Raw genomic sequence first — 57,365 nt, 5'->3', positions numbered from 1 at the left:
AAAAGCGTGTTTTAGTTTTGGCATCAAGTAAACTGTCTCTATAGAGTCATCAAGCGAGTTGTTTAAATATCCAAGTTGCAATTCATACTCAAAGTCGCTAAGTGCACGAAGTCCACGAATAAGGATAGTCGCTCCATGTGTTTTGGCAAGCTCAACTGTTAGGTTATCAAATCCAACTACACTTATATTGTTTAGTTTTTTTGTTGATTTTTCTACCATCTCTATACGGTCTTGTAGACTAAACATAGGTTTTTTCTCATGTGACTCGGCAACAGCAATAATGACTTCATCAAAGAGTTTTAAAGCTCTCTCAATTATGTCAAAATGTCCATTTGTAATGGGATCAAATGTTCCAGGATATAGTGCGATTTTTTTCAATATTACTCCCATCTCTTATAAAGATTATGCTCAATATCAAGCAAGTCAAACCACTTGCCTACGATAAAATTTTCCATCTCTTCTAGTGTTTGTTGTTGTGAGTAGTAGGCTATAACTGGAGGAGCTATTATGACTCCAAGACGAGATAGTTTAAGCATATTTTCTAGTGCAATGGCAGAAAAGGGCATCTCTCTTGGAGCTAAGATAAGTTTTTTTTGCTCTTTTATCACAACACTCGCACACCTTGTTACTAAGTTGTCTGAGATGCCACAAGCGATTTTAGCAAGCGTGTTCATGCTACAAGGTGCTATTATCATAGCATCTACTCCAAATGAGCCAGAAGCAACACTTGCTGCTATGTCTTCATTGTCATAAATGGTTAAGTTATTCTCTTTTTGTAAAACTATATTAGAGTTTTTTGTCATAATAAAGTGTTTATCAATGTTTCTAGGAAGTAGTTTCATGGTCTTTATGCCTAGGTTTACTCCACTGGCCCCGCTTGTTGCTACTACTATTTTACGCTTCATTTTTGCCCAACATTTACTTTATCACCCCTCTATTTTTTCCAACTACTACTACTTTCAATCTTGTACCATTAGCTTTTTCAACCGTTATTGTATCACCCATTTTTGCATCTTGAAGAGCTCTTGCACTAAAAGTTATAGACATGTTTTTACTATCCATTGAAACACTTATACTTTCATTTCGTTTAACTATACGTAAAATTTCTACATCTCTTATGGTTATAGTGCTATCTTTTTGTAGATGGTGTCTACTTTGCAATGGTTTTTTATCTAGCTCTTCTATGGGTTTTGCCATGAACCTATCTAAAATTATACTCTTTTTTAATGTGTTAAGAGCTGATAGTGGAGTGGCTCTTGCTAGTCTCTTTTTTGTTGCGTAGACAATAACCTTTGCATCTACCATAAAGTTAAAGTAGATTTTTTTGTTTTTTGGTGTTTTAATACTTAATATTCCATCTTTTGCAAGATAAGCATCATCTCTCATCTTGACTACATAACTCTTTGGAAGTGATTCTATAAAGCCTCTTGTTTGAATATTTATACTATTTATCTCTATATTTTTATAGTGTCTTTGGTAGTAAAGCCTAACATGATTAACTATTTTTGAAGTGTCTATCGGGCTTGATTTTACAAACTTTACATAAGAGGTTTGAGCAACAATACCTCTATATCCATTTTCTTTTAGTACTTTTAGTAGTTCTTGTGATTTTACTCTTTTTGTATACCTGCCATCACGTATCTTATATATTTTTTTGTTCCTTGGAGCATCTTTTATAATATGAGAGATATAGATATCATCTGAGTCAACATAGTAAGTACTTTGAAGTTTTACATGCGCAAAGTTACTTGCATATATAAAACCTGTTAAAATAATGAAAAGAGTGAATATTTTAGACATTTTGTAGCTTTTTTATTTATTGTAACATATTAATTTGAACTGTAGATGCACTGATTGATAAAGTTTATTATTAAAATAAAAATAATCTGCATATTATGCTTAAGGTATTTTTTGTATACTTTTATATTAAAATTTATTTTAGAGAATGCAATGAATCCAAATCTATATATAGCAAGACAACCTATATTAAGCAATGATGAGAGCATATTCGCATTTGAGATGCTCTATAGAGACTCAAACAAGAGTTCTAATATCCAAGATGACAGAGAGGCTACGGTTGCAGTTTTGAGCAATATTTTGAATAAGTTTGGAGTTAAGAATCTCTTAGGAGATAAAAAAGCGTTCATAAAAGCCGATAAAAACTTTTTGATGCATGATGTCGTTTTTTATATACCTAAAGAGTATTTTATATTTTCACTTCAAGCTAGTATGAACCTTACAGATGAATTAAAAACAAGAATAACAGAACTAAGTGAACTTGGTTACACACTAGCCATCAACGATGTTTTACTCACAAAAGAAGTGCTTGAATCATTTAGCTCTCTACTAAAGTACGTTAGTTATATCAAAGTAGATATAAACACAACAGAACAAAATCTTGAGTTACTAAAAGATATTGAGGCACAAATTATATTTACAAAAGTTGAGACACATGAACTCTATGATAAGGCAAAAAAGTATGATGCTAAACTTATTCAAGGTTACTTTTTTGCTAAACCGAAAATTTTAGAACAAGAGAAGTTTGATCCACAAAGTCTTAGAGCAGTAGAACTTTGTAACTTTATGATGAGCGATGCTTCTATTGATGAAATAGTAGAGAAATTTGAGCAAAATCATGCTATATCTCTTCAACTCTTAAAGTATGTAAATTCAGGTTTTTTTCATTTTAGACATACAATATCTTCAATCCGTCAAGTCTTGACTCTTATGGGTAGAACACCACTTACCCAGTGGCTTATGCTTATGATGTACTCTACAAAGTCAAGTCAAAGTGAGCAGGATGGCGAAACTGCTCTTATGCAACTACTAAAATCAAGAACAGACCTCATGGTAGAGGTGTCAAAGCAACTAAAAGATACAGGCATTGAAAATCTAACATCAAAAGTCTATTTTTTAGGAGTTTTATCACTCTTAGATGCACTCTTTAATGCAAGTATTAGACGGGTTTTAGATGAATTAAATATAGACATAGAAATAAAGGACGCCATAGTAGATGGCAAAGGAGTTTTAGGCGAAATTCTTATATTTGCAAAGAGTCTTGAGGACTTCAATATAAAAGAAGTTGAGACTTTTTGCGAAAAATATAAAATAGACACTCAGTCACTTGAAGACTTGAGTTTAGAAGTTATCCGTAGTGCAAATGAGTTCGAGCTTAGTAGAACAAAAATCTCCTAAGCAGTTTGCAAGAGCTTTACAAAGTTTTTATAGCTATCTACTACTTCTTGATTTCTTCTGTTTTGGATGTAAAACTCTATAGCTTTTTTACCGAGTCTTGGGATTTCATTTTTAACAGCCCAACTACTTACGGTTCCTTCTGGAATTTCTAAAATTTCTGCAAGATTTTTTTGAGTAATGCTTAGCTCTTTACATATATCTTTTACTATGTTTCTTTTTATCTTTTTAAAAGCCTTTGGAGACGGCTGAGATACTCTCATTGCTTGTGCTTTTGCTCTTAAGATCTCTTCTCCATCAGGAGTGTTTTTTATCCAGTTTATAATGTCAGTTGAATTTAGTATCCAGTCTCTACCAGATAGACCTTTTATGATGTCATTGCAAAACTCTAAAGCATAGTTTTGTGCAAACTCAGTATCACTTAGCTGATGGAGTATTGAAAAAGCTAGTTGCATGGATGACGCACTACTATTTCCCCAGTCAAAGCCATCTTTTGATTTTTTAAAAAGCTCGTATTTCAGAGGTAGTTCTACTTCTGCATACGTTACATACCTGTTTCCAAGAAGTGTCTTATGTCCTTTAAAAACATGATTGATTCTAGTTGTCATAATTATCTCTTATAGTTTAAAAATATAGTTTTGGCTACTACTTTTAGAATCTATCTTTTTTATGCAAAAGAGAGTCCTATAAATAGTATAACTCACTATCATAAGCAAAAAAAATACCAATAACCAAACTAACATGATAATATTCCTTGATTTATTATATATTTATATCGACAAAATCTATTGAATTGTTAACATATTTGGCATTATTTTAGTACTATTATACAATTCATTTAAGGAAAAAAGATGTCACATATACAAAAGTTAGAAGAACTGCTTACAAAGAGTGTTATCCCAGATATAGATGAGAGACTTGACGAAATCTTCGAGGAGATAGCTGGTAGTAAGTCTGCAAGCGAAGATGCAAAAGAGGAGATAGAAGAGTTACGTGAGTTTAAAGAAGACTTGCAAGAGGTACTAGTTGACATACAGAGTGGCGATATGGACGAAGAAGAAGCTAAAGAACTTATAGATGACATCTTAGAGGCTCAAGAGGGCAACGAAGATGATTTTGGTTTTCTACAAGAGTAGAAAAAGAGATGGAAAAAGTAATAACTAAGGTTTTAGAGCTAAAAGTTGGAAATGTTGAGATTTCAAATCTTCAAGATAACAAAAGAGAAGTTTTAAGCTCTGGCATTAAGAAAAAACCAACACAAAAAGCCTATCTTACAAAGGTGGGTTTTAGTGAGGATGAGCAGGGTGACACGCTCCATCATGGTGGAAAAAATAAAGCTCTTTTTATATTTAGTGCGCTTACATATGAGAAAATAAATTCATATTTCAATAGTAGTTTTGATATGCACGGCGTGGCATCTTTTGGAGAAAATCTAGTTTTATCTGAAATATCTGAAAGTGATGTTTGTGTGGGCGATGTTTTTAAGATAGGCCAGGGTATAGTACAAATTACTCAACCTAGACAACCTTGTTGGAAACTAAGTGCCCATACAGAGATTAAAGATATGACAAAAGTAGTATTTCTTAATGGTTTTACTGGTTGGTATGCAAAAGTTTTAAAAGAGGGTTATATCTCAAAAGAAGATGAAGTCATTTTACAAAAAAGAGCTCATAAAAATCTTACTATTGCTAAACTAAATGAGCTTATCGTAGATCCAATGAGCGATGAAGAAGCAACTAAAGAAGCACTTTTGTGCGATGATTTAGGAAGGGCATTCTTTGCATCTCTAGCTAAGAGATATGAGCTTAGAGATAGGGATGATCAATTCTCATACTATCACACTTGAGACTTTATAAAAGATTCCATTTCACTTACTATCGCCTCTATCTCTCTTTCACCATCAACAACTCTTAAGAGATTTTTTGAGGCGTAAAAAGCTTGAATCTCAGCTAGTGGTTCGGTGTAAATTTTTAAACGATTATCAAATACTTCTGTGTTATCATCAACACCGCGAGCACGACCTAAAACTCTATCTTTTGCAGTCTGCTTGCTTACTTTTACCTCTATAACACTCACAAGTTGAAGTAAATCATCACTCTTTAAGTACTCATCAAGAGCTTCAAGCTGCTCCATACTTCTAGGATAACCATCTATAATAATAATCTCTGTAGGAGCATTTTTTATAGCGTTTGTGATAGTTTTTATGGCAATACCTATGGGAACTATAAGACCTTTTGAGATGTAACTATCTATCTCTAAACCAAGCTCACTGCCACTCGCTACTTCATCTCTAAGCAGATCGCCTGTAGAGTAGTGAGTAATGTTACTGTTAGCCTCTGCAATAAGCTGAGCATCTGTAGTCTTTCCAGAACCTGGTGCGCCGATAATCAAAAATAGTTTTTTCAAAAATAAATCCTTGAAGTTTTGATCTAACTTTTACAAAAGTTAGCTTCAGTAGCCTTAGCGGCTTTAGCGGAGTAAAGGAAATTACTTTCCTTTACGGGACTATTTTAAAGGCTTATCTCTTAATCTGATGTGAAGATCTCTAAGTTGGTTGTTGTCAACTGCACTTGGTGCTTTTGTAAGCACACAAGAAGCTCTCTGAGTCTTTGGAAATGCTATAACATCGCGGATGCTTGATTTTTTACTAATTAGCATCATAATTCTGTCAAATCCTAGTGCAAAACCGCCATGTGGAGGCGCACCAAACTTTAGAGCGTCAAGTAAGAAACCAAATTTCTCAGCCGCCTCTTCTTCATCTATGCCTAGAAGTTTAAATACCTCTTCTTGAACATCTTGCTTATGTATACGAATAGATCCACCACCTAGTTCGGTACCATTTAAGACTATATCGTAAGCTATAGACTCTATATCTTCGATATCATCTTTGTCTGTATCTTTAGGTTGAGTAAAAGGATGATGCAGAGCTTTTACTCTTCCATCTTCTATCTCAAACATTGGGAAGTCAACTACCCAAACAAACTCATAAGCATCTGGGTCCGCTAAGTTCATTTTTTCATGCTCAGCTATATAGTTTCTAAGTCTTCCCATATAGTCCCAAACGGTCTTTTTATCTCCAGCACCAAAGAAGATTACATCGCCTACTTGAAGCTCGGTTCTTGCTATGATAAGGTTTATATCATCTTCGCCAAAGAATTTTGTAAGTGGACCTTTTAGTCCATCTTCTTTCATCTGAAAGTAACCTAAACCCCCAGCACCAAACTCTCTTACAAAGTCTTCAAAACCTTTCATCTCTCTTTTTGAAAATACTAAGTCAGCACCTGGAACTTTAAGAGCTTTTATGCGGTTTGTATGTGGTTTTTTAGCTATCTTTGTAAAGATTTCATTGTCACATCTCTCGAATATATCGATAACATCTACCATTTTAAGGTCATATCTCATATCTGGCTTATCTGAACCATAAAGTTCCATAGCATCGTTGTAAGTTATGCGGTTAAACGGAGTGTTTACTTCGATATTACAAGCTTTAAACATTGCCTGTAGTAAGTCCTCCGCAACTTTTATAACATCTTCTTGGTCACAAAAACTCATCTCAACATCTATTTGAGTAAACTCAGGTTGACGGTCTGCTCTTAAGTCCTCATCACGGAAACACTTTGCTATTTGGAAGTAGCGGTCAAATCCGCCAACCATCAAGAGTTGTTTAAAGAGTTGTGGTGATTGTGGAAGTGCGTAAAACTCTCCGCTATGAACACGAGATGGAACAAGATAGTCTCTTGCACCCTCTGGAGTTGATTTTGTAAGGATTGGAGTTTCAACTTCTAAAAAGCCATTTGCATCAAGAGTATTTCTTGCCGCAATTGCTGCTTTTGAACGAAGACGAAAGGTTTCATACATTGATGGGTCACGAAGCTCTAAATAGCGATACTTTAGACGTGTCTCTTCTCCAACACTGCTATCACCAATCACAAAAGGAGTAGCCGCACTTTTGTTTTCAATCTTTAGCTCTTTTACTATAATCTCAATAGCACCAGTTTTAAGTTTAGGATTTGTCAATCCCTCTCCGCGAAGTCTAACAACACCTTTTGCTATTAAAACATATTCATCTCTAACTCCATCAGCAACTCTATGTGCATCTAAGCTATCTTCTGGGTCGCAAGTTAGTTGAATAAGTCCTGTTTTATCACGAAGGTCAATAAATATAATCCCGCCATGATCGCGATAACTATTTGCCCAACCAGTTAGAACAACCTCTTGTCCTACATTTTCTTCATTTAAATCTGTACAGTAGTGAGTTCTCAAAATATAGAGTCCTATATAAAATTTTCGCGATTATAACCAAAATAGCCTTATCGGGCAATTATTTTGTTTTTAATAGATGTTTTTGTTTAGGACATAAGTTTCTTTGCTATTTGTGCAACATGTTTTCCCTGAAAATATGCTCCTGCAAGCTCGTTTTTACTTGGATAAAAACTTCCATCAGAACCTGCAATAGTAGATGCACCGTATGGGGAGCAACCACTGATTTCATCCATAGTGCTCTGTCCTTTAAAAGTATATGGAAGACCAACAATCACCATACCATGATGCAAAAGGGTAGTGTGAAAACTAAGAATAGTAGATTCTTGACCACCATGTTGCGTGTTTGAACTTGTAAAGACGCTTCCAACTTTTCCTACAAGAGCACCTTTTGCCCACAACCCACCAGTAGCATCAAGAAACTGCCGCATCTGAGCACACATATTGCCAAAACGAGTTGGCGTTCCAAAGATGATCGCATCAGCATTACCTAGCTCTTCTACACTACATATAGGTATATGAGCTTGCTGTTTTTGTGCTTCAACTGCACCCATTTTTTCTAGTACTTCTTGAGGAAGAGTCTCAGGAACCCTGCAAAGCACAACTTCAACATTTTCAACTGACTCAATTCCCTCTATAACTGCTTGTGCTAATTTATAAACATGCCCGTACATTGAATAATAAACGACTAATATCTTCATAAAAAAACCCCTTCGCTTGCGCTATTTTAGGTATTATATATCAATCAATCTTAAATTGGCAGAAATAATAATATAATTAAGCCCTTTAATTTTAATATCAAAAGTGTATAATCAAACAAATATTTTCAATAAAGAGTTAAATTTGCAAACAAGTAGCATAAAAAAGATTGGCGTACTACTGCGGCCATCAACACCTGAACTAAAGAGCAGTTACTACAAGTTAGAGAAGATTTTTAAAAAACACAATATCAATGTATATGTAGATAGCATTAGTGCTGGTATGATTGATGTTATGGGAATGGAGTTTGAAGCAATGTGTCAACATGTGGATGCCATCGTAACTCTAGGTGGAGATGGTACTCTCATCTCGGCAGTCAGACGCTCTTTTAAATTTGGGATACCTGTTTTAGGAGTCTATGCTGGAAGTCTAGGTTTTTTAGCAGATGTAAACTTAGATGAACTCGATGAGTTTGTGCATAAAATGACACAGGATAAGGTAAGAGTTGATGAGAGATCAGTTTTAGAGGTAAAAATAGTTGGTAAAAACAAGGAACTAGAGACTAATGCTTTTAATGATATGGTTCTAACTCGCTCAACTATCTCAAATATGATTCATATTGAAACTCTTGTAGATGCAAAACCATTTAACACCTACTATGGAGATGGAGTAGTAGTCTCAACTCCAACAGGCTCAACTGCCTATAACCTCTCTTGTGGAGGTCCTGTAATCTTCCCTCTAACAGAAGTTTTTGCACTTACACCAATCTCTGCACACTCACTTAGTCAAAGACCAGTAGTACTGCCTGGAAAGTTTTCTATAGAGATGAAAACACCACAAAACAAGGCCTTAGTCATTATAGATGGTCAAGATATGCATGAGATAGAGCAGGGTGATAGCGTACATATAAGACTAGCATCTGCAAAGGCAAAACTCATTCATAGAGAGGAGTTTAACTACTTTGAGGTTTTAAAACAAAAATTGGGTTGGGGAGATCATAGATGATAGAGAGATTTTATCTAAAAGATTATCTTAGTTTTAAAAAAGTTGAGCTAAATACAGCTGGAGGACTTATAGTCTTTAGCGGTCCTAGTGGAAGTGGAAAATCAATCCTTATGAAGGCAATCCTCTCATCTTTTGGGGTTGAGAGTTGCGAGGCATCTCTATGTGAGTCAAGTGTGAACTGGCATCTTGAGATGGATGACTTTGGCATAGAAAATGAAGAGATAAATATCTTTAAACAGATAAAAAGAGAAAAAGCAAGATACTTTATAAACAATCAAAGCCTCTCTAAAAAAGCGATATCTAACTTAAGTTTTAGCTATTTAAGACACTTAAGTCTAAAAGATTATAGTGATTTTGAAGATGCAAATTTGCTATCTATCTTAGACTCAAGGATAAAGAAGAACTCAAAAGAGATAGAGAACCTAAAAAAAAGCTACAAAGACTCTTTTTTGATGCACTCACAAGTAAGAGCTGAGCTGGACAATATAGAAGAAGAAGAGAAAAGAATAGTAGAATTAAAAGAGTTTGCAACTTTTGAGATAAACAAAATTCAAGAAATAAACCCAAAACCAGCAGAAGATGAAGAACTGCTTAGGATAAAAAAAGATCTCTCAAAAAAAGAGAAGCTTCAAGAGAGCATAGCAAAAGCGAGTGCCATTTTTGAGAGTGAAAACTTTGTTAGCTCAACTCTAAACCTGCTTGATAATAATAGCTCATCTTTTGATGATGCTATGAATGAGTTAAGAGCTATTTTTGATAGTGCAGAGGCAAGGTTTAACGAGCTTGATGATGTTGATATTGAAGAGGTTTTAAACCGTATAGAAGAGATTAGTTGGCTAAAAAAAAGGTATGGAAGTATAGAAGAAGCCTTAGAATATAAAGAGCAAAAAGTTTTAGAGTTGCAAAGGTATGAAAATATTGAGATAAACAAAGAAGAGCTGACAAAACAAGAGATAAGTTTAAAAAAAAAGATAGAGAGTTTGGCCGAGGCTATATCTGGGCTAAGAGAGGCTCAAATAGACAAGTTTGAGAAAGATTTAAATAGGTATTTAAAAGAGCTTTATCTAAGAGATGCACAAGTTACTCTTAGTAGATGCACTCTTAATCTTAATGGTCAAGACAAAATTGAGATAAAATTAAATAGCACAGAGCTTCAAAAGGTAAGTACAGGAGAGTTTAACAGATTAAGACTCGCCATTTTAGCTTTAAAGTCTGAGTTTATGCATAAAAATGGTGGAGTCTTAATGCTCGACGAGATAGACGCAAATCTTAGCGGAGAAGAGTCAATGAGCGTTGCAAAAGTTTTAAGACAACTCTCAAAGCATTTTCAAATCTTTGTAATCTCGCATCAACCACAACTAACTTCCATGGGAGAACAGCACTTTTTCATATATAAAGAGGATGATGAATCTAAGGTAAAAGAGCTTAGTTTCAATGAGAGAGTAGATGAGATAGCAAGGATTATAAGTGGTGAGAGTATATCAGTTGAGGCTAAAAACTTTGCAAAAGAGCTTTTAGAAGTAAGCAGATGTGCTGAACAAGAGAGAAAAAGGTAAAAAATGATAATAGATACACATATACACTTAGATCACGATAGATACAAAGATGACTTAGATGAAGTTTTAAATAGAGCAAGAGTTGCTAAAGTAAAGAGATTTATCATCCCAGGAGCGGATCCGTCTACACTAAAGAGAACATTAGAAATAGTAGAAAAAAATAGTGATGTTTACTTTGCTGTAGGTGTACATCCTTACGATATGGCATCATTTCATGAGCTTGATTTTGAAAAATATATTGGACATGAAAAGTGTGTGGCCATTGGAGAGTGTGGGCTTGATTATTTTAGACTTGAGGGAAGTGATGAAGAAAAACTTAAAGAAAAAGAGGAGCAAAAAAGAGTCTTTAAGGCTCAAATAGAACTTGCAAAAAAATATAAAAAACCTCTGATAATTCATATAAGAAATGCCTCTAGAGACTCAAAAGAGATTCTTTTAGAACTTAATGCAAGAGAAGTTGGTGGGGTACTTCATTGTTACAATGCTGATGAAGAGTTGCTCTCTTTAGCAAAAGAGGGTTTTTACTTTGGTATCGGTGGAGTTTTGACTTTTAAAAATGCAAAAAAACTAGTAAATGTCTTAGCTAAAATCCCAAAAGAAAAGCTTCTTATAGAGACAGATGGACCATACTTAACTCCCTCGCCACACCGTGGAGAGAGAAATGAACCACTATATACAACGTTGATAGCACAAAAGATCTCTGAACTCTTAGATACACCACTTCAAGACATAAAAGAGCTAACTACGCAAAATGCCCTAAAACTCTTTACTTTACGCTAATTTAATCTTTTTTTAGATAAAATCGAGGCTTTAAATTTAAAATCAGAGTAATCAATGATGAAATTTTTTCTATTACTGCTTTTACCAATCCTTCTAAGTGCGAACTTAACATATGTTTTTAACCATAATAAAGAGGTAGCCCTCTTAGAGTCTTTTGATATAGAGGCTTCATTTCTTTATGATCCTATCATGAATAAGATGAAAGCTCAAAAGCTAAACATTGATAAAAACAAGCACTTTTTTAAAGCAATGGATGAGGCATATACTTTTATCCCCTCGATCAAAAGTATCTTAACTAAACATGGAGTTCCAGCAGAATTTTTATATCTTGCTATGGCTGAATCAAATTTCTCCACTCGTGCATACTCTCCAAAAAGAGCTTCTGGACTTTGGCAGTTTATGCCACAAACTGGAAAACTTTATGGTTTAAGAATTGATGAATATGTTGATGAGAGACGTGACCTTATAAAGTCAACTGAGGCTGCTGCAAAATACCTCTCTCACTTGCATAAGAGATTTGGCAAGTGGTATTTAGCAGCTATTGCTTATAACTGTGGAGGTGGAAGATTAAGCAAAGCGATAAAAAGAGCTGGGAGTGATGAACTAGCTGTTTTACTTGATCCTAAAAAGAGATATATTCCAAGAGAAAGTAGGTTTTATATAAGAAAGATAGTAGCCCTTGCTATGATAGGTTATGATGAGCAGTTTTTAATGAACAGTGAGTATGAGCATCTACTAAATCGTGCAAATGCTTACTCTATCTCGACTGTGCAACTCTCAAGTGGCGACTCTATAAAAAGACTCTCAAAGATAGTGGGTATCCCATTAGCAGAGCTTAAAAAACTAAATCGTCAACTAAAATATGACTTTGTTCCACCTTATGCTTCAAGTTATGATATCTATATTCCATATATAAAATTAAATGAGTTTAAACAAAAATACAAACCTGAACCTATGAAAAACATCTACAAAGTTCATGTAGTAAAAAGGGGAGATAACCTCTCTGCAATAGGTGCAAAATATGGAGTTTCATACAAAGTTATAAAAGATTTTAACAATCTAAAATCATATAGATTGAGTCTAAAACAAAAACTCATAATCCCAATAGAGTCAAATAATAAAAATAAAAAAACATCTTCGCAACACTACTATATGGTAAAGGCAGGAGATACGCTAGAGTCTATCTCTAAAGCTTATAAAGTTAGTGTACAAAGCCTAAAACTTCAAAATCATCTAAACAGTAGCTTTATAAAAATAGGTGATAGGTTAAAGATAAATGAATAGATTCTTATCTATTGTACTTGTTTTTTTGGTCTTATTTTTTACTGCATGTAGCACTAGAGGTCAAAGAGTCTATAGCCCACAAACTCCTACAAAACACTACTCTTCAGACAGAGCCCGCCACAGCTCTGTGATGGATAAAAAAACATATTCGCATCCAACTATGAGGCCTTACGTCATTAGAGGTATAAGGTACTATCCAACTGTTGTGAGTGTTGGAGATAGATTTGATGGTAGAGCTAGCTGGTATGGACCAAAATTTCACGGTAAACATACTTCAAACGGTGAAATATACAACATGTACGATATGACAGCTGCTCATAAAACATTGCCGATGAACACTATAGTAAAAGTTACAAACAAAACAAATGGTAAGTCCATAGTTGTGAGGATTAATGATAGAGGCCCTTTTGTAGATAATAGAATCATTGACCTATCAAAAACAGGTGCTTCAAAGATAGATATGATAGCAGCTGGAACAGCACCTGTAAAGCTAGAGATATTAGGTTTTGAAGCTAAAGGCAAAAAGAAAATTCCAAGTAAAAAAGAGCTTAAAAAACTTCCTCAAAAAGAGATCATTAGTGAGTTTGCCCTTCAAATTGCATCATTTTCAAGAATTGAAGGTGCTCTTAAGATGCAAGAGATGCACGATAATACAGATGGTTATAGAACTATCATAAAAGATGTAGAGAGTGATAGAGGAAGACTCTTTAAAGTTTGGCTAAAAGGCTTTAAAAGTGAGCAAGAAGCAAGAGACTACAAAGCACAAGGGCATTTCAAAAATGCCTTTATCGTAAGAGAGGATTAGAGATGATAAGTAAAAGTAGAAAAACAAAAGAGACAGATATCACTATCTCACTAGAGTTATATGGCAATGGCAAGAGCAACATAGATACAGGAGTTGGTTTTTTAGATCATATGTTAGAGAGTTTTTCAAAGCACTCACTTATTGACCTTGATATCAGATGTAAGGGCGATAATCATATTGATGACCATCACAGCGTTGAGGATATTGGTATAGTTTTGGGCTCTTTAGTAGCAGATGTCTTGTATCCAGTTGAAAATGTTGAGAGATTTGGTAGTGCAAATATAGTGATGGATGAAGCTTGTGTATCTTGTGACTTAGATTTGAGCAACAGACCATTTTTAGTTTATGAATCAAGTGTTGCTGGTAAGGTTGGTAGCTTTGATAGTGAGCTAGTAGAAGAGTTTTTTAGGGCATTTGTTCTCAACTCAAGAATTAGTGCTCATATCATAACTCTTAGAGGAAAAAACAGACACCATATTATAGAAGCTTCTTTTAAAGCTCTAGCTGTTGCCATAAGAAGAGCAATAGCTAAAAATGATAGAGTTGGAATACCAAGCACTAAAGATGTTTTATGATAAAACTTATTGTCTTAGATGTTGATGGTTGTTTAAGCGATGGTAAGCTTATCTATTCAAATGATGGCGTTGAGAGTAAGAGTTTTAATGTAAAAGATGGACTCGCTATTAGCTCTTGGATAAAGATGGGAAACCATGTAGCTATCATCACTGGAAGAAAATCCAATATAGTAACTAGAAGAGCCAAAGAACTAGGTATAAAGCACCTTTATCAAGGTGTAAAGGATAAACAAAGAGTCTTAAGAGAGCTTATAGAATCTTTAGGGCTTAGCTTTTGTGAGGTAGCAGCTATTGGCGATGACTTAAATGACTACCATATGCTAAAATTAGTAAAAAAAAGTTTTGCTCCAAGTGATGGTGTAAAAGAGATAAAAGGGATAGTAAAGATAGTCTTAGAGAAAAAAGGTGGCGATGGTGTGGTAAGAGAGATGATTGATATTTTGGTTGATGATAATAACCAAAGAGAAGATTTTATGAGAGTTTGGATATAGGAGATATTTTGAATATAAATGCCTTTTTTGTCTTCATCGCTATTGGTCTGCTTATGATATATATTGGCTTTAAACCTCAATATGTTGCAGAACAAAATTTTGTTGATGTCCCTCTTTTTGAGCTTGACTCTTTTGTTTTGCATGAGTTAAATCAAGACAAACTCATCACAATTATGAAAGGCTCTAAAACTACAAGGTATTCAAATAGATATAATGTCACAAACATAAGCTATACAGATAATTCAAAAGAACTTCTTGCAAATATACGAGCTGACAATGGGCTTTACAGAGACAAAGAAGAGATTATTGATTTAGTTGGAAATGTTATCTATAATAGAGAAGATGGTTTAGTTTTTGAGTCACAAGAGGCCATATATAATAAAAAAATTGCTATAGCAAAGACTCAAAAAGATTATATAATGTATAGAGACAAAAACAGAGTTATAGGAACTTCTTTAGTTTATGATAATGCAAATAGAAAAATTAAATCTAAAAATGTAGTAGCTAAATATCAGATAAAAGAGAGATAATTATGAAAATTTTAATGGTTTTGAGTGTTTTTTTAGCGTCTTCTTTAATCTCACAAGAGATAAAGATAAAAGCTGATCAGTTTGATGGAGATGAGAAGAGTGGAATCTCTGTATTTGAAGGGAATGTTAATATAGTAAGAAGAAATGATGAACTTAATGCTACAAAAGTAACAGTCTATACTGATTCAGCTCATAAACCTAAAAAGTATATAGCAGTAGGAAACGTTTCTTTTCATATAGAGACAAAAGAGGGTTCTTTGTACGAGGGCGTTGCACAAAAAGTTATATATATGCCAAATCTAAAAGAGTATCACTTTTTTACAGATGTGCATCTAAAGCAACTTGATGAAAAAAAAGAGATTATTGGTGATGAAGTTGTACTTAAAACTATTGAGGGTAAAGCTTATGCTAAAGGTGCAAAAAAAGAGCCTGTTATTATGATATTTAAGATTGAAAAAGAAGAAGACAACACGACTAAAAAAACAGAAAAAAAGCAAGAGAAATAATATGATAGAGATCATTGATGCAAAGTTTATAACATCTGCTCCAAATATAGAAGCAGCACCAGATACACGAGAGCAAAATGAGGTTGTCTTTATGGCTCGCTCAAATGTTGGTAAAAGTTCACTTTTAAATGCACTGACAAATCATAAAGGACTTGCAAAAGTCTCATCAACTCCGGGAAAAACAAGACTTATAAACTACTTTGATGTTACTTTTATAGATAGAGATACTATGCAAAAAAAAGTAGCTAAGTTTGTGGACTTGCCCGGATTTGGTTATGCTAAAGTCTCAAAATCTATGAAGCATGAGTGGGAGAAAAATCTAACTGATTATATCTCTAAAAGAGAGCAAATTAAGCTTTTTGTGCATTTAGTTGATTGTAGGCATCCTGATTTAGATATTGATACCTCTGTAAGTCAATTTTTACTTGCAAATATTAAAGAAAATCAAGTAATCCTTCAAATCTTTACAAAAGTGGATAAGTTAAATCAAAAAGAGCAGAATGCACTAAAACAAAAGTTTCCTAATGCAATGATGGTATCTAGCTCAAAGAAAAAGGGGATACACAAGGTTATAGCAACTATATATGATATTTTATTTGAAGAAGATAAAGTATGATAACTTATAAAAAAGCAAGACTGAGTGATATCGCAGCTATGCAAGAATTAGTGCTCCCAGAGATAGAATCAGGGATAATTTTAAACAGAAGTAGTGATGAAGTTGCTACAAATATTCGCTCATATACACTATGCTTTAAGGATGATGAGCTTTTGGGTTTTTGTGCCTTACATATCCATACTGAATATTTAGCAGAGATAAGATCTCTCATTGTAAAAGAGGGTTTTAGAGGTCAAAAAATAGGAGAAAATCTAGTTAATACTTGCGTAGATGAAGCAAGAAATTTAGGACTTCAAAAAGTGTTATGTCTAACATATAGACAAGCTTTTTTTGAGAGATTAGGTTTTGTAGAGATCCCAAAAGAGTCCCTTCCCGAACATAAAATTTGGGCCGATTGTATAAAGTGTAAACATTTTCCAGTATGCAACGAAGTATCTCTAATCAAAACTCTTTAGTACCATTTGTTTATGTAGCACTCTTTATAGTCTATGAGAGTCTAAGTAGCATCTATCTTTTTTTGCCTCCACTCTTTGGGGTACTTTTTCTACTTTTTGCTGATGCCTTAAAGAAGAAAGATTCACTATATATCTTTTTATGTGCTTTTTGTTTAATTATCTTTGAATCTCAGATGGGCTATCCTCTATTTAGCTCCATCATCTACTTAGGACTAATTTATAAGTTTGTACTTCCAAGACTAAAAAAAATTTTTAGTTGCAATTCTTGCATAAAAGCCTCTTTTGTACTGCTTTCATACCTTGGTTTTTATCTCTTTTTAACACTCCTCTCAAACATATTTCTACTACCAATGCCTGGGCTTAACTACTATATCATATACTACATAGTCATTGAATTTTTTATAGTGAGCATCTTATGAAAATCAAGTTTATTATCGCTTTTTTTGCCATCACTTGGTTAACCCTAGTTGTTCGCGTCTTTTTTTTAGCTGTAGAGTCAAACACTTATTATGAGAGACTATCTTATTCAAACACCATTAAAAATGAACAAATAGCACCTGTAAGAGGTGAGATAGTAGATAGAAATAATAGACCTATAGCTATAAATAAGCTAGGATTTAAGATTCAGCTTCGTCCACATTTAAGGCTAAAGAGTAATATTGAAAATTTTAATGAAGAAATAGATAACTTAGTAAGACTTATCCCAGTTCTTAAAAAAGACAATCTTATAAAAAACTATATAAAAAAAGACTCTTACTACAATCATGACTTTATAGATATAGTTCATTTTATCTCTTATGAAGACATTATGCCAGTATATTCAATTTTGAGTCTAAGAGAAAATATAAATATAGTTCCAGCTCCAAAGAGATACTATCCTTACGGAGAAATAGGTGCGCATGCTATAGGCTATGTCTCTCGTGCAAATAAAAAAGATATTCAAAATGATGAGTTACTTGAGCTCATCGGGTATACTGGAAAATCAGGACTAGAAAAGTACTATAACACTTACCTTCAAGGAAAACCAGGGCAAAGATATGTAAAAGTAAATGCTAACAATCAAGAGATAGAAGAGCTATCATATGAGAGTGCAGATGAGGATAGAAAACTAACCCTAAACATAGATATAGAGCTTCAAAAATATATATCTTCACTCTTTGATAAAAAGGCTGGAGCAGTTATAGTTATGGGTGTAGATGGTGCAATACTCTCAGCTAGTAGTTATCCAGAATATAGCTTAAACACTTTTGTATCTGGCATCTCTTATGAGATGTGGGATAAACTATCAAATAGCCTGGACAAACCATTTACTAACAAGCTTGTAAATGGACTTTATCCACCAGGTTCAACCATAAAAATGGGACTTGCACTCATATATATAACAACTGAGTTAGATAAATCTTGGACTGTAGACTGTAGAGCTTCGATGCCTCTTGGAAAGCGTGTATTTAGATGCTGGAAAAAAAGAGGGCATAGACAAACTGGACTTATAAAAGCCATCAGAGAGAGTTGCGATGATTATTTTTACAAAGGAAGCTTGCAAGTTGGTATAAAAAAAATGAGTGATGGACTTATGAGATATGGACTTGGTAAAAAAACAGGTGTGGATTTGCCAAATGAGTTTATAGGAATAGTTCCATCTCGTGAGTGGAAGAGAAATAAATATAATAAGCCTTGGTTTATAGGTGAGACTGTAAATACTTCAATAGGTCAGGGTGATTTTTTAACAACTCCTATGCAAATAGCTCAATTTACTGCACTTATGGCTACTTCAAAACTTCCTACTCCACACTTTGCAAAGTACATAGGAGATGAAGAGTACAAACCTGAAACTACAGATGTTTTAACAGCGGATGAACTTGATAAACTACCTCTTATACAGAAGTCTATGTATGAGGTATGTAATCATCCAAGAGGAACAGCTACGCACTATCTAAGCTCAAAAGTAACCATAGCTGGAAAGACTGGAACTGCTCAGGTTATTGGAATTATGCAAGATATTGAAGATAGAGTTTTAGAACATGAAATGGAGTACTATACTCGCTCTCACGCTTGGTTTACAAGCTATGGACCATACAAAGATCCAAAGTATGTAGTTTTAGCAATGGTTGAGCACGGCGGACATGGCGGTTCAGCTGCGGGAGAGATAGTCTCAAAAATATACAATAAGCTATTAGAACTTAAGTATATAAAAGAGTAGAAATTTTGTTGTTACACAAGAGCATTCTGAATAAAAAGTGCTAGTATAATCAACAAAAATATTGCTCCTGCTTTGTTGTAGAGTCTGTTTGCTAAGATAAAAAGAAGCGCAACTGATGCTGCTATCATTATCAACATATCATATTTTGTAGCCACAAGGTCTACCGTTAGTGGATTTACAAGAGATGCTGCACCTAAAACCATAGAGAAGTTTGCAACATTTGAGCCTATAATATTTCCAATGCTCATCTCTGCATTTCCTTTTTTGATAGCTACTAAGGAGACTACTAACTCGGGCAAAGAGGTTCCCAAAGAGATTAAAAAGATTCCTATAATCCACTCGCTTACACCAAAAGTTCTAGCTATTTCTGTGCCACTCTCAACAACAAAGTTAGCCCCACCAATAGTTAAGATAAACCCGACAATAAGTAGTAAAATAGGTTTAGTCCAGCTAAATTTTTCTTTTGTAGGCTCTACGCCTAAATCTGCTTTTGGGTCATTGAACAAAAATACCAAGTAAGATACCATCAAAAGAAGGTATAAAACCCCATCAACTCTTCCAATTACTCCATCTTGAACCATCAAGAAAAAGAGTACTAAAGGTACAATTATCCAAGCACTATCAAGTAAAAAAAGATCTCTTTTTGGGTACATTTTTTTACTAATGAAAAAGACTACACCTAATACCAGCGTAATATTAAAAATAACACTTCCAACAACATTTGCAACCGCCATATCGCTCTTATCTTGCGATGCTGCCACCATAGAAGCTGCCATCTCAGGCAGTGATGTTCCAAAAGCTACAAGTGTGGCACCTATGACAAAATGGGATATGTTAAAATGAAGTGCGATTCTCTCTGACTCTTTTATAACAAAGTCAGCTCCATATATAAGAGCCGACATTGCAACTATGAAAATTATAAAATCCATTGTTATCCTTGTGTTCTAACTATTAAACTATTTGGGAGCTCAAATTTATTTATTAGTCTAATCTCTTCTTCTCTCATCTCGCCACTATCTTCCTCATGGTTATATCCTAGAAGGTGCAAGATTCCATGTATAAAAAGCAGAGCTAACTCATCATCACTAGTGTGACCTAGTTCTTTTGATAGTTCCAATACATGCGAAGCGGAGATAACTATACTCCCCAAAGGACTCATAGGCATCTCTTCATAAGGGAAACTCAAAACATCGGTTGGAGCGTCAACTCCTCTATGTTCTTTGTTTATCTTTTGTATCTCTTTTTCATCTGTGATAATTAACTCTATTTCTTTGTCTGTAAGAGTTGTAGCAATGGTGTTTAAAAACTCTTCATTTACATTTAGAGTGGTTTTATTATTAAGTTCAATCATAAGTGGGATTATATCTAACGTGGCTTATATTTTGTCAAAAACAGGCAAAATAAAGCACCTGTTTTTAAAGTTAACCGGTAATATTTAAGTTTTTACCCATACCAGTTTTTTGAGCATTCATCTCCTTAGATAGCTCATTTGCACTATCAAGAACTTTTAGAACTTGTTGTTCTTGAACTTCTAGTGCTTTTTTCATAGGATCTTTTCCGCTCTCTGTAGGAGCAGTTGTAGTAGGTGACATATTAGACGATACTTCCATAGTTTCTCCTTTTTGCTTAATATGTCATTATATACACAAAGTCTTTGATTTAATATTAAAATATTTTTTACTTATGTTAAAATCTTTTTATGAAAACAAAAGAAAAAAAAGCACTCTGTATTATGAGTGGCGGAATGGACTCAACTCTTAGTGCATACATGATGAGAGATGAGGGTTATGAGATAATTGCCTTACATTTTAACTACTCTCAACTGACACAAAACAAAGAGTTAGAGTGTTTTGATGCGATATGCAAAGATTTAGGGGTTAAAGAGAGATACAATCTAGATTTAGATTTTTTCTCTAAAATCGGAGCATCTGCTCTTATAGACAAAGGGATAGAAGTTCAAACAAGCGGGATTGAAGATGGTATTCCCTCAACCTATGTTCCTTTTAGAAACGGCATCTTTTTAAGCATAGCAACAGCTATTGCAGAAAAAGAGGGTGCTAGTACCATCAGCATCGGAGTTGTAGAAGAAGATGGTAGTGGCTATCCTGATTGTACGGACACATTTATAAAAAGTATGCAAAACTCTATAAACCTTGGAACAAAAGATGAAACAGCTCTAGAGATAAAAATGCCACTTGTACATCTATCAAAATCACAAATAGTTCAAGCATCATTAGAGTTAAAAGTGCCTCTTGAACTTACTTGGAGTTGTTACAAAAATGAGACAAAAGCTTGTGGAGTTTGTGATAGCTGCAGGCTAAGACTTCGTGGTTTTAAGTTAGCAGGAATAAGTGATCCAATTGCATACGAGTGAGATAAGCTTTAAAGATTTGAGCATCACTCATGTTCATAAAAAAACTCTTAAAAACAGCTATATAAGCGTTACAAGCGAGGCTAAAGTTATCTTGAAAACTTCTAGTAAATCAAAAATCTATATAAATGATTTGCTTAGAAAAAAAGAGAGTTGGATAAGAAAACAGCTTTTAAAGCAAAAGCAAAATAGACCAATAGAGATAAATCTAGAAGATGAAGTCCTACTCTTTGGAGAGGTTTATAGTGTTGACACTAAAGATGCTGAGATACTTCGTAACTCTCTTTGCAATTTGAGAAAACCAACAAGAGAAAATATACTTAGATGTTATGATAACTTTTATAAAGAGCATGCAAAGAGCTACTTAACTAAAAGAGTAGAGCACTACTCAAGCATTATGAATCTAAAATATCAAGAATTAAAGTTTAAAAAAATGAAAAGTAGATGGGGAAGTTGCAACTCTTTAGGCGTTATAACGCTAAATACAAATCTTTTAAAACTACGCAAAGAGCAGATTGACTATGTGGTGGTTCATGAACTTTCTCACTTAGTTCACATGAACCACTCAAAAGCCTTTCATGCTCTAGTTGAGACCTATTTTACAGACTCTTTAAGAGTCAGAAAAGATATAAGAGAGAGAAGACTTTACTCTATGGACGCTTTAAAGTAACACTTGTGATATCTGCTAGATGGTGACCAAAACATCCAACCACTTGTATTTGTATCATCTGATGCTCTTATCTGCTCAGTAACCTCAAACTTATTGTAAGATCTTTTTTTGTGAGCATAATCTTTAAAGTATTGTAACCACGGTCTAATTCGATTTGGATCTATGGTGTCATGTATGTTTATTATACTTCGTCTAATTACCTCATAAGGGTGTTCTGATGGATGTTCAAAGTAAAAACTTCCACTAGCAAAGCCTGATGGATAGAGCATTGGCGAGATATAGTCACTATGCTTTGCAAGTGAGGCAACACTTTGACCAATGCCATTATCACCACTCTCCCAACAGATATTTCCATAAGTATCAACAGAGATAAAAACTCCATATTTTCTAAGTCTATCTTGGGCTGAACTTAAAAATGTCTCTATCGCTTTTAAGCGATTTTCTTCAGTGCTCTCTTTTTTTAGTTTAAGATTGGCTTTTGCAGGAAAGCGGATGTAGTCAAAGTTTATCTCATCAAAGCCAACTTTAGCAGCTTCTTCGGCTATAGAGATAGTGTAATCGTGACTTCTCTTATCAAATGGATCAACCCATGCCATTTTATCATGGTTTCTCCAAATAGAACCATCTTCATCTTTTATGGCGTACTCTTCATTATTTGACGCTTGAAGCTCATCTTTAAAGACCACAACTCTAGCTATAAGATAGATATTTCTTGACTTCATAAGTTTTATAAAGTCTTCTATATTACCTATAGTTCTATCTTTGCTAGCTCCATAATCATTTGCCTTTGCAAATGTGGTTCTAAAGCTAGTTGAACCATACTCATTTTTTACATCTACAACAAGAGTATTTACTTCTGTTTTATCAATGATTTTCAAGGCTCTTGCAACTGTTTTTGAGTGTATATTTGCACCCCAAAAGGTAAGATATAGTGCTTTTATCTTTATAGATTCTAGCTCTATAATACTTTGGTTTTGCTCTTGACTAAAACTAAGAGGCCTGTATCCATAAGCTTTAGCATGGTACTTTTTTTCATCACTTAAAATCGAGAAAAAACCATTTTCATCTGAGTAAATACTCTTTTTAGAGTCACTTATAATAGCTTTTGATATAGGTTTCAATGTATCTTTATCTATTATAGTTCCATCAAATGAAGCAAAAAGTAGAGTGTTTAAAATAGTTGTTAAAAAAAGTAGTTTTTTCAAAGTTGGTAGTCCATATATTAATCTTAAAAACAAGAAGCAAATAGTGTGCCCCTTATATTAGAAGTGCGATTATACTTTATCTTTCATTTAGAAAATAACGAAGACTTGCATCACTCCACTCACGAGAGAGTTTTAGATGAGCTTCTATAGATGCATATACTCTTTTAAAGTCCTCACTTTTGGCACTTTGCTCAGAGATGACTTCTTTTAAAGCTATCTTTGCAGCCTTTATAACATCTTGTGGATACCTATAAATATCTATATTTAACTCTTTTAATTTTGCAAGAGCATTGATATTTTCTGAATGGAATTCATAAATCATATTTGAGTTTAACTCACTTGCAGCTACTTCTATCATCATCCGATGCTCATGTGAGAACTTGCTCCAGAAGTGCTTATTGAAAGTTAGCTCTAAAATAGAGCCTGGCTCATGCCAACCAGAGTAGTAGTATGGTGCAACTTTATAAAATCCCATCTTGATGTCAAGTGCAGGTCCTACCCATTCAGTAGCATCTATCACACCTCTCTCTAACGCTGTGTATATCTCCCCAGCAGGAAGTAGTATTGGGTTTACTCCCATCTTAGAATAGACTTCACCAGCTAGTCCTGGCATCCTCATCTTTATTCCTTGCATGTCTGCTAAAGAGTTGATAGGCTTTGTAAACCATCCACCCATCTGAATATTAGTATTTCCACCTAAAAAAGGGTAGAGATTATACTTTGCATACTCCTCTCTCCAAAGCTCTAATCCACCCCCATAAAGCATCCATGAGTTAATCTCCTCAGCATTAAAACCAAAAGGGACACCACTAAAGAGAGAAAACGAAGAGTTTTTACCTTTCCAGTAGTAGGGACCTGAGTGAAAAGCATCTATCTGACCGCTCGAGCAAGCATCAAAGACTGCAAGAGCTGGAACAAGAGTATTTTTTGGATAGAGCTTAACCTCTAAAGAGTTAGAGCTTATCTCTTTTATCCTCTTTGCAAAACTCTCAACTCCTGTACCTATGATAGAGAAGTGTGCCGGCCATGAAGTAGCTAGTTTTATACTTGTTTTTTTGTTTTTAACAATATTAAAATTTTTAATCTCATCACTTGACTTTTGGGGATGCTTACTATGATCTATAGCTTGGCGATTATTTTCATTACACCCGCTAAGAGCTAATGAAGCTGATACCAGAGTTGCGCCAGTTATAAAGTCTCTTCTATTCATAATGCTTTAAACTATCTTCTCTGGTGTAACTATAATACCATCGCTATCTGCATAAACATAGTCTCCATCTTCAAAACCAATCCCTCCAAAGGAGAGATGCTCACCTCTCTCTGACTCTGTAACGGGGATATATTTTCTAGGGCAAACTCCAAGTGCATAGAGTGCTACAGGGATATCTTTAATCTGAAATGTATCACGAACATATCCATTTACTATGATGCCAGCGTAGTTGTTTTTATATGCCAACTTCATAAGGTTCTCGCCCACAACTGCAAAATACTCTTCTCTGACATCAACAACTACAACCTTACCACTTCCATCTTCATCACGAAGCAACTCTATAAGCCCAGCATTGTTTTTATCAAGCTTTATAGTTACAACCTCACCTTGGCATCTTGAAGCCCCACCATAGTTTTTAAAATCAGGGTCTAAAACCAAAACCTTATCAATATGCTCATCACAAATATCTGCTGTAAAAAAGTCCATTTTTCTTCCTAAATTTTTTTATTGTTTGTATTATAACCTCATATATTATCAATAAGGCTTATTTTTACTTAAGAGTATGTCAAACTTTTTGCTAGACTGCTTGAGTAAGACTTGAGGTAGTTTATAAAATATGTCTCTTTTGTTTTTAACTTATTTTTTTAAAGTTAGCAGTTTCTTCTTTTAATCTCTCAGCAATCCAAACTTTAATAATCGATTGTCTTGTTACTCCAATCTTTTTAGCTTCTTCATCAAGTGAATTTATTACCCACTCAGGAAAATCAACATTGGCTTTTTTAGTGTTTGAGTTTTTATTCAGGGGCTATTTTATCGTAATTAACTGGAAAGTCATAAATTAAATCAACACCTTAAATATCTTTTTATTTCACTTATCTAGTTAAATTATTTGTAAATTGTCGTACGTTTAAGATTTGTAGTCTTTTTTGTTGAAATCATTAATGGGACAAAATCCTCCTTAACTCCAACTCTATTTTACAAACTCACCTTACCAAACTTTTAAAAGATTTTTGCTATCCTTGCAGCATAATAATAAATAGGCATGAAATAGCATGAAAGTAGTAACAGGCGTAGTTGGGAACGATATACACGTTGTGGCAAATAGACTCATCGAACTCTCTTTAAATGCAAGAGGTTTTGAGGTTTTTAATCTTGGGGTAAACACTTACCTTGAAGAGTTTTTTGATGCGGTGGTTGAGACTGGGGCGGAGGTGCTTCTTATCTCTTCGCTAAATGGCGAGGCTGAGGGTTGGAGTAGGGAGATAAAACTTCTAAAATCAAGCTACAAAGGCTTAGACAATCTTGTTATGATGATAGGTGGAAACTTAGTTGTGGGTAGTGCAGATGCAGAAGAGATAGTGCCAAAGTATAAAAACTACGGTTTTGATTTGGTTTTTCATCAAGTAGACTTAAATACAGGGCTCGATACCTTAGAAGAGTACTTAAAACAAAGAGGTATGAGATGAGCTTGCTTCAAGAAGAAAGAGAGATCATACTAAGTAACGAGTATGTAGATAACTTTGACTTTGCAGAGGTTGAAGAGTTTGTAAGAGGTGCTAGTAAAGAACTCTTTATCTCACACCACTTTAAGACAAAAAAGAAGATGCTAGTTCAGCCTCGTGGTGGTTTCCCAACATACAAGAAACAATACGCTCTAAATGAGTTTTTTGTAAATGCAAATGTCGATGTTTTACCACTTACTATCGACTCAAACACAAGACTAAACGATTATGCAACTGCAAAGAAGATGCTACGCCTAAGTGAAGAAAATGATGTAGATATGTTAAATGGCTATCCACTTGTAAATCACGGCTATAGAACTACAAGAAAGATGATAACTCACTTTAACAAGCCTGTAAGCCTAAGGCACGGTACACCAGATGCAAGACTTCTTATAGAGACCGCTATCGCATCTGGCATCTTTGAGATAGAGGGCGGACCTATTACCTACTTGTTGCCATACTCTAAAAACTTTCCACTAGATAAAGCTTTTTTGTATTGGAAATATGTTGAGAGAGTTTGTGCAAACTATTCACGCTTAAATGAACCCATAAACAGAGAATCTTTTGGTCCGCTAACTGCAACTCTTGTGCCTCCAGCTATTACTATTGTGATACAGCTCTTAGAGATGCTACTCTCACTAGAAGAGGGTGTGAAATCATTTTCAGTCTCTTTTTCTCAAACTGGCTCCATGAACCAAGACATAGTTATGGGTGCGGTTATTAGAAAGCTCTCAGCTTTTTATGCAAAAGAGATAGGTTGCGAAGATGCAAATATCCATCTAGTCTATCATCAATGGATGGGAGCGTTTCCAACCAACAAAAGCTTTGCAGAACAGCTTATAAATATGTCAACAGTCATAGCATCTATGGTTGGGGCGGATAAGATAATTACAAAAACAAGAGAAGAAGCATCAGGAATCCCTACAAAAGAGGCAAACGCCGCGACAGTTGCAAACACTCAATACACTCTTGGCATCTTAAATGGTCTTCCGCGTATTGTAGATGAAGAAGAGGAGGAGATTTTAATTCTTGAAGTTCATGCTATTATGGAGGCGGTTTTTAATGACCCAGCCGATACTCTTTGGAGAAAGGTCTTTAACTCCATAAAAAATGGCATCATAGATGTACCATTTTCACCTCACATCATAAACCACAACGAGATGATAACCATAAGAGATGCAAAGAAAAACATCCGCATCATAAAAAGAGGAAATGTACCTATACCCAAAAGGTGTTACGAATATGAAAAGGCGCAGTGTAACCTTAACAAAGACACTACAAGTATAGTTAATGATATCATTCACGACATAGGAATTATGCAATGAACAGACTACTAATAGACGTAGGAAGTACCTACTTTAAAGTTAGTACACCAGAGTGTATAGAACAGCATTTTAGAGACTTTAACAAAGATATATTAGATGATTTAAAATACAAATGCCAAAAAACCATAGAGTGCTATAAAAAAAATGATGTATATATCTGCTCTTCGGCAAATGGAGGTCTTAGCACTCTAATCATCGGACTTACAAACTCCTTTTCTCTAAAGTATGCTAAAAACATTGCTTTTAACTCTGGCATCAACATTATAGAGAGTGTGATGTATCAAAACCTCTTGGACTACTCCATCCCTAGTGATTTGATTGATGTAGTCATCATAGTTGGTGGAATCAACTCAAATAGGGATATTTTTAAAGATGATTTGTATGAGTATTTAGAAAAGTTAAACTACTCAAATATAGTCTTTGTAGGGTGTGAAAATGAAGCACAAAAGCTAGAGAAAAATATCCAAAATCTCGTCATACTACCTAATATCATAGATGAAAAGCTTCATATTATAGAAGAAAATCTAAAAGTCTATCTTACAAATCTATATCAGCAGGATATTGAGGGAAAAGAAGATATCAAAAACCTCTATGAAATCACCGCAAATCAAATCTACTCAACCCCATATATAGTAAACAAAACACTTCCATTTATCCATACAAAATTTGGTGTAGTTGATCCTTTTATACTTATAGATATAGGTGGAGCTACAACAGATATTCACTACTCAAAAGACTTAGTTGATGACAATATCGTAACCGAAAATGAGTATGACAGACTTGTCTTTAAAAAGCTTGGAGTTTATAAATCAAAAGAGTCTCTTATCTTCGCAGCCCAAAGTAACGAGTTTGTTTATGAGCTTTTAGCACATCTTAAAGTGACTGAGAACATTTTTAGCGATGAGAGTCAAAAAGGTACTAAGGTTTTGATGCAACTTGCGATATTTTTAGTACTAACAAAGATGTCATACTATAAACAATCATACATAAACCTAAAACTTCTCTCTATAAACTCCATAGTCTTTACAGGTGGCATTACTAAGGTTTTATCTGCAAATGAAATAGAAGATATCATCTCATTTTTTTACAAAAAGATACTAAATTCACAACACAACCCAATGACAGTACTAGATGGCAACTATGATATTTGGACCATTGGAGCAGGAGGAGAAGAAAATGTCAATTAACTCTATTAGAACACTTATCGAAGATGGAGCTTTAACGCATCCAGAAAAAAAAGTGATTGTTTTTAGCGAAGATAGCATTAGCTACAAAGAGCTTTTAAAGAGAGTTGATCAGGTCGCTTACTACTTAAATGAGCTAGATCTTCCAAAAGAGTCACGAATCGGAGTCTATTCAAACAAAGGGATAGATCAAGTTATAGCAATCCTTGCCATTCTCTCAACTCCTTACATCTTAGTACCTCTTACAAAGCTTTTAAAGCCAAAACAAGTTGAGTACATTATTGATGACTGTGATATAAAGTGCATTATAACTGATAAAGTAAAGCTAGAGAGCATAGAAGAGATTAGTTTCAATGGTCATATTATTTCATATGAAACAGCTTCTAGTGATATAGCTTCATTTGAAGAGATTTTTAAATATTATAACAAAACATACAATTGTGATGTAAATGGCCACAACAATGCCATTATTACTTACTCTTTTGGACTCTCAGGGACTCCAAAAGGCATAGTTATCTCGCACAGAAATCTAATAGACTCAGCTCGTGTAGCATCACAATATCTAAGTCTAGAAGAGAGTGATATTATCTCTGGCATTCTTATCTTTAACCTAGATTATGGACTAAATCAAATCTTTAGCACACTCTATAAAAGAGCTACTCTTGCACTTCATAGGTTTATATTGCCAGAGGACTTTTTTAACCATCTCATAAATGACAAAGTAACAGTTTTACCTTTGATGCCTTTTAATATTACACAGATTTTTGATATTAATAGAGTCCCAAATCCTGAACTTTTTGATGGGGTTAGAATAATTACATCATCAGGTGGAAACGTAACTCCAAAGATGATAAAAGAGTGCAAAAAAACATTTAGAGAGGCACTTTTCTTTTCTATGCACGGTTTAACAGAAGCATTTCGTTCAACATATCTTGACCCATCACAGATTGAGATACGACCTGAATCTATAGGTAAAGCCATCCCTGATGTTGAGCTTTTCGTCTTAAACGAAGATGGTAAAGAGTGCAAAGTCCGTGAAGTAGGGGAGCTAATACACAGAGGCGGCTATATATATAGAGGTTTCTGGAAGGCACCTGAACAAAATGCAAAAAGATTTAAGTCAATTGAGATTTTAAAAGATATTATAAACCTAGAGGGTCAACTAAGAGATGAAGTAGTAGTTGCATCTGGTGATTATGTTTACAAAGATGAAGAGGGTTATCTCTACTTTGTATCAAGAGACGATGATATGATAAAAACTAGAGGTTTTAGAGTCTCACCTTTTGAGATAGAGTCTGTTGTAAATAGGTGTCTGCCCCAGATAAAGGAGTGTGCAGTCTTTTCTATAGAAAATGAAGAGATAGAAGAGGAGATTGTTATGGTTTACTCAGCTCTTAGTGAATTAGCTCCAAAAGAGATAATATTTGAGCTTAAAAAACATCTTGCTTCTTATATGATCCCAAGTAAAATCATATATAAAAGGTCTCTCCCTCTAGTGCAAAGTGATAGAAATAAGATAAATAAAGATGCACTAAAGAGAGAGTTTATTTAAGTATGGCATAATGGAGCTCTAGAAAAATTCTAAAATACAGACCAAAGGAGTAAAATTATGGCAAAAAGAGGAATCTCAATACTAAAAGGTATAGAAGCAACAGAAGTTGTAGAGTTGCTAAATAAGGCTTACTGTGATGAGTGGTTAGCTTATTACCAATACTTTGTAGAAGCAAAAGTAGTTAAGGGTATTATGAAAGATGCTGCAATTACTGAACTTCTTGAGCATGCAGCAGATGAGCTACGTCATGCAGATATGGTAGCTGAGCGTATCTTACAACTAGGTGGTACACCTACTTTACATCCGAATGATTGGACGAAAAATTCCAATTGTGATTATGAAGCACCAGAAGACGCTAGTGTATTATCAGTTTTAGAACAAGCTATAAAAGGTGAGCAGTGTGCAATTAGCGTTTATTCAAGTCTAGCAGATATCACTAAAGGAAAAGATATAGTTACTTATGATATTGTCTCTCAGATCTTAGCTGATGAAGTAGAGCATGAAGAGGATTTACAAGCCCTTCATGATGATATAGGCGAATTTTTTGCAGAGATAAAGAAAAATCTAAGTTAAAAAAGAGTCGGCTGAGTATGGTAGGGTGTCTTTTTTTCTAAGATGCTTCTATCTACTCCAACAATAAGAGCAAAATGAAAATGATTTTGCCCTAAAATACCAAGTATCTCTTTTTGGTGTTTATACTTAAAAGTGCTCTCATCTTGTGAGATAGCAAGAGAATCTGGAATGACAATAATTATCTTTGCCCAAGGTGCACTTGAGTTTAAAAACCTTATCTCGCTCTCTATGATACTTGTGTTTTGCTCAAAGATAAGCACTTTATCACTAGTTCCAAACTCTTTTATCTCAAAATTTTTGTTAGTAAAGAGAGCTTGAAAATGTTCTATTTGTGTAAATTTTCTAAGTCTAAAATCAATTTTTAAACTTTTATATAGATGCAGAAGTTCTTCTAAGTAAGGGATGAAAAATGGTGATATAAGTTGTCTCTCATAAAAAATATTATCATAGATAAATGAAGTCTCAAAAAGAGTTTGTTCCATTATTTGGATTGACTCTCTTGTGTTTTTTGTTAGAGTTCTTATGTTTGTAAAGATATCCCTGGAGTTAAGAGCAGGGCAGAAGAGTATAGTGGCTCTCTCCTCTACTTGCCAAAGAGACTTAAAAACACTTCTCATATCTCCGTGAGCAACTAAAAAACTATTTTGTGTTATGACTTGAAGAGCTAGTTTTAGAACTATTTCATTGCACTCATAAGCCACAACCTCTTTTTCAATAAGTCTAAAACGAAGAAGTCTCTTTATAGCCTCGTCTAAGTCATCAACTTTTATCCAAGCTATTTCGCTATCACTTATCTCAATCTGCTTATCAAAAACAACCCCATAAGCGCCACTCTTTACAGCAACTTCTATATCCTCTTGATTATAAGCAAAAAAGAGATCTCCCCTTTTTACTCTATGTGCTTGGAAAATTGTATTTTCAAAACTACTTACACATGGCTCATTTATAAGTACTCCATGTGTAAGTGCCAGGAAGTTTTCAAGTCTCATCCAATCGGTGTTCCTGCTTTTTTAGGTTTTTCAGGTCTTACTAAACATAGACCATCTTCATCCTTAGCAGCAAGAAGCATTCCCTCTGAGATCATGCCCATAAGTTTTGCAGGTTTTAAGTTTGCAACTACACAGACTTGTGTTCCAACTAGACTCTCGGCTGAGTAAAACTCTTTGATGCCAGCTATAACTTGACGAGTTCTACTTTCACCCAAATCCACTTGAAGTTTTAGAAGTTTTTTACTCTTTGGTACTTCCTCAGCTTGAACGATATGTCCAACTTTTAGCGAAGTTTCAAAAAACTGACCTATTTCTATAAGATTATCTTGTTCTAATTCCTCTTTAGTCTCTTCTTCTGGCTTGTTTGGTTGGGCCTCAGGAGCTTCTGGCATTAAAGGCTCTTCTACGCGAGGGAAGAGAGGAGGGACTTTTTTGATATTAAATAATTTCAATAATTTTCTATCGATAATTAGCTCATTGTAGCTTGCGTTGTCTATAGTAAAATTTAGTGCATCTGCAATAGTAACAGTTGTCTTTGGCATCACAGGGCTTAGCATTATAGAGGCTTTAGCTAAAATATTTGCAACTAACGCTACAGTAGCTAGTGCTTCATCTTTTTTGTCCTCTTTCATTTTAGTCCATGGAGCGTGTTCCTCTATAGCTTTGTTTCCTATAGTAAATAGCTTCCATAATTCTTCTAAGTATCTATGAGTCTGCATATTTTGCATAAAATCATCAAGATTTGCAAGAGCTTTGTTCATTGCATCTAGTTCATTTCTATGGTACTTCTCTACGTCTTTGCTATCTATTTCATATTCAGAGTATTTACCACTCATACCAATAATACGATTTAAAAGATTTCCAAGATCATTACTAAGTTCAGAATTTATTCTCTCTATTAGTGCTCTTTGCGAGAAGTCTCCATCTTGGCCAAAAGGGACTTCTCTAAGCATAAAATATCTAAGGTTTTCAACTCCATAAGCATTTGCGACCTCTCTTGGAGAGATAACATTGCCTTTTGATTTACTCATCTTCTCTCCATCTCTAGTCCACCAACCATGTGCACCAATATGTTTTGGAAGAGGTAGATCTAGACTCATAAGAAAAGCAGGCCAGTAAATAGCGTGAAAACGCAAGATATCTTTACCCACAAGTTGCATAGATGCAGGCCAAAATTCCATGTTTACATCATCTTTACCATAGCCTAGTGCAGTTACATAGTTCATAAGCGCATCTAGCCAAACATACATAACATGTTCTTTATCATTTATAGATTCTGGTATAGGGACTCCCCAAGTAAAAGAAGTACGGGTAACAGAGAGGTCTCTCAAACCACTCTTTACAAAATTTTTAACCTCATTTGCACGAGAGCGGGGGAGTATAAAGTCAGGGTTTTGTTCATAGTGTTCTAGTAGTGCATCTTCATATTTAGAGAGCCTAAAGAAGTAACTCTCTTCTTTAACAACATTTGTAGGCTTGCCACAATCAGGGCAAAACTCTCCATCTACAAGTTGAGTCTCAGGAAAAAAAGTCTCACAACTCACACAGTAGTGACCTTCATAAAAGTCTTTATAGATATCGCCCTTAGCATGCATGACCTCAAAAGCTTTCTGGACGCCTAGCATATGATCTTTATCTGTTGTTCTAATAAACTTATCATAGCTTATCTCAAACTCATCCCAAAGATTTTTAAAAGATGCACTTATCTCATCTGCAAACTCTTGAGTAGGTTTACCACTTTTTTTTGCTGATTCTTCTATCTTTTGACCATGTTCATCAGTCCCTGTTAGAAAGTAGGTTTTATGACCTTTTAGTTTTTCATATCTTGCCATTGCATCAGCTATAAAAGTTGTATATGCGTGACCAATATGCGCTTCGCCATTTACATAATAGATAGGTGTTGTTATATACTTATTCAAAAAATCTCCCTTAATTTTACTTTGTCACGCCAAAGGAACAAGTCCCTTTGGCTACGTTAACACTTGGTTTTGCTCAGCGCAAAGCTATCAGCACTTGTGCCTCTTTGGCTTGTCACGCCAATACTTGGTTTTTGTTTAGCTTGTTAATTTTTTAGAACTCAAATCCGCCAGTCTCGCCTTTGGACATACTGTTGTACACAGCATTTATATACTCATGCCTAAGTTCACAAGTCAAATATTTCTCACATAAACTACAAGACTCTAAAGTTCTCTCTTTTTGACAAGTTTGAACTTTTTGTATCATCTCATCAAGATAAAGCTCAAACTTATCATCTTGTTTATTATCTGTTGTTTGCATAGACTTCTCTTACTTTTTTTATCTCATATTTTGAGCCAAAAAAACATTGAGATGTTTCGTGTATACCAAAACACTCTAGCTCCATCAAGTCAAATTCTCCATCGGTAGCTTCTCCACCAGCTTTTTTAAAGGCAAAGGCAAAAGGAAAAACTTCAAAAAGTTTACGCAGTTTTCCCTTAGGTCTGTCACTTGTGTTTGGATATGAGAAAAGCCCGCCACCTTTTAGAAGTATCTGATGCAAATCTGGAACCATACCACCTGAGTATCTAAGTCTATAACCCTCAGCAAAAAAATTATCAACCATCTCTTTGTGATATGGTTCCCAATTTTGCTGAGTTCCCCCAGGAGCGTTTATATTGCCTTTGTTATTTAGACGTATCTCTTTTACAAAAACGAAGTCTTCGCCCTGAAGTAGATGCAGTTTTGTTTTGTTGTGGGCAAAAACCATCTCAACTCTAGGACCAAAAACAACGTAACAAGAAGCCACCATCTTTTTAGCCTCAAATGCACCCTCATATATGCCAAAGATAGAACCTACACTTAAATTTACATCAACCAAAGATGAGCCATCAAGAGGATCATAAGCTATGAAGTACTTTCCAGTCTCACAAAGTAGTACCTCCTTTTCTTTTTCCTCACTCGCTATTGTGTGAATCGATGGAACTTGCGAAAACTCTTCTTCAATAATCATATCACACTGAATGTCAAGCTGAAGCTGAGTCTCTCCAGAGCTGTTAGCTTGTTGTGAATAGCCTATATCTTTTACATCTATGGCTTTTTTGATTCTCTTTGCAGTTCGCTGAATTGCATCAAATATATCTGTCATCTACACTTCCTTTGCATTTTTAAATATCCAAGATATGACATCTTCGCACTCGTTTATATCTAAAATATCAACACCTTTTGGTATCTCATACTCATCTATATTGATACTATCATCAATAGCTAGAGCATCCATATAAGGAAAATATTCACTCTCTAGTGAGCCCCTAAATATGCTAATGCGTGGAAGAGGTAGATTTTTTAAACCCTCCACAAGTAAGATATCAAAATCATCAAAGAGTCTAATCATCTCATCTAAATCTTTGTTTTGTTTTGAGAAATATGTAGTCCTAGTAGGAGAAGTCACAATAACTTCTGATCCAGTATCTGAAAACTTATAGCTATCTTTTCCCTCAACATCAAAACGAGCCTTATCACTTGGATCGTGTTTAATAATAGCTACTTTTTTGCCTAACTCATGTATGAGTTTTCTAGCTACTTTTAAAATAAGTGTAGTTTTTCCACTATTTGATGGACCTGTAAATGCAACTGCTAATCTTTTTTTCAAGTTATGTCTTTTTTTATTTAAAATTTAAAGTGATTATACAAAATAGTCTTTAAAAGCTTGTTTAATAAGCTATAATTCTTTAAAAAAGAAGAGAGATAGATATGAAAAAAACAGTAACTTTTTTAGGTATTTTTATTATTTTGACACTTTTTGTAGCTTGCGCTGATAAAAATGCCTTTGATAAATTTAATATGCAAGAAGATCAAGAGTTAGCTGCTGCAAATCTACAAAGCTCAAAGATAAAGACTTCACAAAACATAGATGGGATAGTCTCTGTCATTTACCTAAACAAAGTCTATCCTAAAATATACACAAATGATGAGTATTTCTATGTATATCTCTACTTAAAAGACAAAAAAGAGATGTTTGATCCTAAAAAACTAGATGATATAAAACTTACAATGAGACTTAACTCTAAACTGCCTATAAAGATAAAAAAACTAGATGCAAAAAATAAATTTTCTCATCTTACATCGGTTGAAAATGAGTGGAATCTATACTATCTTGTAGCATTTAAACAAGAGAGTGAAGATAAAATTAGCCTTGTTCTCGAAACCGATCAGTCTCGCTCGGATGTTTTAGTCTATCAAAAAGATGAATAATAGAGACTTCCTCTCCTAAGATTTTTTTATACATTACATAATTTGCCAAGACCTTTTTTCCATACTCTCTGCTCTGATTATTTGCCATAAGTTCCATGCTAAGATATGGTTCATACTCTGAGTTACTAAATGTTCCACTCTCTAGATGTCTTTTTAAAAAACCCATTCCGCCATTATAAGCATAAGCAACAAAAAGAGGATGGTATAGAGATTTTTTCATCCATGCTAAGTGTTTTAAGGCGTAATTTATATTATTTTTAGGGATAAACATATCTTCATAGCTCTCCACTGGTTCTTTAACCCTTTTTGATAGATCATCAGTTAAAAAGGGCATAATCTGCATCAAACCTAAAGCGTAAGAAGTAGATAAAGCTGATGGTATAAAGTTACTCTCTTGACGCATTATCGCATAAACAAGAGCCTTTTCATCATTTTTTATATCTCTTAAGTAGTTGCTATATGGCATAATAAATCCATGCATCTTATAACTATAAGCTCTCTCAAGTATCATAGTTTGAACTGGTATCATCTCCTGATTCATATACTCTTGTGATAACTCATAAAGTTTGTCTTGTGGAGCTTCTCTTATCTCTTTTAAGATACTTTTCCATTCAAAAGGATTTTTTAAATCTCTTGAAGCCTTCATATCATTTGTCTCAACTGCACTAAAGTAGTTATCTACTTCCTTATTTTGCATCTCATGTGCATAAAGAGTATAGATATTAATATCGCTACTCTTTAAAAGTTCATCTAAATACTTTTTATCTTTACTAACTTTATAAATCCAAAAGTAGTTTTTATCTACATCTATTCTGTGTTTAGCCTTTTGCATAGAAAGTTTAAAAAAAGATATCGCTCCATCCTTGTTGTTATGCAGTAGATGATTAAGGGCAAGATGGAAGTTCGTTTTAGAGTTTAGATTGTCGCCTCTTAAATTAAAGAGTGATTGTTTGAGCTTATCTAGATGCTCATCATGTAAAACTATCTCTACAAACTGAGATATTTTCCATGAACTAGAAAGAGAGTTTATAAAAGTTTCATCCAAGAAAATGTTTAAGTTTTCTCTTCTATGTTTTTTTGTTGTACTAATAAAATTAGTAAGAATTGTATTGGCATCGTATTTTTCATAAGCTTCTTGTGTATATGGTTCGCACTGTATCTTTAAAAGCTCTTTTTTAGACTTCTCTTTTACTTTTAAAGCTAACAACTCTCTTTGTTTATTGGTCATTGGAAGTGTTTTGTAAAGAGAGAAGGCAAGCTTTAAGCACTCTTCATCTTTGATTGAGAGAAGATTTTTCTTTCCTCGACATGAAATTCTTTTTTTTATCTCTTTATTGTCGGTTTTTTTAATATACTCTTTATATATTTTATAGTTTTTTCCCTTAACTAAAGAGTACGCTTCATCAGCTTCTTTTGGAGTTATATCTTGCTTTAAAAACTGCCAAATCATAAAATTTTTCATCCGACTAGCAGGCTTTGATTTTATATCTTGAAGCGTTATATCAGCACTCAGAGTTGCTGATATAAAAAGTAGTAAAAAGAGCTTAAACATTGACTAAAAAGAACGAAGTAGGGCAGATAGTAAAACTATTAGAACTTGCAAAGCTACAACTATGACAAGTGGAGCTAAGTCAATGCCATTAAAAACAGTTCTCATAAATCTTCTTACAAACCTATATGCTGGCTGCGTTACTCTATTTAAAAACTGTACTATTGGGTTGTAAGGATCTGGATTTACAAAACTCATAAGCGCAGTTATGATAATAACCCAAATATATATGGTGATAAGACTTACAACAATAGAACCTAGACCTTGGATAATTTCTATTAATACACTCATTTAACAATCTCCCCTAAATAATTTTTCAAATATTTGTAAACCAAAGCAATATCTGGACCATTTTGTGCACCTGTCAACAAAATCCTAAGTGGTTTAAAAAAGTCTTTACCTTTTAGTCCTGAGGTTTTCATAACATAGCTCTTAAATTCATCATATTCCTCAAAGTAGGGCGCATCTTTAATAGTTTTAGTTATGATTTTTGCGGACTCTTTGAACTCTTCTGGCATCTCTTTTGGAGCAAATATAGGAGTTATTTTAGATTTCAACTCTTTTGTTGTGGAGGCTTCTTCTAAGTAAATCTTTGCAAGCTCGCCAATGTTTGCATCAGCAAAACCAACATATCTTGAGAGTTCAGTCGCATCCATCTTTTTTAGATGTTCTTTGTTGATGTGTCTTAAGAGATCCATACTAAAGCGAGCAGGAGACTTTGAGATACTTTCTAAGTTGAACCATTTTATGGCATCTTTTATGTCGAATATCTCACAAGGAGGCTTATTTCCTATTAATATTAAATAATTTGAAATAGCGCTAGGTATAAAACCCTCTTCTAAAAGCCATTTTACACTAGAAGCATCATCTCTTTTACTCATTTTTTTGCCCATATCATTTAGTATGATAGGCAAATGTGCATACTGGACATTTTTCTCATAACCCAAAGATTTTCTAATGTGGTCTTGTTTTGGGGTATTACTCATATGATCTTCACCGCGGATAACCAAAGAGATATCACTAAGCATATCATCTACTGCACAAGCAAAGTTATATGTTGGAGTCTTGTCTTGACGCATAATAATAAAACTATCAACTGCATCTGGCTCAAAACTCACACTTCCTTTTATCAAGTCATCTATAATGATAGTATCAGTCGGTCTTGCTAGCCTGATGGTAAAAGGGTTTAGATTGTCTATAACTAATTCAGCTAGCAAATCTCTGCAAGCATCATCGTATCTGTAAGCTTCTTTGTTTTCTTTTGCTTCTTCTCTTTTTTTCTCAAGCCACTCAGGAGAGCAAAAACAACTAAATGCTTTTTTTTCATGTAGTAGTTGCAAGGCCATAGCAGAGTGAAAGCGAAAATTTTCACTCTGATATATAACTTGAGAGTAGGTAATGCCAAAAAGGGCTAAGATATCTAAAATCTCTTGATCTTTTCCTTCAATATTTCTCTCTTTGTCTGTATCTTCGATACGAATTATCAAATCTTCTTTTTTTTGTTGCGAGACAATAAAGTTAAATAGGGCGACTCTTAAGTTCCCTATATGCATATCACCAGTTGGACTAGGTGCAAATCTTAACATGAAATTTCCTAAAAATAATTTTTATAATATTAGCAAATCTTAGGTTAAAGGCTGATTTGTTTATCTATCTTCTTCTACCTGATGCATCTTTTGATTTAGCTCTGCTCTGTGCAGCTTTATTGCTCGGCCTACTTCTAGAGTTTCCTGTGCGACCTCTTCCTCCGCCACCTTGCTTAATAGGCTCTGCTTTTATTGATGGATCAGGCTTAAAGCCTTTTAACCATACTTTAGGGATATCTTTTTTTATAAGTTTTTCGATGTTTTTTAAGTACTCATCTTCATCTATACAAACAAGAGAGATTGCTTCGCCTTTGTTTCCTGCACGACCTGTTCTACCGATGCGATGTACATAATCTTCACTTACATTTGGAAGTTCATAATTGACTACGTGAGGAAGATGGTCTATATCTATCCCACGAGCTGCGATATCAGTAGCCACGAGAACTCGTACTTCACCTTTTTTAAAGTCAGCTAAAGCTTTTGTTCTAGCATTTTGGCTTTTGTTTCCATGAATGGCCACCGCTGCTATGCCGTCTGATTCCAATTGACCAGCTAAACGGTTTGCACCATGTTTAGTTCTACTAAAGACTAAAACCTGCTTCCAGTCACCTTTTTTAATAAGATGCGTAAGAAGTTCGCGCTTGCGTCCTTTATCTACTGGATAAACAGCTTGCTTTACTATCTCAGATGCAGTGTTTCTTCGTGCTACTTCTATAAGTGTAGGAGAGTTTAAAAGTCTATCTGAGAGTTTTTTTATCTCATCTGAATAAGTAGCTGAGAAAAGCAAGTTTTGTCTTTGCTTAGGCAAAATCTCTAAAATCTTTCTAATATCATTTATGAAACCCATATCCAACATTCTGTCTGCTTCATCTAAGACAAGAAAGTCTACTTTTGAGAGATCAATGGTCTTTTGGCTCACATGATCTAAAAGTCGTCCTGGAGTTGCTATGACAATATCCATGCCTTTACGAAGTTGTGCGATTTGAGGGTTTATTTTTACACCTCCAAAAATCACACATGACTTAAATGGCAAAAATTTTCCATAAAGTGCTACACTCTCTCCAACTTGTGCGGCTAACTCTCTTGTAGGAGTAAGTATCAATGCTTTTATATGATGGGGTTTACTTTTAGAATCTCTTGCACGGCTTAAAAGCTCAAGTATCGGAAGAGTAAATCCAGCCGTTTTGCCTGTTCCAGTCTGTGCACCTGCAAGTATATCTTTTCTATCCAAAATTACAGGGATAGACTGTTTTTGAATCGGGGTTGGTTCACTATAACCTTGCTCTTTAATAGCCTTTAATAGTGGAGCTGACAGCCCAAGTGTGTTAAATAACATAAATTTCCTAGTTTTAATATTGATACATAATAGCACAATTTACGATAATATGAGATTCGTATTTCGACAAATCACGTTTACCAATAACTGAGTCTTAATAGTAATATCTTAAAAAATCAATTTATAGAAGTGGTTAAAATAGGGGAGTTTAAAAAAAAGATGGTGACCCCAAGGAGAATTGAACTCCTGTAACATGGATGAAAACCATGGATCCTAACCGCTAGACGATGGGGCCACATAAAGGTGGTTTAAAAACCGAGCCGAAATTATATAAAGTGATTTGTTAAAAAAACCTTAAATTTCGTTGGCTCAGCAAAATTTATCTTTTAGTCGTAAAAACCTCTTAAGGCTCTAATAATAACAGCATTTTTAGAGATACTTTCTGCTTTTGCATTATCATTTACTAAGTCATATAGATCTAATGGAAGAGAGATAGAAAATGTTTTAGTTTCTACCTTTCTTTTTTTAGAGACCATAGCAACAACACTAGTTAAAAGCTCAATAATTTTTTTAGTATCTATTGGTTTTTGAATGAAGCTGTTTACTCCAACTTCTATAGATTCAGAAATTTTCTCTATATCATTACTTGCTGAGATTACTATAATGATTTGGGTAGGATTAATTTGACGGATTTTTCTTGATAGTTCTATACCATCCATCCCAGCCATTACTATATCTACAAAAACTACATCTGGTTTAATTCTGTTGTATGTTCTTAGTGCCTCATCTCCATCAAAACAAGAATATACATCAGAAAAGAAATTCTTAAAAGTAGAACTTAGTAACTCATTAGTTACTTTTTCATCCTCAACTATCATCGCTGTCAATTTTTTTGTCTGTCCAGTTAACTGAACTAAGTCAATATTTGCCATATTTTATCCCTTATTATTTTAAAACTTAATAACATTATACATACTTTTTAGTAACAAATGAAGCACAATTGACATCCTAAAAAACAAAAAGTGTTTTAAATGCCTAGAAGTAGGGGAATATAGAGGTCCAAAATTGTTTTTAAATATTTAATTGATTTGTGTTAAATACCTATAGAAACTAATTATCATATTTTTTAAACTTCTCAAGCCATTTTTTATCAGCTTGAATTAGGTTCTCTTTTTGATTTAAAAGAGAGTCAATTATGCTAATAAGAGTATTTTCATCCATGAATTCTAATAGGTTTGGGTTAATAGATGTAGTTTTATTAGCATCATAAGAGTTCAAAAGATTTTGTATATCAATAATAAGTTGTTTTTTTCTTTCATTCATATTCTTCTCCATCTAGTTATAGTAATATACACTGCATAATATAACACACTATATCTCAAACAAATTTGATACTTTTTAATATAAAGATTGATAAAATTGGTAATCCTACATATTGGTTAACATAATGTAAATTCTCTTGAATATTAATATTAGTTAGTATGCTTTTTTATTTGGTACAGCGTAAGCCGAGTTTTGTTTTTAAAGAAACATTTTTGCAAAGCAAAAAGCGGTTCCCTTATTTTGATAGCATTAATCTACTTTGCTACTCGCGTAGCACTTCTAGCGAAACAGTAGCATTATAAGACGCTGACCATCTGTTTCTTGCTGCCATGTTGGGTTTACAAGCTCTCTATATTACTATAGAGACTGGTGGTCTCTTACACCACCCTTTCACCGTAACTACTTTTGCTCACACATCTTCTACACACTTTAAGTGAAAATGCCGAAAGCATTTTCTAAAGAAACATTTTGCTATGCAAAAGCGGTTCCCTTGTTTTGTACTTTAGTGTCATAGCGACTAGCGAAAGTATATCTGGACTCTGTTCAGATATACGACAAATATGTAGCTGTCTACTCTCTGTTGCACTTTCCCTCATATTACTACGGCCATTAGTTAAATGGAACACTGTCTTATAGCAGCTCGGACTTTCCTCTTGCATACCTAGTATACAAGTCACTATCTGCTGTACCTATGAAATAGTACAAAAAACTTCCTTTAAATCAGTTTTTAAATTAAAAGAACAAGTGTTCATAATACTCTTTTAATATATGAACAGTTGTTCTTTTATCTATAAGCTAACATTAACAAGTGTTCATATATAATTTCAATTATATTAACACTTGTTCATGGAACAATAGGAGGTCTACATATGCCCAACAATACGACATTACACAAGAAAAACTCAACTAAAGAAAAAATATTAAAAGTATCCACTGCGCTCTTCTCAGTATCAGGATATAGAGCTACAAGTATGAGAAAAATAGCCAAAGAGGTTGGTATTAGAGAGAGTGCTATCTACAACCACTACAAAAATAAAGAGGAGATTTTTTTAGAAGTGGCTAAAGGAATTTTTAGCTCCCCTTTTACAAAAGAAGAGTTAGATATAAAAGAATCAGCTTTAAAAGGTAAGGTTTTTTTACAAAACTTTGTGATGCAATACAAGCTTCTAACCTTTGACAAAAACAACGAAAACATGTTTAGGTTACTCATGATAGAGTTGTTTCAAAACAAAGAGCTAAGGGAGCAGTTTATGAGTGAATTTCATGAAAAAAATATTAAAATACTCTCAGAAGTTTTCTTTATTATGATGCAAAATTCACTTATTCGCTCACAAGATCCAATGATGATATCTTATGAGTTTCTATCCACCCTATTTTACATAAGACTTCAAGTGACACTGATGAGGTTTGATAATAACTCTGCAAATCTATTATCAACCCAATTTGAAAAGCATGTTGAGTTTTTTTGGGAAAGTATAAGAGTTTAATATTTTTTAGTATTAAAGAGAATAGATGAAAAAGTTATCTTTTCATACTAATTAATATTTTAGTTTAGCTTAAAAAAAAAGACAACCCTATTTCTAAGGTTGTCTTTTTTAAACATGACTTAGAGATACTTCAATCAAGTTGAAACATCTCTATCTATGAACTATTTACCCATAGCTTCTTTAGCATATTTTTCACCAAGTTCATATGCTTTTTTATTTACATCGTGAACTTTTGCTGGAACTTTTGAGAGCATTGTCTCTATAAGCACATCTTTATCTATAGCATTCATCATAGTGTTTGCAATAGCAAGCGCTACAACAGATTGAGTAATAACATTACCAACCTCTTCTTTAGCTATAGTAATAATTGGAATTTCATATATCTTCCATTTTTTTCTATCCTCGTCAGTTGGATAAACAAGATTTGGGTCTATTACTATTGTTCCGCCTAGCTGAACACCATCTTTAAAAAGAATATAACTCTTTTGTGCAACTGAGAGCATAAAACCTATCTCTCCATCATTTGCATATGGGTAGTAAATCTCTTTATCGTCAAGTTGGATATCAACAACGGTAGGTCCACCGCGAACTTGCGATGTGTATGTTGCAGTTTTTAATCCATGCCCGCCAGTTTTGATTTTTGCTGCTGCAAAAATTTCACCAGCAAGAAGAACACCTTGTCCACCAACACCTGTAAATCTCATTAATGTTTTACTCATAGTGTCTCCTTATATTTTTTTAGCAAAATCATCTTGAGTGATTACTTTTCTTTCACCCTGATGTACTTTTTGGATCTCTGCATACATATCGCAGTACTCATCAGCTTCTTTATCTTCATGTAAAACACCAGTTGGTAGAAGATTTAATCTCTCTTCTGGAGTCATTGCATCATATTTTTTCTTACTGACTGTTATGCTATCTATCCACTCAAGATTTTCCATAGCTGAGACCATTTTGTTTTTTCTACCAAGGTTAATATGACAGTTTGAAAGTACTTCCATCATTGAGAAGCCTTTATGTTGTATAGCTTTAATCATTGCTTTTTCAAGCTTTTTAGGATCCAGCATGCTTTCACGAGCAACAAATGAAGCTCCAGCTGCGACTGCAAGTTTACAAGTATCAAAAGTTGGATCAATATTACCAGCTTTTTGAGAAACTGTCCACATACCTTTTGGTGTAGTTGGAGAAGTTTGTGAATTTGTTAAACCATAAATAAAGTTGTTAATAATTATCATAGTTAAATCAATATTTCTTCTACAACCATGAATAGTATGGTTACCACCAATAGCAAGTGCATCGCCATCACCAGCTACACATATAACATGTTTTGAAGGATTAGCTAATTTAATACCAGTTGCATAAGCTATCGTTCTACCGTGAGTGGTATGTACAGTATTAAAGTCAACATATGATGAGAATCTTCCTGAACAACCTATTCCAGAGACTACGCATACATCATCTTGATTGAGACCAAGCTTTTCAACGGCTCTAACAAAGGCTTTAAGAATAACACCATCCCCACAACCCCAACACCATAGTGTTGGCATCTTTTCAAGTCTTAAATATTTATCATAATTAAACGCCATCTTATAACTCCTTTACTTTGCTAACAATTTCTTGTGGAGATATTGGTCTTCCATTAACTTTAAATAGTCCATCAATATCAAGTCTTGCAGCAGCTCTTTGAATTTCACTATGATATTGTGCAATATTTAGCTCAACTACAAGAACTTTTTCTATTTTATCAGTATGCTCTTTGATTTTTTTAGCTGGAGATGGCCAGATTGTAATTGGTCTAAAAAGTCCAGCTTTGATACCTTCTGCTCTTAAGTGACGAATAGCCTCTTTTGCAGCAAGTGAAACTGAACCGTAAGCTACTATCATAACATCTGCATCTTCCATCATAAACTCTTCGAAAGATTCAACTTCATCTTCATGTAGTGCTACTTTATCTTCTAATCTTTGGATTAGTTTTCTACAAGTCTCTATCTCCTCGGTAGGGTAACCATTTTTATCGTGGTGAAGACCAGTAAAGTGATATCTATAACCCTCATACATTGGGTTAAGAACTGCAGGTTCATCATGTCCAACACCATATGGAAAATACTCTTCTGCTGGACCATCAAATCTTTTTCTTGGAACTATCCCAGCTTCAACATCTTCAGCAGTTGGAATATTAGCTTTTCCATGCATATGACCAATAGTCTCATCTAGCAAAACGATAACTGGTTGCATAAATCTATCTGCTAAATTAAAAGCTCTTACAACCTCGGTATAACACTCAGCTAATGAGCCTGCACACAATGTGATTGATTTGTAATCACCATGTGATGGGTTTTTAGCTTGAAGTATATCGCCTTGAGATACACGAGTCGGAAGACCAGTTGATGGACCACCGCGCATTACATTTACACAAACCAAAGGTACTTCTGCCATTTGAGCAAGACCTAGTTGCTCAGCTTTTAAACTCATTCCTGGACCTGATGTTGCGGTTAAGGCACGCTTACCAACCATAGCTGCGCCAATAACAGCACAGATACCTCCGATTTCATCTTCCATTTGGATTGATACTCCACCTTTTTTTGGTAAAAGGTCAGAAATAACATGCATTACTTCACTTGATGGCGTTAGTGGATAACCACCAAAAAACATACAGCCTGCATCAATAGCCGCAGTAGCAGCTAATTCATTTCCTGTAGATATTACTTCTCTAGTTGCCATTACTTAACTCCTTGTTCACTAAGTGACATATAATTGTTTGCGACAATAGCAGCTTGACGCTCTTTAGCTTCATCGGTTAACTTAGCAAAACTAAACCCAGCTTCTTTATACTCTTTTCTGTCTGCTACATAGATAGCAAAATCAGGACAGCTAAGTTCACACTCGTTACATCCAATGCAAGCTTCTGGGTGATCAATTGAAATCATAGCACCTAGTGTCGAAGTAGATTCATATTTCATTCCAAGTACACCTGATGGACAAACAGATACACAAATATCACATGCTTTACAGTTGCTTGTATTTACCCACACAGGTTGGTTACCTGGGTTTTCTGTCTTAAAAGTTCCCATTTATTCTCCTATTTTTTAGTGTAATTTTAAGCTACACTTTGCTCTTTACAGATTATCTAAGTTTTCATAATTTTAAACTAAATCACGCTAATAGCCTTTTGATAAAGTAACCTTTTGTTACACATCAAGGCTAACACATAATTAAAGTTACTTAGATAAAACCTCCGCAACAGCCTTGCCAATTTCAGCGGGTGAAACAACCACTCTAACACCAGCAGCCTCTAGTGCTTCCATCTTCTCTTTTGCAGTACCAGCACCACCACTTACAATAGCACCAGCATGACCCATTCTTTTCCCAGCAGGTGCGGTTTGCCCTGCTATAAAAGCAACTACAGGCTTAGTTATATGCTCTTTTATATAAGCAGCAGCCTGTATCTCTAAGTCTCCACCAATCTCGCCAATCATAACTATAGCTTCAGTTTGTGGATCCGCTTCAAACATAGGAAGAAGTTGCTTATATGAAAGTCCGATGATAGGGTCTCCGCCTATACCAACAGCAGTTGAAATACCAAAACCTTCATTACAAACTTGGTTAGCTCCCTCGTATGTTAGAGTTCCAGACTTTGAGATTAGCCCAACATTACCTTTTTTGAAAATCATACCAGGCATAATCCCAATTTTACACTCCTCAGCCGTAATAATACCAGGGCAGTTTGGCCCAATTGTCATCATACCATGCTTGACAGCATGCGCTTTTGCTTTTTGCATATCACGGACAGGCGCACCCTCTGTTATAATAACAGCAAGTTCAATCCCAGCCTCAGCAGCTTCCATAACAGCATCAGCAACAAAAACAGGTGGAACAAATATCATAGACACTGTAGCACCGGTAGCTTCCACCGCTTGAGTAACTGTGTTAAAAACAGGCTTACCTAAATGCTCTTGTCCACCTTTGTTTGGTGTTACCCCTCCAACAATCTTTGAACCATAAGCCAAGCATTGCTCAGCGTGAAAAGTTCCCTCTTTACCAGTAAAACCTTGAACTATTATCTTTGTATCTTTGTTTACTAAAATTGACATATATCACCCTCCTCTACTATGCTTGTTTTGCAGCAGCTACTGCTTTTGCAGCACCATCACCTAAATCATCAGCGACGATAATATTAGGAATATTTGCAGCTTTTAGAATCTCTGCAGCTTCACCAGCATTTGTACCATCGAGGCGAACAATTACTGGAACATTTACATCAGTCAGTTTTGTTGCTTCTAAAATACCATTTGCAATGCGATCACAACGAACAATACCGCCAAAAATATTTACAAATATAGCTTTAACTCTTGGATTTTTTAGAATAATTTCAAACCCTTTAGCAACAGTCTGAGCATTTGCACTACCACCAACATCTAAAAAGTTAGCAGGAGTTCCACCCATATAGTTGATAGTATCCATAGTCCCCATAGCAAGACCAGCGCCATTTACCATACAGCCTATTTCACCATCAAGTGAAACATATGAGAGACCATATTGAGATGCTTCTCTCTCATCAGCATCCTCTTCGCTAATATCTCTCATATCTTCTATGTCTTGATGACGTCCAAGAGCTGAATCATCAAAACTCATCTTTCCATCAAGCGCTAAAAAATCCCCAGATGCAGTCTTGATGAGAGGGTTTATCTCTATCATTTCAGCATCATTTTCTAAGTAAAGAGTATAGAGTGCAGATGCAAGTTTTATAAATTTTGATTGTTCTTTTTTATCAGTAATACCTAAACCAAAAACTAACTCTCGTCCATGAAAACCTTGAAAACCAATAGCAGGATCAACTGCTATTTTGATAATCTTATCAGGTGACTCCTCAGCCACTTTTTCAATCTCCATACCACCCTCTGTTGAAGCCATAATTACGGGCATCTCTTTAGCACGGTCAAGAACAATACCTAAATAGAGCTCATCAACAATATCAGCACCCTCTTCAATATATACTTTTTGAACAAGTTTGCCCTCAGGTCCTGTTTGATGAGTCACAAGATTCATCCCCAAAATCTCATTTGCTAGTTGTTTTACTTCGTCTTTACTTCTTGCAAGTTTAACTCCCCCACCTAAACCACGACCACCAGCGTGAATCTGAGCTTTTACAACCCAAACATCTCCACCAAGTTCTTCTGCATTGCGAGCAGCTTGTTCTGGTGTATTTGCGATAATACCACGAGGCGTAGCAACACCATATTTAGCAAAAATCTGTTTTGCCTGATATTCATGTATATTCATTTATTCTCCTTATTTTAAAATTGAAACTACTTAGCTTTGTGTCTACTTGACTTCATATTGTGAGCGACCTATTTTATATAGATCTTTACCGTAAGTATCATTGATTACAGTCACAGGAAAGTCAACTACCTCTAGTTTTCTAATCGCCTCAGGCCCTAACTCTTCATAAGCAATAACCTCTGCACTCTCTATCTTCTTACCTAAAAGTGCTCCAGCTCCGCCAGTAGCACCAAAGTAGATAGCCTTATGTTTTTGACAAGCATCAGTCACAGCTTCATTTCTTTTACCCTTACCTATCATACCCTTTAAACCCTCAGCTATAAGTCTTGGAGAGTATGAGTCCATCCTGTAAGATGTAGTAGGACCAGCACTTCCTATAGGATCCCCAGGTTTTGGAGGAGTTGGACCAACAAAATAAATAATTGCACCTTTTATATCAAAAGGGAGCTCTTTACCCTCATCTAGCAGATCAACAAGTCTTTTGTGTGCAGCATCTCTTGCTGTATAAATTGTGCCACTTATATATACAATATCACCACTGTGAAGTTTTGATGTTATTTCATCATCTAGTGGAGTTGTTAAATGATATGTTTTACTCATTTTTATAACCTTTATATAGTGATATGCGTATGGCGTGAACTATGGCACTGAACATTTACAGATACAGGAAGTGATGCTATATGACAAGGGTTTGCTTCAATATGAACAGCTAAAACCGTCTCAGTTCCGCCCATTCCCATAGTTCCGATACCAAGTTTGTTTAGCTCTGTTTTAATCTCATGCTCAAGCTCTGCCATCTCTGGATCTTCGTTTTTTGAACCTATGTCACGGAACAAAGCATGTTTTGAGCTTATTGCTGCTTTTTCAAATGTTCCACCAATGCCCACTCCAACAGTTAGAGGAGGACAAGGATTTGGTCCTGCATCAGAGATGCACTCTTTGACATAGTCTATAACACCTTGTTTGCCAGCAGCTGGAGGAAAAACTCTTGCACGAGATACATTTTCGCTCCCGCCACCTTTTGCAGCGTACTCTATCTCTATCTTGTCGCCCTCGACAATATCAAGATGAATAATGGCTGGTAGGTTGTAACCGACAGTGTCTTTGTTATTTGCGCGAGAAAAAGGATGACAAGTAGAAGCTCTTAGATAACCTTCAATATAACCCTTTTCTGTTCCTTCATTGATGGCATCTTTTAAAAGACCGCCAACTACTTTTACATCAGCACCAAGTTTTATAAAAAAAACTGCAAGTCCAGTATCTTGACATAGTGGACGAGCTTCACTGCTTGCAATATCTGCATTATCTAAGAGTTGTTTTAAGACTTCTTTACTTACTGGGCTTTTCTCATTTTCATAAGCTTCTTTCATCGCTTTAAGAGCATCTTGGGGTAGGTTTGAAGCAGAGTATATTATGATATCTCTGACATTTTTTACTATTTCTTCATATGCTATTTCACGCATTTTTGATTACCCTTTTTTCGTTTTTTGGACTAAAATATATATGAAGCATAGTTTAGCACTCTTTTTACAATAGAGCCTATTATCAATATAATTTTTAAAACATATGGAAAAATGTGTAAAATTTACACATTTAAGACTCTACAATAGAGTCAAAAGGTGTAGTTTCTACACAAAAAAATTGTTTTTTTCTAAGATCTCTATGCCATCTTTTATGGAGTCAACGGAGATTTTAAATTTTGCTTTTGTCTCACCATCTAGCTCTAACTCAATGATTTTCTCTACTCCATTGCCACCTAAGACCACAGGAACACCAACACAAACATCACTATATCCATACTCCCCATCAAGAAGTACAGAAGATGGCATCACTATTTGAGAATCATCAAGCATCGCCTCAACCATAACTGCAACTGCACGACCTGGTGCATAATAAGCTGAAGTTCCAAGATGTTTAACTATTTGCGCGCCACCATCTTTTGTTCTAGCAATAATATCTTGCATGTCCCCTTTTGTAACAATTTGTTCTAATGGAACACCACCAATCGAAGATATTTCAGGCATCGGAATCATATTTTGCCCATGATCACCAATAAGCATTCCCTTTACTTGTCCAGAGCCGAAGCCCACTTTTTTATATATTTCATAAGCCATTCTGGCTCCATCTAACGCGCCAGCCATACCTATGATTCTACTTCTATCCCAGTTTGTCATCTTATGAATAACATAAGTCATAATATCAAGAGGATTAGACACACAAATGATTATGGCATCAGGAGAGTACTTCATAACATTAGCAACTACTTCTTTCATGATTTTTGCATTTATCATAAGCAAATCTGCTCTAGTCATATCGCCTTTTCGAGGCACTCCAGCTGTTATAACTACAATATCACAATCTTTCATCTCACTTGGATGAAGTGCTGGGGTTACTATAGTTCCTCTTGGAGAGTAGCTTGTAGATTGTCCAATGTCTATAGCCTTTCCAACAGTTAAATCACTATCAATATCATAGAGTATAACCTCATGGCATCTTCCAGTCATAGTCAAGCTATAAGCCGCTGTAGCTCCAACTGAACCAGCTCCGACTATGCCTACTTTTCTACCTACCATTATATTTTCCTTTTAATTTTATTTACAATCTATCTGCTTGCATAATAGCTCAGTCTTAATTTTATATCGTATATAATAACACTACTTAGCTTTGAAAAAAATCCATTATATATACTTTGTAACTTTTGGTAAAATAGATAAAAGAAGAGGTTTTTGTAAGAAAAAAGAGTCACAAAAATGACTCTAATATTATTTAGTATAAAATTTGTTAGTATAGAGAGCATCTATTAGTTCTTGCACGCTTCCTACGGACTTTGCGAACTTCCTATCTTGATCATCATTAAGGTTGGCTTCTATAACTTTCTCAACTCCTTTAGCTCCGATCATAACAGGGACACCACTTACTACATCTGTATATCCATATTCGCCTTTTAACATTACAGCACATGGGTATATCTGCTTTGTATCAGTTAAAACTGCTTCAACCATAAGAGCAGTTGATTTAGCAGGTGCATAGTACGCACTTCCATCTTGAAGAAGTTCAACTATTTCAGCACCACCTTTTTTTGTTTTTTCAACTATTTCGTTAATCTCATCCCAAGTTAAAAGATCAGTAAGTGGAACTCCAGCTACAGTTGAAAATCTAGGAAGTGGAACCATGTCATCGCCGTGACCACCCATAACAGAACATCTAATCTGCCCTGCTCCATAACCTAACTTTGCATATACAAAGTGAGCCATTCTAGCACTATCTAAGATTCCAGCCATTCCTAAAACTCTACTTCTATCCCAGCCAGTCTCCTTTAAAGCCACGTAAACCATCGCATCGAGTGGATTTGACACAGGAATAATAACAGCATTTGGAGATGAGACTTTTATAACATTAATAACATCTTTCATTATCTGAGCATTTTTAAGTAGTAAGTCATCTCTGCTCATTCCAGGAAGTCGCGGGCTACCGGCAGTGACTACAACAACATCACAATCTTTTACATCCTCTAGTGTTTCAGCAACAGATATTACTGTATGTTTTCTAGCAGCTTGTGCAGCTTGAGACAGGTCTAATGCCTTTCCTTTTGCCTTGTTTACATCATTTGCTCTTAAAATAACTTCATGGCAAGAGCCACTCATTGCCAAAGAATAAGCTACAGATGAGCCGACATTCCCAACGCCTACAATTGCTACTCTTTTACCTCTCATGGTACTCCTTTTGATATTTAAAATAGTAAAAAATTAAAGATTAAGTCAATTTAATCTTTAAGTCTTTACTATGTCGTCAAATAAGTGAAGACTTATTTGACGCACTTAGTTCTGCTTTTTGTATTATATCGAATTTATAATAGTATTTAGAGTCTCTGATGGTCTCATTGCAGCTTCAGCTTTTTCATCATTTGGATGAAAATAACCACCAATATCTTGAGGCTTACCTTCAACAGCAAGTAATTCAGATAGGATCTGATCCTCTTTTTTAATTAACTCCTCTGCAATAGGTGCAAATTTAGCAGCTAACTCACTATTATCACTCTTAGCCAAAGCATTTGCCCAATATTGAGCTACATAAAAGTGAGAAGCTTTATTATCTGGCTCACAACATTTTCTTGATGGTGCTTTGTTGTTAGATAGGTAGTCATTATTTGCAACATCAAGTGCAGCTGTCACAGTAGCTAATTTATCTGAATTGTGTTTTTGTGCAATAAATCTTAAAGACTCTGCAAGTGCTAAAAATTCACCCAAACTATCCCATCTTAAATGCCCCTCAGCTAAAAACTGGTCAACATGTTTTGGAGCTGATCCACCAGCACCTGTTTCATATAATCCACCACCAGCTATAAGTGGAACAATAGAGAGCATTTTAGCAGAAGTTCCAAGTTCTAAGATTGGATACATATCTGTTAGATGATCTCTTAAAACATTTCCAGTAACAGCTATTGTATTTTTACCTTCGCGAATTCTTGCGTTTGTAAAGCGAGTAGCATCTGTAACATTCATAAATCTAATATCTAAACCATCCGTATTGTGATCAGCTAAGTACTTTTTGACTTTTTTGATAATCTCAGCATCATGCGCTCTATCTTCATCTAGCCAAAAAATAGCTGGGATATTCTCTATTCTTGTTCTCTCTACAGTCAATCTTACCCAGTCTTTTATTGGGATATCTTTAGCTCTTGACATTCTCCAAATATCGCCCTTTTGGCAATCAAAACTCATAAGCTCAACGCCATCTTCAGTTGTTACTGTTACTTTTCCAGACTCACTAAGCTCAAATGTAGTTGGGTGTGAACCATATTCTTCAGCTTTTTGTGCCATAAGACCGATGTTTTGCATAGTCCCCATGGTTGTTACATCGTATTGTCCATTTTTTACACAATCTGCCATCATCTCTTCATGAAACATTGCATACGTAGAATCAGGAATTACAGCTACAGTCTCACCCACTCCATCTTCTCTATCCCACTGTTTACCACCTTCACGAATTACAACAGGCATAGACGCATCTATGATCACATCGTTTGAAGCATTAAAGTTTGTTTGGTTTTTTCTTGAGTCAACCATAGCTATTTTTGGTGCATCAGCCTCAACTACCGATTGAAAAGCAGCTTTGATTTCAGATTCTTTTGGATGACCTTTTATCTTTTTCTCTAGATCACTCATACCTAAATTTGGGTTTATCTCTAACTCTTTAAATACATCTTTATATTTTGCAAACACATCTTCAAAGAAGATCTCAAAACCGTGACCAAACATAATCGGATCAGAAATCTTCATCATAGTGGCTTTTAGGTGTAGAGACCAAATAAGCCCCTTATCTTTAGCATCTTGAATCGTTTTTTTGTAAAAATCACGAAGAGCAGATACTGACATAAATGTACCATCTAACACCTCACCCTCTAGTGCATCTATGGTAGTTAGCTCTTTACCATTAAGTGCTATTGTTACTTTTTGATTTTTAGTTGATGTTACAGATTTTTCATTTGCGTAAAAATCACCTTTTCCTTGCATGTGAGCCACATATGCTTTTGAGTCTTTTGCAAAAGGCTTTAATCTATGTGGATTATTTTTAGCAAAGTTTTTAACAGCTACTGCTGCGCGACGATCTGAATTACCCTCACGAAGAACAGGGTTAACAGCAGAGCCTAAGCATACACTGTATTTTTGCTGAATCTCTCTTTCTTTATCGTTTGATGGGTTTTCTGGATAGTCAGGTATGTCATAACCCTGAGATTGTAACTCAGCTATACAATCTTTTAGTTGCCCAACAGAAGCCGAAATATTTGGAAGTTTAATGATATTTCCATCTTCTTGTAACACAACCTCTCCCAATTTTGACAAGTTGTCCTCTGCTAAACCTTGACTTGCTAAAACTCTACCTGCTAATGATATATCTGAAGTAACCACTTCAACGCCCGCTTCTTTTACAAAAGCATTTACTATAGGTAGTAACGAATAAGTTGCTAAAGCCGGAGCTTCATCAATCTTTGACCAAATAATTTTTGACATTTTTTGTCCTTGGTTTTAATGTTTTTTTGTTTTTGTAATAATCACAAAAGTAACCCCACAAAAACTTACAGGACAATCATAACACTAAGATAAATAATTTGCTCAAAGCGAGTCTAAAGATTTGAGTGTATTTCTATTTTGTTTCATTTAGTAACACGCTTTATATTGCTTAAATGTGTAGAATAGTTACGTGAAAAATCATGAGTACCGCTCTTGTTTTTCATAAAGTATAGATAAGAAGTCTTAGCAGGAAATACGGCAGACCTTATAGCTTCAAAGCTAACATTACAAACAGGGATACTCGGAATACCACTGTGCTTATAGGTATTGTAGATACTATCATCTTCTCTTATTCTTTGTGGAGTTATTTTGATGTGTGAATATTTACCATAGTTTAGAGTTCCATCCATCTGTAATTTCATACCTTTTTTTATGCGGTTGTGTATTACTGAGCTCACAAGTGGCATCTCTTTGATATTAGCCGATTCTTTCTCTATTACAGATGCAAGTGCTACAATTTGAAACCATTTTTTTTCATTATATGTTCCAAAGAGTTTTATTGAAAGCTTTTGCATCTGTTTATCTGACTCATATAAAAGTATTCTTATCAACTCTTTTTCAGTTATACCAAGTGGTAGTCTATAAGTGTTGGGAACTAGTGCACCCTCTTCTATTGTACTTTGTGCTAGAAATTCACTCTCAAGTTTATTCCTGTCTAGTTTTAACTTTAACGCCAAATCGTCTAAGAAAATATGTGTAGTCTCCCCTGGTATAAGTGTTACATTTTGAAGTGCTGCTTTTGCAGTTGTAAGTTTATGTAAAAAATCGCCTCTTGTGTTGTAGGTACTTTGCATATTTATCCAGCCACTTTGAGGATGACCTAGAAGTCTTAGTAAAAGTGAATCTAGCTTGGATACATTGTAGTTATTGTCATGCAGTTGTGTTATAATCTGATTTATAGAACCTTTAGGTATAAAGACCACTTTAGGGCTACGCACTGGCTGATTTAGGTAATACATGAACGATAAAATAATAATCAATGCTATCTCAAAAATCCACTTTATAATCATAAGTGCTTTATCATTCATTTTTTTAACGCTCTTTTTTTTATTTATACTACTGCAAAATGGCATTTACATCAAAGTCATTTCACTGCCAAATATTGAAATTGAGAGATTATACATTAAATGGAATGAAAAACTAAGTATTAGCGTTCAAGAGGTAAAAATCACTAAAGATTCAGAGCAAAACGATACTAAACTAAGCGCTGATGGAGTTAGCGAACTTTTAAAATCTCTACTACTTTTTGATAATTGGTTTGAACGATTTGAAGTTAATAAGATCAGCTTCAATGATATAAATGCTTCATTTTTATATGTAAATGGCTCAAATGGATACCTAAAAGCATCATCAAAAGAGTTCTTGCTAAAGAGTTCCCTTTTTTATGAATCAAACTACTTAAATGCTGAGATTACAGAATTTTCACATCTTAAGAACAAGATAAGCATAAATGGAAACTTAATTTTTGATGGAGATAAAAAAGAGCTAATCTCTAATCTAAATATAAACATAAACAATGATATCTTTTTCAAAGCCTATGCATTAGCTAATAACAAAAAACTTTTTTATAAGATCGATGCAAAAGAAAAAATCAAAAGCTTAAAGCACACCATGGAGATGATAAACATGCCCAAAGAGGTCAAATATTGGGCTTATGATGCTATCAATTTTGAAAAACTAGAGATAAAGAGCGCATCTGGTTGGCTTGAGTATGAAAGATTAAATGAAGCATATAAAAATATCATAGTTAAAGCTAGCGCATCTAAGCTTGCCTATACTTACCATGAAAAACTTGAGCCTGTTTTTACACAAAAAACTGAACTAGAGTTTAGAGATGGAGTCCTCTATATCAGGCCTAAAGAAACTTATCAATATGGTTTTAACTTACAAAATAGCTGGTTAAAGATAGACTTTTCTAAAAAAGAAGAACTTCTTAGTCTATTTTTAAATTTCGATGGCAAAGTAAACAAAGACCTACTATATCTGTTGAGTATTTATGAGATAAAGCTTCCAATCCTACAAAACAGCGGTAGCGTCAAAACTGATCTTAAAATTACTGTAGGGCTTCGCGAGATAGATGTAGATGCTAAAGGAATATTTTATGTAAATGTGGCAAATTTTAACTACTTAGGCTTAGATATTGATGTAACTGACACAAAAGTCTATCTTGATAATTACGATGTTCGTATACCTAAGATGAATGCAAAGTATAAAGATATAGCTACGGCTATAGTTGACGTTACATATGATGCTAAAAAGAGTGATGGCAAGATTGACTTTGATATACAAGATATTACTTTTAATGGGTTTGAACTAAAACAAAAACCACTAAAAGCGACTTATACTATCTCAAACAAACAAGATACTATAGAGATAGAAAAGTCAAAGTGGAATTATAAAGATAGGACTATTGACCTTGACGGCTTAAAAGTCTTGTTTGATCTAGAAACTCTAATTGCTAAAGTTCCTACTGCTCATATCGAGGTACAAAACTTATCAAGCGCTTTTGCATCTGGAGAATTAAGATTAAAACCTTTAAAGGCAGATTTTGATATTGATTTATTGACATTTGACTTAAATGATGAAGTTAAAATGAACCAATCAAGCGCTTCATTAAAACTAGAGTATGATAAGAAACTCATTATAAGCTCAAATGAAAATATAAGATTTAGTGCAAAGGGTTTAGACTACACACTTGGGAGCACTACATTAGAGTTAGATAAAGAGGAATTTAGAGTGATGTCTTCTAGGGCCAAAATAAAAGATTTAGCAGATGCAAAATTTAGTGCATATTATATTTTTGATAAAAATAGAGGCGTAATAAATCTAAAACAACTCCATTTTAAAAATAATGATTTAGGCGAAATCTTTAATTCAAAAGATATGATGAAGCTCAATATTAACCATGATGTCAAAGAGACAAGTATAAAATCAGATGACTTTGATGCTAAATTTAGCATCGAAGATAGAGGTTGGAGACTAACGTTTAACTCACTAGACAAACTCTCTCAAAATTCAAAGCTTCTACAAGACTACAATGTAACAAATG

At 34.6% G+C, this 57,365-nt stretch carries 63 protein-coding genes, 1 tRNA gene and 1 other RNA gene (1 of these 65 running past the window's edge); 26 read left to right on the top strand and 39 right to left on the bottom strand.

The window, feature by feature from the left end; genetic code table 11:
- The 3 genes in view from coaD to flgA are tightly spaced (at most 13 nt apart) and all read right to left on the bottom strand, a layout consistent with a single transcriptional unit that may run on beyond the window.
- Positions 1-378 carry the 5' portion of a pantetheine-phosphate adenylyltransferase gene (coaD, locus tag M947_RS12820; RefSeq protein WP_021286422.1) on the bottom strand. The gene continues 108 nt to the left of window position 1, outside the view, so 378 of the gene's 486 nt are visible here — the first part of the coding sequence; its start codon is at positions 376-378; the stop codon falls past the left edge of the window.
- Between the two features lie 2 nt (positions 379-380).
- Positions 381-905, bottom strand: coding sequence for a UbiX family flavin prenyltransferase (locus M947_RS12815; protein WP_021286421.1), 525 nt, complete (start codon positions 903-905; stop codon positions 381-383).
- Between the two features lie 13 nt (positions 906-918).
- Positions 919-1,800: a flagellar basal body P-ring formation chaperone FlgA gene (gene flgA, locus M947_RS12810; protein WP_021286420.1), complete on the bottom strand. Its 882-nt coding sequence runs from the start codon at positions 1,798-1,800 to the stop codon at positions 919-921.
- A 111-nt stretch (positions 1,801-1,911) separates the two neighbouring features.
- Here flgA and M947_RS12805 point away from each other — a divergent pair, with 111 nt between their 5' ends.
- The gene (locus M947_RS12805; RefSeq protein WP_021286419.1) at positions 1,912-3,195 is read left to right on the top strand and encodes an EAL and HDOD domain-containing protein; all 1,284 of its coding nucleotides are present in this window, start codon (positions 1,912-1,914) and stop codon (positions 3,193-3,195) included.
- Here M947_RS12805 and M947_RS12800 read toward each other — a convergent pair.
- Positions 3,192-3,800, bottom strand: coding sequence for a DUF6166 domain-containing protein (locus M947_RS12800; protein ID WP_021286418.1), 609 nt, complete (start codon positions 3,798-3,800; stop codon positions 3,192-3,194). The genes M947_RS12805 and M947_RS12800 overlap by 4 nt on opposite strands.
- A gap of 243 nt (positions 3,801-4,043) precedes the next feature.
- Between M947_RS12800 and M947_RS12795 the strand changes: the two genes are divergently transcribed.
- Both M947_RS12795 and M947_RS12790 read left to right on the top strand, forming a co-directional pair.
- Positions 4,044-4,328 (top strand): hypothetical protein, encoded by a 285-nt coding sequence (locus M947_RS12795; protein ID WP_021286416.1) that lies wholly within the window; start codon positions 4,044-4,046, stop codon positions 4,326-4,328.
- Positions 4,329-4,336: 8 nt separating this feature from the next.
- On the top strand, positions 4,337-5,038 hold the full coding sequence (locus M947_RS12790; RefSeq protein ID WP_021286415.1) for an MOSC domain-containing protein: 702 nt from the start codon (positions 4,337-4,339) through the stop codon (positions 5,036-5,038).
- Here M947_RS12790 and M947_RS12785 read toward each other — a convergent pair.
- The 3 genes from M947_RS12785 to wrbA form a co-directional block, all read right to left on the bottom strand.
- Positions 5,029-5,598 (bottom strand): adenylate kinase, encoded by a 570-nt coding sequence (locus M947_RS12785; protein ID WP_021286414.1) that lies wholly within the window; start codon positions 5,596-5,598, stop codon positions 5,029-5,031. The genes M947_RS12790 and M947_RS12785 overlap by 10 nt on opposite strands.
- A 99-nt stretch (positions 5,599-5,697) precedes the next feature.
- Entirely contained in the window at positions 5,698-7,455 is a 1,758-nt protein-coding gene (gene aspS, locus M947_RS12780; protein ID WP_021286413.1) for an aspartate--tRNA ligase, read from the bottom strand.
- Between the two features lie 86 nt (positions 7,456-7,541).
- Positions 7,542-8,153, bottom strand: a complete 612-nt coding sequence (gene wrbA / locus M947_RS12775) for an NAD(P)H:quinone oxidoreductase (RefSeq protein WP_031347770.1) — start codon at positions 8,151-8,153, stop codon at positions 7,542-7,544.
- 142 nt (positions 8,154-8,295) lie between these two features.
- Between wrbA and M947_RS12770 the strand changes: the two genes are divergently transcribed.
- The 13 genes from M947_RS12770 to mrdA are packed head-to-tail and all read left to right on the top strand — an operon-like array spanning position 8,296 to position 18,954.
- Entirely contained in the window at positions 8,296-9,156 is an 861-nt protein-coding gene (locus tag M947_RS12770; protein ID WP_021286411.1) for an NAD(+)/NADH kinase, read from the top strand.
- Positions 9,153-10,712, top strand: a complete 1,560-nt coding sequence (locus M947_RS12765; protein WP_021286410.1) for an AAA family ATPase — start codon at positions 9,153-9,155, stop codon at positions 10,710-10,712. Before M947_RS12770 ends, M947_RS12765 begins: the two co-directional genes overlap by 4 nt.
- Before the next feature lie 3 nt (positions 10,713-10,715).
- Positions 10,716-11,492 (top strand): TatD family hydrolase, encoded by a 777-nt coding sequence (locus M947_RS12760; RefSeq protein WP_021286409.1) that lies wholly within the window; start codon positions 10,716-10,718, stop codon positions 11,490-11,492.
- Positions 11,493-11,549: 57 nt separating this feature from the next.
- Complete coding sequence (locus M947_RS12755; RefSeq protein WP_021286408.1) at positions 11,550-12,776, top strand: lytic transglycosylase domain-containing protein; 1,227 nt, start codon at positions 11,550-11,552, stop codon at positions 12,774-12,776.
- Complete coding sequence (locus M947_RS12750) at positions 12,769-13,581, top strand: septal ring lytic transglycosylase RlpA family protein (protein ID WP_021286407.1); 813 nt, start codon at positions 12,769-12,771, stop codon at positions 13,579-13,581. The genes M947_RS12755 and M947_RS12750 overlap by 8 nt, the downstream gene beginning before the upstream one ends.
- A gap of 2 nt (positions 13,582-13,583) precedes the next feature.
- The gene (hisB, locus tag M947_RS12745; RefSeq protein ID WP_021286406.1) at positions 13,584-14,156 is read left to right on the top strand and encodes an imidazoleglycerol-phosphate dehydratase HisB; all 573 of its coding nucleotides are present in this window, start codon (positions 13,584-13,586) and stop codon (positions 14,154-14,156) included.
- Complete coding sequence (locus tag M947_RS12740; protein ID WP_021286405.1) at positions 14,153-14,647, top strand: KdsC family phosphatase; 495 nt, start codon at positions 14,153-14,155, stop codon at positions 14,645-14,647. Before hisB ends, M947_RS12740 begins: the two co-directional genes overlap by 4 nt.
- An 8-nt stretch (positions 14,648-14,655) precedes the next feature.
- Positions 14,656-15,177 (top strand): LPS export ABC transporter periplasmic protein LptC, encoded by a 522-nt coding sequence (gene lptC / locus M947_RS12735; protein WP_021286404.1) that lies wholly within the window; start codon positions 14,656-14,658, stop codon positions 15,175-15,177.
- A gap of 2 nt (positions 15,178-15,179) precedes the next feature.
- Positions 15,180-15,683 carry a lipopolysaccharide transport periplasmic protein LptA gene (gene lptA / locus M947_RS12730; RefSeq protein WP_021286403.1) on the top strand — a complete coding sequence of 168 codons (504 nt, stop codon included), beginning with the start codon at positions 15,180-15,182 and terminating at the stop codon, positions 15,681-15,683.
- Between the two features lies 1 nt (position 15,684).
- Positions 15,685-16,299, top strand: coding sequence for a ribosome biogenesis GTP-binding protein YihA/YsxC (gene yihA, locus M947_RS12725; protein ID WP_021286402.1), 615 nt, complete (start codon positions 15,685-15,687; stop codon positions 16,297-16,299).
- Positions 16,296-16,754, top strand: coding sequence for an N-acetyltransferase (locus M947_RS12720; protein ID WP_021286401.1), 459 nt, complete (start codon positions 16,296-16,298; stop codon positions 16,752-16,754). The genes yihA and M947_RS12720 overlap by 4 nt, the downstream gene beginning before the upstream one ends.
- The gene (locus M947_RS12715) at positions 16,721-17,173 is read left to right on the top strand and encodes a hypothetical protein (protein WP_021286400.1); all 453 of its coding nucleotides are present in this window, start codon (positions 16,721-16,723) and stop codon (positions 17,171-17,173) included. Before M947_RS12720 ends, M947_RS12715 begins: the two co-directional genes overlap by 34 nt.
- The gene (mrdA, locus tag M947_RS12710) at positions 17,170-18,954 is read left to right on the top strand and encodes a penicillin-binding protein 2 (RefSeq protein WP_021286399.1); all 1,785 of its coding nucleotides are present in this window, start codon (positions 17,170-17,172) and stop codon (positions 18,952-18,954) included. Before M947_RS12715 ends, mrdA begins: the two co-directional genes overlap by 4 nt.
- 11 nt (positions 18,955-18,965) lie before the next feature.
- Here the strand turns inward: mrdA and M947_RS12705 are convergent, their stop codons facing one another.
- The 3 genes from M947_RS12705 to M947_RS12695 all read right to left on the bottom strand — a co-directional run bounded on the left by M947_RS12705 (position 18,966) and on the right by M947_RS12695 (position 20,564).
- Complete coding sequence (locus M947_RS12705; protein WP_021286398.1) at positions 18,966-19,883, bottom strand: calcium/sodium antiporter; 918 nt, start codon at positions 19,881-19,883, stop codon at positions 18,966-18,968.
- Positions 19,884-19,885: 2 nt separating this feature from the next.
- Positions 19,886-20,305: an rRNA maturation RNase YbeY gene (gene ybeY / locus M947_RS12700; protein ID WP_021286397.1), complete on the bottom strand. Its 420-nt coding sequence runs from the start codon at positions 20,303-20,305 to the stop codon at positions 19,886-19,888.
- 70 nt (positions 20,306-20,375) lie between these two features.
- On the bottom strand, positions 20,376-20,564 hold the full coding sequence (locus M947_RS12695; RefSeq protein WP_021286396.1) for a hypothetical protein: 189 nt from the start codon (positions 20,562-20,564) through the stop codon (positions 20,376-20,378).
- A gap of 89 nt (positions 20,565-20,653) precedes the next feature.
- Here M947_RS12695 and queC point away from each other — a divergent pair, with 89 nt between their 5' ends.
- Both queC and M947_RS12685 read left to right on the top strand, forming a co-directional pair.
- Positions 20,654-21,328, top strand: a complete 675-nt coding sequence (gene queC / locus M947_RS12690) for a 7-cyano-7-deazaguanine synthase QueC (protein WP_021286395.1) — start codon at positions 20,654-20,656, stop codon at positions 21,326-21,328.
- Positions 21,306-21,995 carry a M48 family metallopeptidase gene (locus M947_RS12685; RefSeq protein WP_245541239.1) on the top strand — a complete coding sequence of 230 codons (690 nt, stop codon included), beginning with the start codon at positions 21,306-21,308 and terminating at the stop codon, positions 21,993-21,995. The genes queC and M947_RS12685 overlap by 23 nt, the downstream gene beginning before the upstream one ends.
- Here M947_RS12685 and M947_RS12680 read toward each other — a convergent pair.
- From M947_RS12680 to brnA, 4 genes are all read right to left on the bottom strand, one after another.
- Positions 21,971-23,200: a putative glycoside hydrolase gene (locus M947_RS12680; protein ID WP_021286393.1), complete on the bottom strand. Its 1,230-nt coding sequence runs from the start codon at positions 23,198-23,200 to the stop codon at positions 21,971-21,973. The genes M947_RS12685 and M947_RS12680 overlap by 25 nt on opposite strands.
- Before the next feature lie 76 nt (positions 23,201-23,276).
- Positions 23,277-24,410 carry a TRAP transporter substrate-binding protein gene (locus M947_RS12675; RefSeq protein WP_021286392.1) on the bottom strand — a complete coding sequence of 378 codons (1,134 nt, stop codon included), beginning with the start codon at positions 24,408-24,410 and terminating at the stop codon, positions 23,277-23,279.
- A 6-nt stretch (positions 24,411-24,416) separates the two neighbouring features.
- Positions 24,417-24,896 carry a ribonuclease E activity regulator RraA gene (rraA, locus tag M947_RS12670; RefSeq protein WP_021286391.1) on the bottom strand — a complete coding sequence of 160 codons (480 nt, stop codon included), beginning with the start codon at positions 24,894-24,896 and terminating at the stop codon, positions 24,417-24,419.
- 145 nt (positions 24,897-25,041) lie between these two features.
- The gene (brnA, locus tag M947_RS23820; RefSeq protein ID WP_425425628.1) at positions 25,042-25,212 is read right to left on the bottom strand and encodes a type II toxin-antitoxin system BrnA family antitoxin; all 171 of its coding nucleotides are present in this window, start codon (positions 25,210-25,212) and stop codon (positions 25,042-25,044) included.
- A gap of 250 nt (positions 25,213-25,462) precedes the next feature.
- Here brnA and glmS point away from each other — a divergent pair, with 250 nt between their 5' ends.
- Genes glmS through M947_RS12645 form a run of 5 tightly spaced genes read left to right on the top strand, consistent with a single transcriptional unit; the run spans position 25,463 to position 30,546 of the window.
- Positions 25,463-25,876, top strand: coding sequence for a methylaspartate mutase subunit S (gene glmS, locus M947_RS12665; protein ID WP_021286390.1), 414 nt, complete (start codon positions 25,463-25,465; stop codon positions 25,874-25,876).
- On the top strand, positions 25,873-27,237 hold the full coding sequence (locus M947_RS12660) for a methylaspartate mutase (RefSeq protein ID WP_021286389.1): 1,365 nt from the start codon (positions 25,873-25,875) through the stop codon (positions 27,235-27,237). The genes glmS and M947_RS12660 overlap by 4 nt, the downstream gene beginning before the upstream one ends.
- Complete coding sequence (locus M947_RS12655; protein WP_021286388.1) at positions 27,234-28,424, top strand: glutamate mutase L; 1,191 nt, start codon at positions 27,234-27,236, stop codon at positions 28,422-28,424. Before M947_RS12660 ends, M947_RS12655 begins: the two co-directional genes overlap by 4 nt.
- Positions 28,414-29,973 (top strand): AMP-binding protein, encoded by a 1,560-nt coding sequence (locus M947_RS12650; protein WP_021286387.1) that lies wholly within the window; start codon positions 28,414-28,416, stop codon positions 29,971-29,973. Before M947_RS12655 ends, M947_RS12650 begins: the two co-directional genes overlap by 11 nt.
- 57 nt (positions 29,974-30,030) lie before the next feature.
- Positions 30,031-30,546 (top strand): ferritin-like domain-containing protein, encoded by a 516-nt coding sequence (locus M947_RS12645; protein ID WP_021286386.1) that lies wholly within the window; start codon positions 30,031-30,033, stop codon positions 30,544-30,546.
- Here M947_RS12645 and M947_RS12640 read toward each other — a convergent pair.
- From M947_RS12640 to mobB, 5 genes are all read right to left on the bottom strand, one after another.
- A complete protein-coding gene (locus tag M947_RS12640; RefSeq protein ID WP_021286385.1) occupies positions 30,543-31,535 on the bottom strand; it encodes a hypothetical protein in 993 nt (330 codons plus the stop codon). The two genes, M947_RS12645 and M947_RS12640, sit on opposite strands and share 4 nt — an antisense overlap.
- Entirely contained in the window at positions 31,532-33,454 is a 1,923-nt protein-coding gene (gene metG, locus M947_RS12635; RefSeq protein WP_021286384.1) for a methionine--tRNA ligase, read from the bottom strand. Before metG ends, M947_RS12640 begins: the two co-directional genes overlap by 4 nt.
- Positions 33,455-33,605: 151 nt before the next feature.
- Complete coding sequence (locus M947_RS12630; protein ID WP_021286383.1) at positions 33,606-33,812, bottom strand: hypothetical protein; 207 nt, start codon at positions 33,810-33,812, stop codon at positions 33,606-33,608.
- Positions 33,796-34,638, bottom strand: a complete 843-nt coding sequence (locus M947_RS12625; RefSeq protein WP_021286382.1) for a class 1 fructose-bisphosphatase — start codon at positions 34,636-34,638, stop codon at positions 33,796-33,798. Before M947_RS12625 ends, M947_RS12630 begins: the two co-directional genes overlap by 17 nt.
- Positions 34,639-35,142 carry a molybdopterin-guanine dinucleotide biosynthesis protein B gene (mobB, locus tag M947_RS12620; RefSeq protein ID WP_021286381.1) on the bottom strand — a complete coding sequence of 168 codons (504 nt, stop codon included), beginning with the start codon at positions 35,140-35,142 and terminating at the stop codon, positions 34,639-34,641. It abuts the gene before it with no gap.
- A gap of 101 nt (positions 35,143-35,243) precedes the next feature.
- Here mobB and M947_RS12615 point away from each other — a divergent pair, with 101 nt between their 5' ends.
- A complete protein-coding gene (locus tag M947_RS12615; protein WP_021286380.1) occupies positions 35,244-35,744 on the top strand; it encodes a hypothetical protein in 501 nt (166 codons plus the stop codon).
- Here the strand turns inward: M947_RS12615 and M947_RS12610 are convergent.
- The 8 genes from M947_RS12610 to rnpB form a co-directional block, all read right to left on the bottom strand.
- Positions 35,680-37,296 carry a lytic transglycosylase domain-containing protein gene (locus M947_RS12610; protein WP_021286379.1) on the bottom strand — a complete coding sequence of 539 codons (1,617 nt, stop codon included), beginning with the start codon at positions 37,294-37,296 and terminating at the stop codon, positions 35,680-35,682. The genes M947_RS12615 and M947_RS12610 overlap by 65 nt on opposite strands.
- Positions 37,297-37,299: 3 nt before the next feature.
- Positions 37,300-37,584, bottom strand: a complete 285-nt coding sequence (locus tag M947_RS12605) for a YggT family protein (protein ID WP_021286378.1) — start codon at positions 37,582-37,584, stop codon at positions 37,300-37,302.
- Positions 37,581-38,879, bottom strand: coding sequence for a glutamate--tRNA ligase (gene gltX, locus M947_RS12600; protein ID WP_021286377.1), 1,299 nt, complete (start codon positions 38,877-38,879; stop codon positions 37,581-37,583). Before gltX ends, M947_RS12605 begins: the two co-directional genes overlap by 4 nt.
- A 64-nt stretch (positions 38,880-38,943) precedes the next feature.
- Complete coding sequence (locus M947_RS12595; RefSeq protein WP_021286376.1) at positions 38,944-40,215, bottom strand: DEAD/DEAH box helicase; 1,272 nt, start codon at positions 40,213-40,215, stop codon at positions 38,944-38,946.
- Positions 40,216-40,375: 160 nt separating this feature from the next.
- Positions 40,376-40,450 (bottom strand) — tRNA-Glu (locus tag M947_RS12590).
- 91 nt (positions 40,451-40,541) lie between these two features.
- Complete coding sequence (locus tag M947_RS12585; RefSeq protein ID WP_021286375.1) at positions 40,542-41,087, bottom strand: response regulator transcription factor; 546 nt, start codon at positions 41,085-41,087, stop codon at positions 40,542-40,544.
- 178 nt (positions 41,088-41,265) lie between these two features.
- On the bottom strand, positions 41,266-41,478 hold the full coding sequence (locus M947_RS12580) for a hypothetical protein (protein WP_021286374.1): 213 nt from the start codon (positions 41,476-41,478) through the stop codon (positions 41,266-41,268).
- Between the two features lie 166 nt (positions 41,479-41,644).
- Positions 41,645-42,170: RNase P RNA component class A (gene rnpB, locus M947_RS23325), an RNA gene on the bottom strand.
- A gap of 177 nt (positions 42,171-42,347) precedes the next feature.
- Between rnpB and M947_RS12575 the strand changes: the two genes are divergently transcribed.
- The gene (locus M947_RS12575) at positions 42,348-42,965 is read left to right on the top strand and encodes a TetR/AcrR family transcriptional regulator (protein WP_021286373.1); all 618 of its coding nucleotides are present in this window, start codon (positions 42,348-42,350) and stop codon (positions 42,963-42,965) included.
- 161 nt (positions 42,966-43,126) lie between these two features.
- Here the strand turns inward: M947_RS12575 and M947_RS12570 are convergent, their stop codons facing one another.
- From M947_RS12570 to mltG, 12 genes are all read right to left on the bottom strand, one after another.
- Positions 43,127-43,684 (bottom strand): 2-oxoglutarate:acceptor oxidoreductase subunit OorC, encoded by a 558-nt coding sequence (locus tag M947_RS12570; protein WP_021286372.1) that lies wholly within the window; start codon positions 43,682-43,684, stop codon positions 43,127-43,129.
- A 9-nt stretch (positions 43,685-43,693) separates the two neighbouring features.
- The gene (locus M947_RS12565) at positions 43,694-44,551 is read right to left on the bottom strand and encodes a 2-oxoglutarate ferredoxin oxidoreductase subunit beta (protein WP_021286371.1); all 858 of its coding nucleotides are present in this window, start codon (positions 44,549-44,551) and stop codon (positions 43,694-43,696) included.
- Between the two features lies 1 nt (position 44,552).
- The gene (locus M947_RS12560) at positions 44,553-45,686 is read right to left on the bottom strand and encodes a 2-oxoglutarate synthase subunit alpha (RefSeq protein WP_021286370.1); all 1,134 of its coding nucleotides are present in this window, start codon (positions 45,684-45,686) and stop codon (positions 44,553-44,555) included.
- Positions 45,686-46,036, bottom strand: coding sequence for a 4Fe-4S binding protein (locus tag M947_RS12555; RefSeq protein ID WP_021286369.1), 351 nt, complete (start codon positions 46,034-46,036; stop codon positions 45,686-45,688). The genes M947_RS12560 and M947_RS12555 overlap by 1 nt, the downstream gene beginning before the upstream one ends.
- A 147-nt stretch (positions 46,037-46,183) precedes the next feature.
- The gene (gene sucD, locus M947_RS12550; protein ID WP_021286368.1) at positions 46,184-47,056 is read right to left on the bottom strand and encodes a succinate--CoA ligase subunit alpha; all 873 of its coding nucleotides are present in this window, start codon (positions 47,054-47,056) and stop codon (positions 46,184-46,186) included.
- A 16-nt stretch (positions 47,057-47,072) separates the two neighbouring features.
- Positions 47,073-48,245: an ADP-forming succinate--CoA ligase subunit beta gene (gene sucC, locus M947_RS12545; protein WP_021286367.1), complete on the bottom strand. Its 1,173-nt coding sequence runs from the start codon at positions 48,243-48,245 to the stop codon at positions 47,073-47,075.
- A gap of 42 nt (positions 48,246-48,287) precedes the next feature.
- Complete coding sequence (locus M947_RS12540) at positions 48,288-48,845, bottom strand: Fe-S-containing hydro-lyase (protein ID WP_021286366.1); 558 nt, start codon at positions 48,843-48,845, stop codon at positions 48,288-48,290.
- A gap of 11 nt (positions 48,846-48,856) precedes the next feature.
- A complete protein-coding gene (locus M947_RS12535) occupies positions 48,857-49,708 on the bottom strand; it encodes a fumarate hydratase (protein ID WP_021286365.1) in 852 nt (283 codons plus the stop codon).
- Positions 49,709-49,873: 165 nt separating this feature from the next.
- Positions 49,874-50,818, bottom strand: coding sequence for a malate dehydrogenase (locus tag M947_RS12530; RefSeq protein WP_021286364.1), 945 nt, complete (start codon positions 50,816-50,818; stop codon positions 49,874-49,876).
- A 189-nt stretch (positions 50,819-51,007) separates the two neighbouring features.
- On the bottom strand, positions 51,008-51,958 hold the full coding sequence (locus M947_RS12520; protein WP_021286362.1) for a malate dehydrogenase: 951 nt from the start codon (positions 51,956-51,958) through the stop codon (positions 51,008-51,010).
- 123 nt (positions 51,959-52,081) lie between these two features.
- Entirely contained in the window at positions 52,082-54,256 is a 2,175-nt protein-coding gene (locus M947_RS12515) for an NADP-dependent isocitrate dehydrogenase (RefSeq protein WP_021286361.1), read from the bottom strand.
- A gap of 143 nt (positions 54,257-54,399) precedes the next feature.
- The gene (gene mltG, locus M947_RS12510; RefSeq protein WP_021286360.1) at positions 54,400-55,344 is read right to left on the bottom strand and encodes an endolytic transglycosylase MltG; all 945 of its coding nucleotides are present in this window, start codon (positions 55,342-55,344) and stop codon (positions 54,400-54,402) included.
- Here mltG and M947_RS23465 point away from each other — a divergent pair.
- Positions 55,274-57,365, top strand: a 2,092-nt coding sequence (locus M947_RS23465) for a hypothetical protein (protein WP_021286359.1), incomplete at its 3' end; no start/stop codon positions are given. The two genes, mltG and M947_RS23465, sit on opposite strands and share 71 nt — an antisense overlap.

Source organism: Sulfurimonas hongkongensis (assembly GCF_000445475.1).
GTDB lineage: Bacteria > Campylobacterota > Campylobacteria > Campylobacterales > Sulfurimonadaceae > Sulfurimonas > Sulfurimonas hongkongensis.
This window is presented reverse-complemented; position numbering and strand designations above follow the sequence as displayed.

What these genes read in the sequence shown, in the direction of transcription:
- M947_RS12520 (WP_021286362.1), bottom strand. Translation starts at nt 51,958, where the DNA reads ATGAGAGGTAAAAGAGTAGCAATTGTAGGCGTTGGGAATGTCGGCTCA.
- M947_RS12815 (WP_021286421.1), bottom strand. Translation starts at nt 905, where the DNA reads ATGAAGCGTAAAATAGTAGTAGCAACAAGCGGGGCCAGTGGAGTAAAC.
- M947_RS12695 (WP_021286396.1), bottom strand. Translation starts at nt 20,564, where the DNA reads ATGGAAGTATCGTCTAATATGTCACCTACTACAACTGCTCCTACAGAG.
- M947_RS12560 (WP_021286370.1), bottom strand. Translation starts at nt 45,686, where the DNA reads ATGGCAACTAGAGAAGTAATATCTACAGGAAATGAATTAGCTGCTACT.
- M947_RS12760 (WP_021286409.1), top strand. Translation starts at nt 10,716, where the DNA reads ATGATAATAGATACACATATACACTTAGATCACGATAGATACAAAGAT.
- M947_RS12585 (WP_021286375.1), bottom strand. Translation starts at nt 41,087, where the DNA reads ATGGCAAATATTGACTTAGTTCAGTTAACTGGACAGACAAAAAAATTG.
- wrbA (WP_031347770.1), bottom strand. Translation starts at nt 8,153, where the DNA reads ATGAAGATATTAGTCGTTTATTATTCAATGTACGGGCATGTTTATAAA.
- gltX (WP_021286377.1), bottom strand. Translation starts at nt 38,879, where the DNA reads ATGTTAAGATTTGCACCTAGTCCAACTGGTGATATGCATATAGGGAAC.
- M947_RS12715 (WP_021286400.1), top strand. Translation starts at nt 16,721, where the DNA reads ATGCAACGAAGTATCTCTAATCAAAACTCTTTAGTACCATTTGTTTAT.
- M947_RS12575 (WP_021286373.1), top strand. Translation starts at nt 42,348, where the DNA reads ATGCCCAACAATACGACATTACACAAGAAAAACTCAACTAAAGAAAAA.
- sucC (WP_021286367.1), bottom strand. Translation starts at nt 48,245, where the DNA reads ATGAATATACATGAATATCAGGCAAAACAGATTTTTGCTAAATATGGT.
- M947_RS12565 (WP_021286371.1), bottom strand. Translation starts at nt 44,551, where the DNA reads ATGGCGTTTAATTATGATAAATATTTAAGACTTGAAAAGATGCCAACA.
- M947_RS12595 (WP_021286376.1), bottom strand. Translation starts at nt 40,215, where the DNA reads ATGTTATTTAACACACTTGGGCTGTCAGCTCCACTATTAAAGGCTATT.
- lptA (WP_021286403.1), top strand. Translation starts at nt 15,180, where the DNA reads ATGAAAATTTTAATGGTTTTGAGTGTTTTTTTAGCGTCTTCTTTAATC.
- M947_RS12750 (WP_021286407.1), top strand. Translation starts at nt 12,769, where the DNA reads ATGAATAGATTCTTATCTATTGTACTTGTTTTTTTGGTCTTATTTTTT.
- M947_RS12705 (WP_021286398.1), bottom strand. Translation starts at nt 19,883, where the DNA reads ATGGATTTTATAATTTTCATAGTTGCAATGTCGGCTCTTATATATGGA.
- queC (WP_021286395.1), top strand. Translation starts at nt 20,654, where the DNA reads ATGAAAACAAAAGAAAAAAAAGCACTCTGTATTATGAGTGGCGGAATG.
- M947_RS12740 (WP_021286405.1), top strand. Translation starts at nt 14,153, where the DNA reads ATGATAAAACTTATTGTCTTAGATGTTGATGGTTGTTTAAGCGATGGT.
- ybeY (WP_021286397.1), bottom strand. Translation starts at nt 20,305, where the DNA reads ATGATTGAACTTAATAATAAAACCACTCTAAATGTAAATGAAGAGTTT.
- M947_RS12615 (WP_021286380.1), top strand. Translation starts at nt 35,244, where the DNA reads ATGAAAAAAACAGTAACTTTTTTAGGTATTTTTATTATTTTGACACTT.
- M947_RS12535 (WP_021286365.1), bottom strand. Translation starts at nt 49,708, where the DNA reads ATGCGTGAAATAGCATATGAAGAAATAGTAAAAAATGTCAGAGATATC.
- M947_RS12720 (WP_021286401.1), top strand. Translation starts at nt 16,296, where the DNA reads ATGATAACTTATAAAAAAGCAAGACTGAGTGATATCGCAGCTATGCAA.
- M947_RS12650 (WP_021286387.1), top strand. Translation starts at nt 28,414, where the DNA reads ATGTCAATTAACTCTATTAGAACACTTATCGAAGATGGAGCTTTAACG.
- M947_RS12765 (WP_021286410.1), top strand. Translation starts at nt 9,153, where the DNA reads ATGATAGAGAGATTTTATCTAAAAGATTATCTTAGTTTTAAAAAAGTT.
- M947_RS12655 (WP_021286388.1), top strand. Translation starts at nt 27,234, where the DNA reads ATGAACAGACTACTAATAGACGTAGGAAGTACCTACTTTAAAGTTAGT.
- M947_RS12580 (WP_021286374.1), bottom strand. Translation starts at nt 41,478, where the DNA reads ATGAATGAAAGAAAAAAACAACTTATTATTGATATACAAAATCTTTTG.
- M947_RS12645 (WP_021286386.1), top strand. Translation starts at nt 30,031, where the DNA reads ATGGCAAAAAGAGGAATCTCAATACTAAAAGGTATAGAAGCAACAGAA.
- M947_RS12790 (WP_021286415.1), top strand. Translation starts at nt 4,337, where the DNA reads ATGGAAAAAGTAATAACTAAGGTTTTAGAGCTAAAAGTTGGAAATGTT.
- M947_RS12755 (WP_021286408.1), top strand. Translation starts at nt 11,550, where the DNA reads ATGAAATTTTTTCTATTACTGCTTTTACCAATCCTTCTAAGTGCGAAC.
- M947_RS12625 (WP_021286382.1), bottom strand. Translation starts at nt 34,638, where the DNA reads ATGACAGATATATTTGATGCAATTCAGCGAACTGCAAAGAGAATCAAA.
- M947_RS12555 (WP_021286369.1), bottom strand. Translation starts at nt 46,036, where the DNA reads ATGGGAACTTTTAAGACAGAAAACCCAGGTAACCAACCTGTGTGGGTA.
- hisB (WP_021286406.1), top strand. Translation starts at nt 13,584, where the DNA reads ATGATAAGTAAAAGTAGAAAAACAAAAGAGACAGATATCACTATCTCA.
- sucD (WP_021286368.1), bottom strand. Translation starts at nt 47,056, where the DNA reads ATGTCAATTTTAGTAAACAAAGATACAAAGATAATAGTTCAAGGTTTT.
- M947_RS12675 (WP_021286392.1), bottom strand. Translation starts at nt 24,410, where the DNA reads ATGAATAGAAGAGACTTTATAACTGGCGCAACTCTGGTATCAGCTTCA.
- mltG (WP_021286360.1), bottom strand. Translation starts at nt 55,344, where the DNA reads ATGAATGATAAAGCACTTATGATTATAAAGTGGATTTTTGAGATAGCA.
- M947_RS12800 (WP_021286418.1), bottom strand. Translation starts at nt 3,800, where the DNA reads ATGACAACTAGAATCAATCATGTTTTTAAAGGACATAAGACACTTCTT.
- M947_RS12605 (WP_021286378.1), bottom strand. Translation starts at nt 37,584, where the DNA reads ATGAGTGTATTAATAGAAATTATCCAAGGTCTAGGTTCTATTGTTGTA.
- M947_RS12640 (WP_021286385.1), bottom strand. Translation starts at nt 31,535, where the DNA reads ATGAGACTTGAAAACTTCCTGGCACTTACACATGGAGTACTTATAAAT.
- M947_RS12610 (WP_021286379.1), bottom strand. Translation starts at nt 37,296, where the DNA reads ATGTTTAAGCTCTTTTTACTACTTTTTATATCAGCAACTCTGAGTGCT.
- rraA (WP_021286391.1), bottom strand. Translation starts at nt 24,896, where the DNA reads ATGGACTTTTTTACAGCAGATATTTGTGATGAGCATATTGATAAGGTT.
- mrdA (WP_021286399.1), top strand. Translation starts at nt 17,170, where the DNA reads ATGAAAATCAAGTTTATTATCGCTTTTTTTGCCATCACTTGGTTAACC.
- flgA (WP_021286420.1), bottom strand. Translation starts at nt 1,800, where the DNA reads ATGTCTAAAATATTCACTCTTTTCATTATTTTAACAGGTTTTATATAT.
- M947_RS12630 (WP_021286383.1), bottom strand. Translation starts at nt 33,812, where the DNA reads ATGCAAACAACAGATAATAAACAAGATGATAAGTTTGAGCTTTATCTT.
- M947_RS12515 (WP_021286361.1), bottom strand. Translation starts at nt 54,256, where the DNA reads ATGTCAAAAATTATTTGGTCAAAGATTGATGAAGCTCCGGCTTTAGCA.
- M947_RS12530 (WP_021286364.1), bottom strand. Translation starts at nt 50,818, where the DNA reads ATGGTAGGTAGAAAAGTAGGCATAGTCGGAGCTGGTTCAGTTGGAGCT.
- M947_RS12660 (WP_021286389.1), top strand. Translation starts at nt 25,873, where the DNA reads ATGAGCTTGCTTCAAGAAGAAAGAGAGATCATACTAAGTAACGAGTAT.
- glmS (WP_021286390.1), top strand. Translation starts at nt 25,463, where the DNA reads ATGAAAGTAGTAACAGGCGTAGTTGGGAACGATATACACGTTGTGGCA.
- M947_RS12570 (WP_021286372.1), bottom strand. Translation starts at nt 43,684, where the DNA reads ATGAGTAAAACATTAATGAGATTTACAGGTGTTGGTGGACAAGGTGTT.
- M947_RS12795 (WP_021286416.1), top strand. Translation starts at nt 4,044, where the DNA reads ATGTCACATATACAAAAGTTAGAAGAACTGCTTACAAAGAGTGTTATC.
- M947_RS12540 (WP_021286366.1), bottom strand. Translation starts at nt 48,845, where the DNA reads ATGAGTAAAACATATCATTTAACAACTCCACTAGATGATGAAATAACA.
- yihA (WP_021286402.1), top strand. Translation starts at nt 15,685, where the DNA reads ATGATAGAGATCATTGATGCAAAGTTTATAACATCTGCTCCAAATATA.